Here is a 56,669-nt window from a genome sequence, read left to right as displayed (position 1 = left end):
TTGCGAGGGAGAGTGTCACCGCCTACGCGCCGGCGCTGAGCGGGCTCTCTTTTGGCGAAGACAGTGCGAGCGCGCCCGTGCCGGGGTGAAGGCCGTCCCTCACGACCTCGACCTGACGCCCTATCGAGACTTGAAGGATTTCCCACGCTGAGAGACGGGAACAGTAGATCGCAGCCGGCAGCGAAGAGCTGCGCCAGAATGAGCAGCAGGCGAATGAGAAGGGCTTCCTTACACTGTCGAAACGCGAGTCTGGCAGCGATCGCCGATCTGACCGCCAGAAGACTGAACGTTTCTCACGACGACAAAAGCGCCGGCGGCCTAACCATAGCTACCGATAGTAGTAGTGCCTGTGGTGATAGTGCCGGTGGTGATAGTGCCTGTGGTGGTAATGCCGGTGCGGGAAATAGTACCGGTGATAATAATACCTGTGGTATCGGAAGTACGGGCGATATGGCTGGTAGTACGGGTCGCCGTAATAGGGGTCGTAATACGGATGATAATAGGGCCGGTAAGGAAATGGGGGCCCTCCGAAACCACCAAAATAGCCACCGAAGGGTGAGAACAGAAATTGCGCCTTGGTCGGTGACGTCACAGCGGCTGTGGCAGCAAGCGCGAGCACAGATGCCAATATCAGCTTTCTCACGGTTACCTCCATTAGTTCGACGTTAAATAACGCGAAGGCCGGCCTAGTCGTTCCTTGAGTTCCGCAACCCATCCCGGCCGCTGCGGTGTGAAATCCAGAAGGCCGCCACTGCTGGGAGCGGGCTATTTGCGTTCGGATTGACTGAGGTGGTGCGACGAGCAAGGCGTTGAGGCGCCACGCTTCCGTTTCGCCGGCTGCTCGGGCGTCAACTCGTCGGGGTTGTTTCAGGCTAGGCGCAAACCGCTAGCAAAACTCCCGCAGCTATTCCTGATCCCGCTTCTGCGCGATCAGATCCAGCCGTTCGCGGTCGGAGCGTTCGCGCTCGTCGCGGTTGCGCACGTCCTTGTAGGCGCGCTCGACCATGTTGGTGCGCGCGCTGGCCTGGGCGATGAGGCCGGCCTCTTGCCTTGCGCTTTCCAGGCTTGTCTCCTGGCGCACCACCGCCTGGGCGATGCGGCGATGATAGAGATCGGGAAACAGCCCGGAGAGGGAATTGTCCTGGTCGAAATGGCCGATCAATTCCCGGGTCTCAGCCTCGGCGGCGTTCGCGGCGGCCAGGAAGGTGGCGTGGCGGGTCTCGTGCAGCGCCTTCAGCTGTTCCTGCACCTTGACCAGTTTCCGCAGACGCTCCTTGCGCGTGCTCATCTCACCTCGCCAGCGTCAGGTCGACGAAGCCGCCGGCGAACAGCGACAGCATGGTGCCGACGGCGAAATAGAAGATCAGCATGCCGCCGGCGATGACGAAGGGCTGGGAGATGAAATAGATCGGGATCTGCGGGGTCAGCTTGTTGACGAAGCCGATCGTCAAATTGACGAGGATGGCATAGGCGACGAACGGGCTGCCGAGGCGGATGACCAGGAAGAAGGTGTCCGACACGGTGTCGGTGACATCGACGAGGGCCGCCTGCGGGTTGAAGAAGACGTTGACCGGCGCCACCGTGTAGGACGCCACCAGGGCACGGACGATCTCGTGGTCGAAATCGAAGACGAACAGCATCAGCAGCGCCGAAAACGAGATGATGGCGGCAAGGGCCGCCTGCGGCTCTGGCTCCTCGATCGCCGGTCCGCCCGAGCCGCCATAGCCGATCAGCATGGCGATGGCCGAGCCCATGAAGCGCAGCGCTTCCATGTAGAGCCTGGTCATGGCGCCGATCAGCCCGCCGACCAGAAGTTCCGAGATGATCATCGGCACCAGGATCTGCGGGCGCGGATCGACGAAGGGAAAGATCTTGTCCCACAGGAAGGCGAGCAGGCCGCCGGTGGCGGCGACCGCCACGAACAGCCTGACCTGCACCGGCACGCGGGCGCTGGACAGGCCCGGCATCAGCATGAAGCAGGCGCCGATGCGGCAGAAGGCGAGGAAAGCCGCGATGACGACGGCTTGCGAGAGAACGCTCACGATATGGTCCCGAGCACCCTGATCTCGACGCCCTTGGCGATTTCGACATGGGAGAGCACCGGCAGCGTGGTGAACAGGCGCTCGATGATCATGCGCACATAGGGGCGGGCGTCGGGCGCGGTGACGAGGACGAAACGCTCGCCGGCTTCGAGGAATTTCTTGATCGCCTTGGTGGCGTCCTGGCCGAATTCCTCCAGCTGGCGCGGATCGATGTCGAACTCGCGCACCTCGCCCTTGGCGTCGCGCTTTAGGCTCTGGTGAAAGGCAAGGTCCCAGCGGTTGCCGAGGCGCAGCACCTTGAGCACGCCGCCTTCCGAAAGATCGCCGCAGATCTGCTGGGCCATGCGGATGCGGACATGCTCGACGATCTGCTCGGTGCGGCGCACATGCGGCGCGATTTCGGCGATCGCCTCGATGATCAGGTGCAAATTGCGGATCGAGACGCGCTCGGCGAGAAGCAGCTTCAGCACCGCCTGCAGGCCGGGATAGGAGATGTGCGTGGTGCAGATCTCGTCGGCGAGCTTGCGGTATTCCTGGTCCTGGCGTTCGAGCAGCGCCTTCATGTCCTTGTAGGACAGAAGCTGCGGCAGGTTGTTGCGGATGACTTCGGAAAGATGGGTGAGCAGCACCGACATGTTGTCGGCGAAGGTGTAGTTCTCGCGCTTCAAATCCTCGGCGAAGGTTTCCATGACGGAATAGGCGCGCATGCCGAAGGCGGGTTCGCGGATCTCTTCGCCCGGTATTTCGGGCACGTCACGGTTGCCGAGCAGCACCATGATCTCGCCGACGCGCATCTGGTATTCGGCGACCACTGTACCGTGCACCTTGATCTGGTAGCTCTTCGGCGGGATGGCGAAATCATCGGCGACGCGCACTTCCGGCACAACGAAGCCGTATTGCTGGGCGAATTTCTTGCGCATCTTGGCCATGCGGAAGACCAGCTCCTGATGCGACACCAGGAGCCGGGTCGAAAGCTGCTTGCCGATCAGCAATTCGATCTCGGCGGTGGCGAGCGAGGCCTTGACCGAGTTCTTCTCTTCCTCGGCCTTGGAGACCTTTTCCTGGTTCTTCAGCGCCTCGGCCTCGGCGACCGCCCGGTTGTGGCGCATCGGAATGACGTAGCCGAGGCCGGCCATGCCCGCGGCCAGCGCAAAGAATGGAAACAGTGGCAGGCCGGGCATGAGGCCGAGCAGCACCAGCAGCGCCGCCGCCACGTAGAGCGCGCGCGGATGAGCGCCGAGCTGGCCGAACACGGCCTGGTTGGTCGAGCCGCGGGTGCCGCCCTTGGAGACCAGCAGGCCGGCGGCGAGCGAAACGATCAGCGCCGGGATCTGGGTGACGAGACCGTCGCCGACCGACAGCTTGATGAACACGTCAGCGGCCTGGCCCATACCCATGCCGTGCCTGATGTAGCCGATGGCGATGCCGCCGACGATGTTGATGGCGGTGATGATGAGGCCGGCGATGGCGTCGCCGCGGACGAATTTCGAGGCGCCGTCCATCGAGCCGAAGAAGGAGCTCTCCTCTTCCAATTCGCGGCGGCGCAGCTGCGCGGTCTTGTCGTCGATCATGCCGGCGGAGAGGTCGGCGTCGATCGACATCTGCTTGCCGGGGATGGCGTCGAGCGTGAAGCGGGCGCCGACTTCGGCGATACGGGTGGCGCCCTTGGTGATGACGATGAAGTTGACCACGATCAGGATCATGAAGACGATCAGGCCGATGACGAAGTCGCTGGCCATCACCAGCTTGGAGAAACCGGCGATGACATAGCCGGCGGCGTGCGTGCCCTCATTGCCATGCGACAGGATCATGCGCGTGGTGGCGATGTTGAGCGATAGCCTGAGCATCGTGGCGATGAGCAGCACGGTCGGGAATGAGGAGAAATCGAGCGGCCGCTGGATCCACAGCGCCACCATCAGGATCAATACCGAAAGCGCAATCGAGAAGGCGAGGCCGATGTCGATGAGGAAGGCCGGGATCGGCAGGAACAGCACGGCCAGGATGATGACGATGCCGAGCGCGAAGAAGATATCGCGGCCGTTCTTGGCCACCGCGCCGGGCTGGATGCTTTCGCTGATCGCCATTCTCGTCCTCGAACCCTGGGCTGCCGAGCATGCGACAGCCCGGCGAGGCTAGCTGGCCAAGCTTGCGCGAGGGTGGGAGAGTGGCTAACCGAGCTCAGGTCCGCGCGTCCAAAAAAGGAAAACCCATGCTCCTGATCATCGGCACGATCCGTTTGCCGCCCAATCGGTTCGAGGAGGCAAGACCGGTGATGGAGCGCATGGTTCGCGCCAGTCGGGCCGAGGACGGCTGCCTCGAATATTCCTATGCGCGGGATGTTCTCGATGCCGGGCTGATCCGGGTCACCGAGGCCTGGCGCGACAGGGCGGCACTCGATGCGCATTTCCGCTCGCCGCACATCGCCGACTGGCGCTCGAGCTGGCCGGCGCTTGGCATCGGCGAGCGCAATCTCGTGCTCTATGAGGCCGGCGAGCCGATGCCGACCTGAGGGCTTCGCGGCCCGATGCCCGCAAGGCCAGCCGAGAATGCCAGCACCACCGAGCCCGCCGACCTGCTGGCAACCTTCATCGCCGACGACGACTGCGGGCCGCTGACCATACCGGACTGACGGCAGCAGCGGTTGCTTCCCGAATTGAGGGGAGGGAAAGATCGAAATCAGCCGTTTCGCGGCCATAATGGCGCCTTTGATATCGCCATTGTGGTTGTCATGGCGTGCAGCCCGGCGTATCAGGCGGGTCTGCCATTGCCTTTTGATATCGGCGAGCCGCCCGGTGCTTTCCAGAAACGAACCGCAAGTCTACGCCCGCCGGCTGCGCGCGGTGCTTTTGAGGTCAATCCCTCTGCTCGAGGCGCGCGGCATCGCCGTGGTCATCCTGGCGGGCGTCGTCGGGATCATGGCGGGAATACTGGTCACCGCGATGAGCCAAATCGTGCAGGACCTGCACGGGCTCTTGTTCGGCGTTCAGCCCGGCGGCCGGCTTTCCGGCATGTTCTCCCTCGCCAGTCCGGTGCAAGCGGCGATACCGGCAATCGGCGGCATTCTGCTCGGCATATCGGTGATCTGGCTGAGGATTCGAAAATTTCGCACCCCAGTCGATCCGATCGAAGCCAACGCGCTTTATGGCGGGCGCATGTCGCTGACCGACACCTTCATCATCGTCTGCCAGACGATGATCTCCAGCGGCTTCGGTGCTTCGGTCGGTCTGGAGGCGGGCTATACGCAGCTCGGCTCCGGCATGGCGTCGCGGCTGGCGCGGGCGTTCAAGCTGCGGCGCAACGATGTCCGCGTCCTGGTTGGCTGTGGTGCCGCCGGCGCCATCGCCGCCGCCTTCGACGCGCCACTGACCGGCGCCTTCTACGGTTTCGAACTGGTCATCGGCATCTACTCGGTCGCCAATGTCGCGCCTGTCATGGCGGCCGCGATCTCGGCCTCGCTGACGGCGGAAATGTTCGGCGGCGTGCCGTTCCCGCTCGAACTAGCCGGGCTGCCGACGCTGACCGCAAGCCAGTACGTGCCGTTCCTGCTGCTTGGATTGCTTGGCGGTGCGGCCTCGATCGCCATCATGCATCTGGTGACGCTGATCGAACGTGGGTTCAACAGGCTGTCGGTCGATGCCTCGCTGCGCCCCGTCATCGGCGGCGTCATCGTCGGCCTGCTGGGGCTGGCCACGCCGCAGGTCCTGTCCAGCGGCCATGGTGCGCTGCACCGCGAATTCGCGATGAATTACGGGCTGACGGTGGTGGCCAGCGTTTTCGTGCTGAAGCTGGCAGCGTCGGCCATCTCGCTGGGGTCGGGCTTTCGCGGCGGCCTGTTCTTCGCCTCGCTGTTCCTCGGCGCGCTGCTCGGCAAGGCCTTCGCCGGTGTGATGGCGATGGTTTCGCCGGCGACCGGCATCGACCCCTCGGTTGCCGCCGTCGTCGGCATGACGTCGCTTGCCGTTGGTGTCGTCGGCGGTCCGCTGACCATGACCTTCCTGGCGCTGGAATCGACCCGCGACCTGACGCTCACCGGCGTGGTTCTGGCCGCCTCGATCATGGCGGCGATCCTGGTGCGCGAAACCTTCGGCTATTCGTTCTCGACCTGGCGCTTCCATCTGCGCGGCGAGACGATCCGCAGCGCCCACGATGTCGGCTGGATGCGCAGCCTCACCGTCGGCTCGATGATGCGCAAGGACATCAAGACTATCGATGCCTCGACGACGCTGGCCGCCTTCCGCAACGAAATCCCGCTCGGCTCGGCCCAGCGCGTCATCGCCGTCGATCCGGGGGATCAGTATGTCGGCGTGCTGATCGTGGCCGAACTGCACAGCGATCCCTCCGGCGGCGAGATGCCGGTGCGCGATCTTGCGCAGTACAAGGACGCCGTCCTGGTCCCCAGCATGAACGTGCAGGCCGCCGCTGAGACGTTCCAGCGTGCCGGCGCCGAGGAGTTGGCGGTGGTCGAGGATTTCACCGACCATATCGTGCTCGGCCTGCTGACCGAGGGCCATCTGATGCGGCGCTATGCCGAAGAACTCGAAAAGGCGCGCCGGGACCTGTCGGGCGAGGGGTAGGGTTTACTCATGCGGCGACGAGAGCATCGGCAGTGCCAGAGCCGAAGTGATGCGGATCATCGCGGCCAACCTCGGCGCGCGCCGAACTCTACCGACGCTGACCTGATCTCACTCAACCCGAAAGTCATCCCATGCAAGCCAAACGCAACGGCGACATATCGTTCTGGTATGCGGATATGGGAGGGGTTCCCGCGCCCCGGTCACCCTTGCCCGGCGACATGGAAGCCGATGTCGCGATCGTCGGCGCCGGCTATACCGGGCTGTGGACCGCCTATTATCTGAAGAAGGCCAGGCCCTCGCTGCGCATCGCACTGATCGAGCGCGAGTTTGCCGGCTTCGGCGCTTCGGGCCGCAATGGCGGCTGGCTGTCGGGTGGCTTCTCCTGGTCGCGAGAGAAGTATCTCAAGACCTCGACCCGGCAAGGTGTGAGCGCCATGCAGGCGGCCATGGCGGGCTGCGTCGACGAGGTGATCCGGGTGGCAAGCGTGGAAGGGATCGATGCCGATATCCGCCGCGTCGACAATCTGACGGTGGCCACCAACCCGGCGCAGCTCGAACGCGCGCGCGAAGAGTGCGAGACGATCCGCGCCTGGGATGTCGATCCGAACCGCGTCGAGATGCTGGATGCAGCGGCGACGCGGGCGCGCATCAATGTGCGCGACGTCATGGGCGGCTTCGTCGTCCACGGCCAGGCGCGCGTGCAGCCGGCCAAGCTGGTGCGCGGGCTTGCCGCCGCGGTCGAGCGGCTGGGCGTGCCGATCTACGAACAGACGACGGTGACGGCAATCGCCAAGGGCAGCGTGACGACCGACCGCGGCACGGTGCGGGCGGAAACCATCATCCGCGCCACGGAGGGTTTTACATCAGGCATCCCCGGCGAGGAGAGGACCTGGCTGGCGCTCAACAGCGCGCAGATTGTGACCGAGCCGCTGCCGCCGGAACTGTGGCGCGACATCGGCTGGGAAGGGCATGAGCTTCTGGGCAATGCCGCCCACGCCTATTGCTATGCCCAGCGCACGCGCGAGGGGCGCATCACCATGGGTGGGCGCGGCGTGCCCTATCGCTACGGCTCGCGCACCGACGTCAACGGGCGGACGCAGCAGGCGACGATCGACCAGCTGCATCAGATCCTGACGGCGCTGCTGCCGCAGACGGCGAGCTGCCGCATCGAGCATGCCTGGTGCGGCGTGCTCGGCGTGCCGCGCGACTGGTGCACGACCGTCGGCCTCGATCCCGCGACGCGCATCGGCTGGGCCGGCGGCTATGTCGGGCTTGGCGTGTCGAGCTCCAATCTTTCGGGGCGCACGCTTGCCGACCTGATCCTCGGCCAGGACACGGAGCTCACGCGCCTGCCCTGGGTCAACCGCACCGTGCGGCGCTGGGAGCCGGAGCCGTTCCGGTGGCTCGGCGTGCATTCCATGTATCAGCTCTACCATCTCGCCGATCGCCGTGAAGCCGCCGGTCTGGCGCACACCTCCAGGCTTGCCGCCCTGGCCGACAGCATCACAGGCCACTAAAGCGATTCACCGTTTCACGGAAACGGTGAATCGCTCTAACTCTTTGTTTTGACGCAATTCGGCGCGTTCTCATCCAAGCCCACTTCCATCGAAGGAAATCAGGTCAAGGCGGTGCGCTCGCTCTTCCAATCACCGGACGGGACCATCGATGTCGGCATCTGGGAGTGCACGCCCGGCCGCTTCACCGCCGACCGGTCAGGTTCGTCGGAGATTTGCCACATCATTTGGGGGCGGCTGGAGGTGAGCCGCGCCGACGGCGAGACCTGCGAGCTGAGGCCGGTTGACCTTCTCGTGCTGCCGCAGGGATGGAAGGGCGAATGGCGGATCAGCGAGACGACGCGCAAGCTCTACATGATCCAGTCGGCCGGCTGACCGCCAGGTCAGCCACGCGTGGAATCAGTGCTCTATCGGCCCCTTGGCCATCACCAGCGCGGTGCCGGCGGTCGTCGGGCGCTCGATGACTCGGCGCACGCGCGGCGGCTCGTTGCCGCTGTGCAGCGCCCGCAGGCGTTCGCCGATCGTGGCGTCGGCATGGGTGATGCGGCTGTTGTGCCTGACATATTCGAGCCAGGTCGGCGTGTGATAGTGCTCGATCCATATTGTGGGATTTTCGAGATCGCGCGCCAGTGTCCAGTTGCGGGCGCCGTCGCGGCGGCGGATGCGGCCGCGTTCAGCCATGGTGGCGAGGAATTCCGCCTCGTCCTCGTGCCGGATCACATATTCGATCATGATGGCGATGGGACCGCTGCGCGGCTTCAGGTCGAGCGCGAGGTGCGGTTCCTTGAAGCGATTGAGCGGATCGAGGTTCAGCACCTGCTGCTGCGGCAGCGGCAGCACAAGGCCGATGGCACCGCCGGCCAGCATGGCGATGGCGGCCGCGATCAGCGTCGTCTCGGCGCCATGCGCATCGGCGACGACGCCCCAGATCCAGCTGCCGAGCGCGATGCCGCCGAAGGTCGCGGTCTGGTAGACCGACAGCACCCGACCGACCACCCAGCGCGGCGTCGCCATCTGCACCGTGACGTTGAAGTGCGAGAGCGCGATCACCCAGCAGGCACCGCCGACGAGCAGGCCTAGTGACGTCTGCCAGGCATGCTGGCTGACGGCGGCGTTGAAGGCGCAGACGGCGAAGCCGGCGAAGGCGCAGCGCACCATGGTCTCGCTGGAGAGCAATTGCCGCAGCCGCACGCTGATCAGCGCGCCGCCGACGGCGCCGATGCCGAAGGCGCCAAGCATGATGCCGTAGGTCAGCGCGTCGCCCTTGACGACGTCGCGCGCCACCAGCGGCAAGAGCGCCAGCACGGCGCCGGCGCTGAAGCCGAAGGCGGCGCCCCTGACCAGCACCTTGCCGATGTTGGGCGACATGGCGACATAGCGCAGCCCCGCGCCCATCGCGGAGCCAAGCGACTCGCGCGGCAAGGTCGATACCGGCACATCCGGCTTCCAGCGCGCCAGCACGACGATGAGACCGATATAGCTCACCGCATTCGCCGCGAAGGCCGCTGCAGCGCCGGCCGCCGCGACGATGATGCCGCCGATCGCCGGGCCGACGCTGCGTGTCAGGTTGAAGCCCATGGAGTTCAGCGCCACGGCGGCGGGCACCTTGTTGCGGGGAACGATGTCGCCGACAGAGGCCTGCCATGAGGGGCTGTTCAGCGCCGTGCCGCTGTCGATCAGGAAGGTGAAGGCAAGCAGCGTCCACGGCGTGATCAGGCCGGAATAGGTGAACAGGGTCAGAAGCACCGAAACGACCAGCATGAAGGTCTGCGCGACCAGCATCACCTTGCGCCGGTCGAAACTGTCGGCGATGGCGCCGGCGACGAGCGCGAACAGCATGATCGGCAAGGTGGTCGAGGCCTGGACCAGGGCGACCTGATAGGGCGAGGTGGCGATGGTGGTCATCATCCAGGCCGCGCCGACGCCCTGGATCAGGCCACCGAAATTGGAGACGAGACTTGCGGCCCAGACGGCGCGGAAAATGCCATGCCGGAATGGCGCCAGCGCCGAAACGCCTTCGCTTTCCGGCTTCTCGTCAATCATGGATGAATTCCTGCCACAGCGTGCTGATCCCCACGGTTTCTCCGCATCGTTTGCCGAAACTATGGCATCGCGCTGCAAAGGGCGAATGTCATGCGCGAAAGATCATGGTCCAACAAGGGGATAGCGGGGGGCCACGCATCCGCCGGCTTGCGGCAGTGCCTGTATCATCCGGCCGACGTCGGAGAGATCACCGGCGGCGATCGGGTTGCGCTTGCGCAAGCCGACCGGTGCTTTCCGGCAAATTCGGAAGGATGCCGCCGCATCCTGCGTCGCGGGTTTCAGAACCCGTTCTGGATGCGCTCGAAGATGACGTTGGTGAAGGCCGATATCTGGCCGCCGATGAAGGGGCCTGTAAGCGCCACCACCAACATGATGGCGACGATCTTCGGCACGAAGGTCAAGGTGATTTCCTGGACCTGCGTCAGCGCCTGGATGAGGGCGATGCCGATACCCACCGCCATGGCGACCAGCACAACCGGCGCGGACGCGGTCAGCACCGTCCACACCGCGTACTGGACGATGTCGAGTGCGTCGGCCTCGTTCATGGGATCGGCCTTGCCAAACCTGTCAGCTTGCCGCCTTGACAGAAACGCCCGGGCCGACCGGCACCTCGGTGCCGTTGCCCAGCACAGCGATGAGGCCGCTGCTGGCGAGGCGCACGGAAGCGACGGTGCCTGACGTCTTGCCGTCGGCCGAAGTAATGTTGCGGCCAATGAGCGCGTCGGCCTGCGACAGCGCCGAGGACTGCATGATCTGGTCGAGCTTGGTGTTGGTCTGCACCGATTGCTCGACCTGCGAGAAGGTGGCGAGCTGCGCGACATACGCCGTCGAATCCATCGGCTTGGTCGGATCCTGGTTCTTCATCTCGGCGATCAGAAGCTTCAGGAATGACTGGTAGTCGACCGCTGTCTTCGAGGTCGACGTGGTCGTCGAATTGGTGCCAACCGGTATCGTCGTCGTCATGTCCACGGTCATCAGTAGCGTGCTCCCACGGCCAGCGGGCGCGGGGCGCCCGGAACATCGTCATTGCCGCCAAGCGCGCGGCGTTCGAGAGGGTAAAGCGAACGGATCGCCTTCAAGGCCTCATAGATACGATCCTCGCCGACCATGCGGTCGATCTGCTTCAGCGCGGAGCAGATCTCGGCGTCTTCGAAACTTGCAATGAGCAGCGGCAGAGAGCGGCGGAACATCTCGCGCGCCTCGCCGGCGCCAGCGGGGTTGATCAGCATGATCTGCACGATGAAATACAGCTGCCTGAGCGGCGTCGAAGCATCGTCGGCCTGGATGACGTGGCTTTCGAGCAGGAATTGCACGTCGTTCATCAGTTCTACGGTGACCTTGCGGTCGACGCGGATGACGGCGCCGTTGATGTAGATCTTCTCGTTGGGCTTCAGCGATATCTTCAGCGTGTTGGTCATTGAATGCCGTCGCGGATGATCTGGGACACTTCGATCAGCCCTTCGAAATTGTTGGTGCGGCCCTGGCGGATGTCTTCCGCCTCGCGCAGCAGCCACAGGCCGATGGAGATCAGGTTGGCGCGCAATTCCTTGGGAAGCGCATTGTCGCTGGAGCCAAGATCCTCGACGAAGGTGGTCCAGACGCGGTTGGTGAAATGCAGCGCCTCCACTGCCTCTCTCGAATCCTGGCCGGCCACTGCCGCCGCCGACAGCATGTCGATCGAGCGGGTCAGGAGCTGGCGCTCACGGTCCTTGGCGTCCGCGACAGAGGTGCTCTGGATGTCGGCGTAGGAGAATTGGTACATCGTCGGCTCTACCGTTCCGCTAGGAGTTGTCAGGTCAGGTAATTCAACAGGCTGAGCTGCTGCAGGCGCGCTGTCAGAGCGAAGGACGTCTCGATATGCTGCGTCAGGTCCGCGACCCTGGTGGCGGCGGTGGCCGGATCGACGGCTTCGAGATCGAGGATATGGCGTTCGAACAGGTCGATCTGCGTCTTCATGCGGTCGCTGGCGTCGGAGACGCGCTTCTGGACGATGCCGGTCTGCGACTGGACCTGGGCGATGCCGCTCAGCGCCTCGCCGACCAGTATCTGCGAGTGGCTGACGATGCTGTCCTTCGCCGCCTGGCTGATGTTGGTGGACATCAGGCTGGTGACCATTGCGGCGGCCATTGCGAGTTTCTTGATGCCGTCGCTGTTGGCGCTGGTCGACGTCTCGGTGGTTTCGTTGAGCGCGATGCGGCTGACGATCTGCTGGTCGGTGGCGTTCGACATGTTGGTCTGCCAGCCCGAGCCGAGGAACTGCGGCGTGACATCGTTGGTGATGAAGTCGTCCATCTGGGCGGCGGTAATGTCGGCCGCGAGCGGGTCATTGGGTGTGAAACCGAACTTGGCGACGAAGGAGGCGTCGAAGGCGGCCTTGGCCGGTGAGCCGGCGGCCGTGAAATCGTTGATCGGCTTGACGTCGGTGTTGGTACCGGCAAACAGATATTCGCCGTTGACGCTGGTGTTGAGGATCGAGGCAAGCTGCTGGATCGTCGTCTGGCCGGTTGATTGGGTCAGCGAGTCGGAGTTGTCGCCCGACGATGCCGTGGTCAGGCTGGACAGGAAGGTCTGCGCCACGCTGGAGAGCTGGCCGAGCGAGGTCTGCGTCGACGCAAGCCGGGCGGCGACCAGCCCGTTGGAATCGACGATCACGTTCAGCCGGTCGAGGTCGCGCGAAAAGGTGACGGACTGGGCGGTTCGCCCGCCCAGTGCCAGACCGACATCGGCGACCACGCCGGTCGAGGATTCCTTCGTGGCTTTGACGAGTTCGGCCTGCATGCGCATCTGTTGGTAGCGCATGGCGTTGGAGAGAGCGGCCGAGGAGACTGAGGTCATGGATTATCCCACCGCGTTCAACAGGGCCGTCATCATATCGTCGACGGTCTTCATCATCCGGGCCGATGCCTGATAGGTATGCTCGAGATCGAGCATCAGCGACATTTCCTGGTCGACATTGACGCCGGTCGCATTGGACAGGGCCTCTGCGCTGCGCTGTGCCAGCGCTTGCTTGGCATCGGCGGCGGTGGAGGCCTGCTGGCGCATGCCCTGGAGCCAGCCGATCGAATTGGCGGCGTAGTCGGAGACGCTTGATGTGGCCGAAATCCCGGCGGCGGGATCGAACGTCATCGGCTGGTCGAGCCGGTCGCCATAGGCGATCAGAAGACTGGAATAGGAAGCCCCGCCACTGGTGTTGGCGATGTAGGCAGCGCCGTTGGTGCCGCCGTCGCGCAGCAATGTCGGATTGCCGCCAGCACTCGGATCCATCGCCGCATTGATGCTGATCGTGCCGGCTAGGCCATTGACCAGCGTGCCCGCGGCTGGCACAGCCGGCGCGCCGGACCAGGTGAACAGTCCGGCGGCGTTGGGCATCGACGGCGCGGTCTCGGCAAAGGCCGTGATCAGGCCGCGCGCGGTCTCGTCGAGCTGGCTCTGCATGGTCGAGGCGACGCCGTCGCGCAGCTGCAGCAGGCCGGCAAGCTTGCCGCTGGCGCTGGTGTTGCCGCCGGCTCCCGCCGAAACCGGCACGTTGTCGATATAGACGGTGTTGCCGGCGGCTCCGGCGGCATAGCCGGCCGACGGCGTGAAGCTCACCGTGCGCGGTATCGTCTCGAACAGCGTGGTGCCGTCACCCGTGGTGATGACCATGTCATTGTCGCCGCGCGTGAAGGTCGATACCGGAACATAGTCCGCGATCTTCTTCAGCAGCGCGTCGCGCTGGTCGAGCGCATCGGAAACATCGGTGCCGGAACGGGTTCCGGAAATGACCGCCTGGTTGGCGTCCTGGAACTGGCTGAGCAGCGAGTTGAGATCCTTGACCGCCGTGTCGATCTGGCCATCGGTCTGGGTGCGGAAATCCTGAATGGCCTGGGAGCCTTCATTCAGGGAGCGCACGACCTGCTTGGCCGCGTCGATGACGCTGGAGCCGAGATTCTGGTTGGAGGGCGAAGTGGCGTAGAGCTGCAGCGCCTGCTGCAGATTGCCGATCGCGGTCGAGGGCGAGGACGCATTGTCGACGCCATTGACCGAAACGTCCAGCTGATCCATGCCGCTGTAAAGCGCGTTCTGGCCGCTATACGCCGAGAGGGCGCCGAGGTTCTGCCGGAAGAGCAGGTCGTTGGTGATGCGCTGGATGTCAACCGAACGCGCGCCGGGCGCCGTGCTGGTGACGAGGGCGATGCGGCGCGCATAGTCCGGATTGGAGGCGTCGGAGATATTGCGCGTGACAACGCTGGTCTGCCGTGCGGTGTTCAGAAGCGCCGATTGGGCGATGCTCAATGCGGAAGATAGCGACATGCTGGTCTTTCACGGGCAATGCCCGGTTTATCTCTTCAGGTTGACAAGGACGTCCATCAGGTCGGAACCGGTCTGGAAGACTTTCGAATTGGCCGTGTAGCTGCGCTGCGCCGCGATCATGTTGGTCAGTTCCTCGGCGATATCGACGTTGGAATTCTCGAGCGCGCCGGAGATGATGGAGCCGAGCTTGCCTTCATTGGCAAAGCCGACGCGGACCGCGCCGGATTCGGTGCCTTGCGCGTAGACGTTGCCGGGCAGGGCCTTGAGCTGGTCCGGACTCTGCACGTCGGCCAGCGGGATCTTGTAGAGCGGCTTGGTGGAGCCGTCCTTGTATTGCGCGTAGATGGTGCCGTCCTTGCTGATCTGGACCTTGTCGATGGTGCTCGGCGCATTGCCGTTGACCTGGGCATCGGAAACCGTGAAGCCGGTGCCGAGCTGGGTCAGCTTCGACAGATCGAGATTGAGGCTGGCGCCGTTCGGCACGGTAAACGTAACGCCAGTGGTGGCGCCGGTCAGCTTGCCGGTGGTGGTGTCGAAGGTCAGGTTGGCCGAGCCCAGAGCGCCGCCGGCGGCGTAGGGGAACGAGGTCCCAGGTGTAGCCTTTGACTGGTCGAAAACCGACACCTCCCACGTGCCAGGGCCAGTGTTGGTGAAATAGACATCGCACAGCACCTTGTTGCCGAGATTGTCGTAGGCGACCATCGAGGATTTCGAGGTGTATTGCGCGCCTGCCGAGTTGGTGGAGGGCAGGCTGCCAGCCGCGACCGGCGTGGCACCGGCGGGCAAATTGCCGGTGTAGGTGCCCTGGGTGCTTGGCGTCGCGGTCATTCCCTGGTCGGAGATGACGACCGGAACCAGTCCGTCGAAGCCGTTCACCGTGGCCGCCGGCACGCCGTTGGCGTAGCTGTAGGCCATGAGCTGGAAGCCGGCCGCGTTGACCAGCCTGCCCTGTGCATCAGGAACGAAGGCGCCGGCGCGGGTCAGGAAGGGCGTGCCGCTGGGGTCCTGGACGACGAAGAAGCCATCGCCGCTGACGGCGAGGTCGGAGACCGAGGTCGTGTATTGAAGCACGCCCGGATCGCTGACCGCCTGCCGGATCGTCGTGGTGACGCCGCCGGAATTATAGGCGCCGCCCGTCGAGGGCATGACCAACGTCGAAAATTCGGCGGAGGACCGCTTGTAGCCGGTGGTGTCGGAGTTGGCGATGTTGTCGGCGGTTGTCGACAGGCGGTTTGCCTGAGCGTTCATGCCGGAAACGCCGGTCCGCATCATTCCGTAGAGGCTCATCGAGATGTCTCCGCAATATCCATGCCACTGGCAGCGAGGCTACGCGTCCTGTCTTGCGCGAGGCTGGCGCGGCGCGGCATCAGAACACGAGCCGGTAGCCGAGGAATCGCTTGGAATCGATCGGGTCGGTGCCCAGCTTCTCGCGCAGTTTCTTGCGCAATTTGCTGATGTGGCTTTCCACCACGTTCTCCTCGACCTCTTCGTCGAAGATGCCGTAGATGGCGTTGAAGACTTGGGTCTTGGTGACGCGGCGGCCGCGGTTGCTCGCCAGATATTCGAGGATGCGGCGTTCGCGGCGCGGCAAGGGCAGCGGCTGGCCGTCGATCTCGGGGTCGCGGCCGTCCATGAAGATGCGCATGGCGCCGATCTCGGTGTAGGCCACATCCTCATGGGCGCGACGGCGGATGGCGGTGATGCGGGCCAGGATCTCTCTGATATGGACGGGCTTGCGGATGACGTCGTCGACGCCGCTCTCGAACAACCGGAGCGTGTTTTCCAGCGAATGCTGCTCGCTGAGTGCAATGACCGGAGCGCCGGTGCGGTCGCGGATCTGGCGCGGAGAGATGGCGCCGTCACGGCAGTCGCCGATCAGGAAGGCCCGCACCGAGCGCAGGTCGGTGTCTGCGGCCGAGTTGACCCACTCGCCGAATTCGCCTGGCGCGAAGCCCGCGCAGGCGACGCCCTCGCGATCAAAAAGTGAATTGTATCCCTCAGTTACGAGCTCTCGCTCGTCAACGATCACGATCATCGGCCCCGCCTCCGAATCAGCTCATTTGCCCCGTGGGGAAAGGCGTAGCCGCTGGCGGGAATCCTGAACAACCATCATTTCTTGTAACTAGTTTCTTGGGAGTCTGGAATCGGAACGGTTGCATTAGCGTGCGACCAGATGTGCTTGCGGGGCAAGTCTTGACGAAGTCGAAACCGAAACCCGGGAGCCGCGCGATTGGTTTATTAGAAGTGGAAAATACGCTTATGGGTTGCAGAAGGCGCGGGCGTTGGTGGTCCATTTGCCGAAGCCGGTGGCGACCATGTTGGCGATCACCCTGCAGACATAGACCTTCTGCGCCGGGTCGTTGTCGGGACCGGCATTATAGCGGGCGACCGCCATCGACCAGGTTTCGTGGCGGGCATGGAGACTAGCCAGGAAACGCGCCGCGTAGTCGACGTTCTGGCGCGGGTCGAGCATGTCCTCGACGCTGCGAAAATGCGAGGAATGATAGTGATGGTTGATCTGCATGCAGCCGAGATCGATCAGCGTCTTGCCCTCGCGCTGCGCATTGGCGAATGTGGCAAGCGCCTCGGTCCGGCTCCTCGGAAAGACCGCTTTTCCTTCTATATTCAAGGCGTTGGGCTGAAGGCTGCCTTTCTTCCCGGTTTCCGTCAGGCCGACGGCATAGAGGATGCCGGCGGGCACGCCATAGCGGTCGGCGGCACGCAGGATCTCGGGCTCGCAGGGATTGGTCGCGGCGGAGGCACCACTCGCGAGGCTAGATAAACATATCGCCGCCAGCGCGCTCGCGAGAAGGCGAAGTGGCGCGGCCGTAGTCCTGCACGTCATCATGGTTACCTCTTGCGGACTGCTGGCCCGGTTGCTGGCCGCCGGCTCCGCTGTTTCCGCCGCCGGAATTTCCGGGCTGAAAGGACGGCTGGTCGCGGCCAGGCGCGGCGGCGAGAGAGGCGGTTGCATCGGCCCTGGTTGTAGCCGGTACTGCAACTGATGGTTGCATGATGGTGACCTTATCAACCTCGAAACCGAGCCCGCGCAACGACTTGACGATCGCCTCGCTGTCACCGGAAAGCCGGCGGTAGGCGTCGTGCGTTTCGGGCTTCAGTTCAATCGAAAGTTGTTCTCCGGAGAGGCGAAGATGGGCCGTGACCATGCCCAGTTCGGCCGGGTGAAGTTCGATCTTCAGCACATGTGTCGGAACGGCAACAGGGCCGGCGAGTTGGGCGGTCGACGAGGCCGTTGAAAGCGCCTGGTGGGGGCCTCCATCGGCCGCCACGGCATTGATCACGTTGAGCGCTGCCTGGCTCATCGGAGCCTGCGGCGGAGCAGGGAAGCTGCGCTCCGAAACCACGTCGATGCGCGCCGACGCAGGGAGCTGTTTTCCTGACTCGGACCGCAACGAAGACTGAACGTCGGCGATCGACTTCAATTGCGGCGCCGCATGCTTCGGCTTCACGCCCGGCACCTCGGCGGTCGCCGTCTCCGGCAACGGGCCGGCAGCGATCGCATTGTCACGCCGCGACGCGCCAGCGCCGGCATCGCGGACGGACTGGACATCGAGCTTGGTCAGCGGTCCGTCGACGAGCGACGCCCGCTCAGGCTTCGACATGGGTTCGGGGTCATCATGCCCGGCGGCGGATGTCGCACGATAGGCCTTCGGCAGGAGCCGCCCGTCGAGTGCAGGTTGCTGTCCGGTTTCGCTTGCGTCGGCTGAATTGGCCGATGTCGAGAAATGGCGCAGGTCATGAAACGCGATCAGTAGCGGCAGATGGTCGTCGAGCGGCGTTGCTCCGGCATCGGTCGCCGGCATTTCGGTGTCGGCGTCCTTGTCCGCCCCAAAGTCCGTGCCGTCTTTCGTGGATTTCGCGGATCCGGTCGGTGCGGTCCTTACCTTGCCGGCCGGCATCGGTTCGTCCTCGCCTGCCTGTGCCGCAAGGCCAGCGGCAAGCTTGCTCCAGCGCGGATCGCGGGGCCCGGCCTCGGTCGCCGATTGCTTTTCCGGGTGGGCCTTGCTTGCGCCGCCATGCACCATCTCGCCGAAACCGGAATCATCGTTCTTTCCGGGCGCGGCCGGCAGCTCCGCCGTACGCGCGGCGGTAAATCCTGGCAGGGCCGGGCCGAGGCTGGGGGTCATTTCGGGGCGGCTCCAAGCATCTGGTCGATCAGGTCGAGCTGTCGACGGGTTTTCATCATGGCGGCGTCGGTCGGGTCGTTCATGTCGGGACCGGCAGGGGTGGCCGTCGCCGATGCCGGCAGGACCGTTGCTGAATCGGTGGCAGATACCGGGGCCGGCGAAGCCGGCGCGGCTACCGCCGTTCCGCCGGCTGACGCGACTGCGGGCTGTTCGGAGACAGCACCCTCTACGGGCGGCAATCCAGCAGCATCAGCAGCCTGCGCGGTGGCGACCTCGGATTCGGGCTGGGGTGCCACGGCCGAAGGCGTCGGACTTGCGGCTGGAAGGGAAGCGGGCGGCGCCACCACTTCGCCGGCGATGGCCTGGGCGGCGTCGAGCAGGGCACGGTCACCGTCCGACAGCCTGCTGCGGTCGATCCTGCCGAGCTTGCTGCGCACGTCCTCGATCGTGTCCGAGGTCACGGTGGACAGACTGGAATAGAGCAGCGCGCGCGGATCGCCCTGAATGGTGTTGCCGTCGCGGTCATGCTCGGCCCGTGCCGATGCGAAGGCCGACAATTCGCTGAGGCCGTCGATCGCGGCACGGCGGGCGATGCGCAGATAAATCACCGTCTCGCGCTCAGGATCCATCATCGAGGTGATGTCGGCCAGCTTGTCCTGGCTGATCGACATGTGCAGCGCGATGACTCCGGAGACGAAGGAATCGGCGAACTGGCTGGCATAGGGCGAATAGAGATAGCGCTCGACATATTGGGTGGAGGCAAGCGCGAACCGTGCCGCGTCGCCTTGCGCCACGGCGATGCCGACCGAGCGCCGCAGGGCCGCTTCCTCGACCAGTGTGCCGGGGCTGAGCAGCTTGGCTTCGTCGAGCAGCGTGAGTGCCGTCGCCGGTTGATCCCCGGCAAGCAGCGACCCTTTGACCAGGGCAAGGAATGCGCCGACATCGCCAGGCAGCGCCATCGGATCGATCGGCCTCAGGGCTTCGATCGCGTCGCCGGGCCGGCCGTTCAGATAGTCGATCACACCCTTGGCGATGGCCAGGTTCCCAGGATCGGTGGCGGCGCGCGACACGGCCGCCTCGACGGTCACCGGATTGCCGCCGCTCATGCCGTAGACCAGCAGTGCCCGAAAATTCCGGGGGTCCTTGAAATCCTGCGCGTCCGCTTCGCGCAGGCGCGCATCGGTCATCTCAAGCAGCTTGGCCTGCATCGGCAGTGCCGCGTGATCGCCGGTGGCAATGCGGTCCTGGACGAGTTGCAGCGAGCGAACCAGCTGGTAAGGCTGCAGCGTGTCCTGGGCAAAGCCGGCCGACGGATACCCGGCTGCCAGCAGCAACAGGCCCATCAGCCGGCTGGTGACGGCCGCCCGGTTCATCCGCCGGTCGCCACAAGGATCTCGATGCGGCGGTTGACCGCCGACATCGGATCGGCCGGATCCTTCGGCTGACGGTCGGCGAAGCCGGCGACCTCGGTGATGCGGCGCTCGTCGACGCCGCCGCGCACGAGCATGTAGTAGGCGGAATGCGCACGCGCCGTCGACAGCCGCCAATTGTCGTAGCCGGCGCTGCGGAAGGGCCGTGCATCGGTGTGGCCGTTGATGCTGATGGTGCCCTTCTGGCCGTTGACGATGCGGCCGATCTTTTCCATCGCCAGCACCAGTTCGCGGCTCGGCACCGCCGATCCGACTTCGAACATGCCGAAGTCGAGCTGATCGGTAATCGAGATGACGACGCCCTTGTCGGTGGCTTCGACCGAGACGCCGTCATGCAGCTTGTCGCCGGGTTTGAAGGCATCGGCCAGCTGCCGCTTGACGTCGGCCGCCGCCTTCAGCGCAACGGCGGTCGGCGGCTTTTCCGCGGCTTCAGGCTTTGCAGCCTCCTGTGCCGCGGAGGCTTCCGCCTTGGCTGCGGCCTTGCTGTCTTCGGGTTTGGCCTCGCTGGGCTTGGCGTCACCGGCCTTGGCTGCGGCCGTGGCGATCTTGCCATCCTTTGCCAGGGGTTCGAGCGGTGCGTCCTTGACGGGCGGCGCCGGTGGCACGGCCTTGATCTTGGCGACCTGCGTCTCGGCGGCCTTGTCGCCGGGCTTGACCGGGTCGCCCTCGATCCTGGGGCGCTGGGCACTTGCCTCGGCACCGGGCGCTGCCACCTGCTGCGACCAGAAATCCGGCTCGAACGGATCGCGGTAGGAGGCGCCACCCGAGGCGCCGGTCGCCGGGCCGGCAGCCTGCGCGCCGCCGTCGCCCTTCTGGCTGACATTCTGCATGACGCCGGTGTCGGTGGCGATTTCCGAGAGCACGGCGTAGGGATCGGCGAAGAGATGCTCGTCGGACTGCTCAGCCTGCTTCGGCTCCTGCTTGTCCTGCTTGCGGTTGGATGAGCCTGCGGCGCCGATGCCATTCTGTCCGGATTTTGTCGTCGCCTCCTGCGGGTCGTCGGCCGTCAGCCCGACCGCGCGCGGCCCGTCGCCGATATCCTCCAGGCCCTTGCGGCTCGACGTGCGGTCGACCAGTTTGACCGGGTTGAAGTAGCTCGCGACGGCCGCCTTGGTCTGTTCATTGGCGGCGTTGATCAGCCACATGACCAGGAAGAAGCACATCATCGCGGTCATGAAGTCGGCGAAGGCGATCTTCCAGACGCCGCCATGATGGGCTTCGTCGTGGTCGTCATGACCCCGCCGCACGATGATGATCTCGTGCCTGCCATGATCGGCGTCGGCGACGCTCATGACAGGACCTCGGAAAGCGTTGCCGACCATTCGGCCATGCGCGTCTCGAACACGGCCTCGTCGATGGTCACCGTCAGGTCGAAGCCGGGCGCCTCGATGAAGTCGAGATTTGCGGCGCGTGGCCCGAGCGATGCCTTCAGCGTTTCGAACAGCGACAGCGGCCCGCGCACGGCGATGCGCACCGCTTCGCCATCGCCGACAGCTTCGCGAACCGCGCCGGCAAGCGCTTCAAGCGAGTGCTTCTGCAGATCGTCGCTGACAACGCCGCCGATGATGCGGGCGACCGTGGCGGCGACAAGGTCCGTCACGCGCGTCTCCATGGCATCGATGTGCTGCGACACCGCCTTGCCGATGTCGCCGCCGAAGCTCTCGAGAAAAGCCTTTGCTTCCTCGGCATGGGCCTGGCGCTCTGCTTCCAGCGCCGCGTCATGGGCTGCCGAAAGCCGTTCCGCGAGCGTTGCCTCCGCCTGGGCAACGGCCTCGGCGATCAGCGTGCCGATGTCGGCCTGCGGTGCGGATGTTTCCGGCCTGCGCTCGGACGCGGCCTGAGGCTGGCTGACGCGCGGGGTGCGCGTGCCGAAATCGGGGAGAAGATCGAAAAGAGCTGCGGAGGCCATGGTTTATGCCGCGACTTCCTGGGCCGCCCATTTGCGCAGGATCTGCGCTGTGCGCTCCTCATTGAGGTCGACCATGCGGGCAAGCCGCTCCTGCGGTGCCGGCCTGATCTTCTGGCGAAGGTCATCGAGCGGAGTGGCACCTGGCCGCGCGCCGGGCAAGGCGCCGATGGCGGCACCCGCATCTGCGTTCGCGGCTGCCTCCGGTGTCGGCAACGACCGCTGGACCTCATCGAAATTGGGGCCCGATAGGGCGGGCGCCGACTTTGCCGTCAGCGCCGCCGCCATCGGCCGCAAGCCGAAGAAGGCGACCAGGAACACCACGACGACGAAAGCGCCGGCGTTGATCAGCGTGCCGGCATGCTGGCCGATGGAATCCAGCATTCCAGCCTGCGGGATCGCCTCGCCATCCAGCCCGTCGATGAACTCGACCGCCGAGACGTCGATGACGTCGCCGCGCTTGTCGTCGAGGCCGGTGGCGGAACTTACCATCTTCTGGATCTCGGCGACGCGCTTGGCGATCTGTTCGGGCGTCGCATCCTTGCCCAGGATCGTCTTCAGCCGGTCCTGGTTGACGACGACGGCTATCGACATCTTGGTTACGGTGTAGCCATTGGAGACGGTGGCGATCTTCTTGGAGTTGATCTCGTAATTGGTGATCTCCTCCTTGCGGTCGTTCGCCGAAGAGGTCTGCGGACCCTCGGTGCTGGTCGCCTGGGTCTCCGGCAGGTTCTGCTCGACGCTGGCCGGGGTCGAAGCCTGCTTCTGGTTGCTGTTTTCGTTGGCGCGCACCGACTGCACGGAGCGTTCGACGCGGGAATTCGGATCGAAAATGGTTTCTTCGGTCTGGCGAGTGTCGGTGTTGACCTCGGCCTTGACGCTGGCACGGAAATTGTCGGGGCCGAGATAGGGTGTGAGCGCGCGGCGGATGTTGTCGCCGATCTGCGCCTCCACGGTCTGCTCGACGCCGAGCGTGCGGGCCGCACTGGTGTTGGAGGGATCATCGCCGGCGGCCAGCAGGTTGCCGTTGGAATCGAGCACCGTCACCTTGTCGGCCGAAAGGCCGGGGACCGCGGCGGCGACGAGATGGCGGATCGACTGGGCGCTTTTCTCGGCGTCGATGCCGGCATAGCGGATGACGACCGATGCCGAGGGCTGCTGCTCGTCGCGGCGGAAATTGGCGCGCTCGGACATGACGATGTGGACGCGCGCCGCCTTGATGCCCGATATGGACTGGATGGTGCGGGCGATCTCGCCCTCGAGCGCACGCACGCGAGTGATCTGCTGCATGAACGAGGTGAGGCCCATGGCGCCGACATTGTCGAACAGTTCGTAACCGGCATTGGCGCTGGTCGGCAGACCCTTTTCGGCAAGCAGCATGCGCGCCTGCGCCGTAGTGCCGGCCGGCACCAGCACGGAAGTTCCGTCGGCGCCGACGTCGAAGCCGATGCCGGCCTCGCCCAGAACCAGGCCGATCTGGTTCACGTCGGAGCGGTCGAGCCCGACGTAGAGCGTGTCGTAGGCCGGGCGGTTGAGATAGACCGAGGCGATGCCGATGACGCCCATCACCAGGACGGCGATGCCCGCCAGCATGGCCAGGCGCCTGACGCCAAAGCCGCGGAGATTCGAGATGATGCTCTGGATCTGTTCCGGCACGATTGAGCGACTCCCAGCATGACTGTCCGCCGGAACACTAGCCCCCGAAGCTTGTGCGAAAATGAAATCGGGCCGCGCTTGCGGCGCGGCCCGTGAATGGGAAGTACGGATATCTGTCAGCTACGGCTGAACTAGCCGTTCTTGAACAGCGACAGGATCGACTGGGAGGAGCTGTTGGCGATCGACAGCGACTGGATGCCGAGCTGCTGCTGCACCTGCAGCGCCTGGAGGCGGGTCGATTCCTTGTTCATATCGGCGTCGACGAGCTGGCCGACGCCGCGGTCGATGGAGTCCATCAGGCTCTGCGTGAAGGTCTTCTGCAGGTCGATGCTGCTCTTGGCCGAACCGAGGATGGTGGCGGAGTCGGTCAACTGGCTCATCACCTTGTCGATCTTGCCGACCATCTGGGTGATGATATCGTCGGTTACGCCCGCCGCCGTGATGTCGAGGTTGTAGGCGGAAACGTTGTCGATCCTGGCAACCGCCGCTCCGGCCGCGGTCTGGCCCGCGTTGTTGGCGGCGATGTCCGTGCCGCCGCCCGCGAGCGCGGTCGCATAGGCGGTGTCGTACAGGCTCTGGGCGGCCGCCGTGGCGTAGACGGAGGTCTGGCGGTCGAGCGTGCCGTAGTTCTTGACGCCGGTGGCGAGGCCGGAATCGAACAGCTTGGTGCTTTCGACATTGATGTCGATCGTACCAAGCGAGATGGCGCCCGACGAGGAGCGGTTGAACGAGGATACGATCTGGGCGTCAGCCTGGACGCCGTCATTGGCGGCCGAGACCTGCTTGGACGTCACCGAAAGGTAGTTCGAACCCGAAAAAGTGGCGGCATCGGCAAAGGACTTCATTTGCGCCTGGAGCGCCGTGATTTCGGTCTGCGTCTTTGCCTTGGCGGCAGCCGTCTGGCCAATGGTGGAAAGCAGCTTGGTCTTGATCTTGCCGATCGTGTCCAGCGCATTGTTCATGCCGGTGTAGGCCGTGTCGACCTTCGAGGCGCCGAGACCGAGGGCATCCTGCACGGTCGACAGCGCCTGGTTGTCGGAGCGCATCGTCGTGGCGATCGACCAGTAGGCGGCGTTGTCGGAGGCCTCTGAGACCCTGTAGCCGGTCGAGATCCGGGCCTGTGTCTGCTCGAGCGATTTGTTGGTGGCGTTGAGGCTTTGAAGTGCTGTCAACGCCGCAGCGTTTGTCATGATGCTCGCCAAGAAACTCGCTCCTTTTTCCAGGCCGGTTTCTCAAAACCGGCGTTGCCCTCGCGAGCCGCCTGGCCCGCCCATGGATTGCCGTCGCGCCGACCGGGCCGATTCGCCAATCCGTTGTAAGCTATTGGTTAACCATGACTAGCGCGTTATGGTTAACGGCCTGTTAAAGGCTCGCTTTCGAGGGTTAAGGAACGAGGATTGCGCGGGGCTGGAGCAAACGCAAAACGGGCCGCGCTTTTGGCGCGGCCCGTTTGCTTGATGTAATCGGTTGAGCGCGATCAGCCGCGGAAGAGCGACAGGATCGACTGCGACGATCCGTTGGCGATCGACAGCGCCTGGACGCCGAGCTGCTGCTGGACCTGCAAGGCCTGCAGACGGGTCGATTCCTTGTTCATGTCGGCATCGACGAGCTGGCCGACACCGCGATCGATGGAGTCCATCAGGTTCTGCGTGAAGGTCTTCTGCAGGTCGATGGAGCTCTTGGCGGCGCCGAGCTTGGTGGCGGCGGTCGTCATATCCTTGAGCGCGGCGTCGACGACGGTCATCATCTGCTGGATCTGGGTATCGCTGGCGGCCGTGGTGCCCGAGAAGATTTTCAACGAGGCGACCGAATAGGTGTCGGTAGCAGCCGCGGCAGCGCCGAGGGTCGGGGCCGAGGCCGCTGCAGCAACGCCGGAGATGCCGAGGCGGTCGGTGTCGAGGATGCCTTTGGCAGTCGCTGAAGCACCGGCTTCATATAGCTTGATGCTTTCCACGTTGACGTCGATCGTGGAGATTGAAACCGCGCCGGTGGCGCTGCGGTTGAAGGCCGAAACGATCTTGACGTCGGCAGCCGTCGTGGCCGTGCCACTGTTTACGGACAGCATGTTGGTGCCGGAGAAGGTGGCGCCGTCGGCATAGGACTTCAGCTGCTTCTGAAGAGCGGCGATTTCGACCTGGGTCTTTTCCTTCGACGCATCCGTCTGGCCGTAAGATGCGGTCAGTTTCTGCTGGATCTGGTTGATCGTGGTAATCGCGCTGTTCATGCCGGTGTAAGCGGTGTCGACTTTCGAAGCGCCGAGACCGAGCGCGTCCGAAACGGTGGACATAGCCTGGTTGTCGGAGCGCATCGTGGTGGCGATCGACCAGTAGGCGGCGTTGTCGGAAGCCTGGGAGACGCGGTAACCCGTCGAGATGCGGGCCTGGGTGTCCTGGAGGGATTTGCTGGTGGCGTTGAGGCTCTGCAGCGCGGTCAACGCGGCGGTGTTCGTCATGATGCTGGACATGATACTCGTACCTTGATTTTACGGGTGTTTTTTTGACATACCGGCTTGTCCGGTATGACGGAGCGGCATCATGCCCATGACCGTTGAAACAGGTCACCCGCCATCTGCGAGCGACTATGGCGGCTAGTCCCTACCAAAGGACTAAACCGGACGGTTAATCGAAAATAATTGGAGAAAAATTCGATGGCGTCTCCCGACTGCCCGGTTCTTCCGGACAGTCGAGGCTCTGCGAGACGGCGAGGTCAGGTGAAGGAGCGCACCAGGCTGCCGACAAGCAGGTTCCAGCCGTCGATCAGGACGAAGAACAGGATCTTGAACGGCAGCGACACCACGGTGGGCGGCAGCATCATCATGCCCATCGCCATGGTTATGGTGGCCACGATCAAATCGATGACCAGGAACGGCAATACGATCAGGAAGCCGATCTCGAAACCACGGCGGATCTCGGAGATCATGAAGGCTGGCACCAGGATGCGCAGGTCGACCGTCTCTTTGGCAACCACCTGGCCGCGCTCGCGGGCGAGGTCGGCGAAGAGGTCGAAATCCTTGTCGCGCACATTGTGCAGCATGAAGGTGCGGAACGGATCCGAAATCTTCTCGAACGCCTCGGTCTGGCTGATCTGGTTGTCCATCAGCGGCTTGACGCCGGTGTTCCAGGCCTGATCGAAGGTCGGCGCCATGACATAGAAGGTCATGAACAGCGACAGCGAAATCAGGATGAGGTTTGCCGGCGTCGATTGCAGGCCGATGCCGGCGCGCAGGATCGAGAAGGCGATGACGAAACGGGTGAAGCTGGTGACCATGATCAGCAGACCCGGCGCCACCGACAATACGGTCAGCAGGCCGAACATCTGGATGATGTAGCCGACGGTGGTGCCGTCGGCCTTGCCGATGCCGCCGAGGTCCAGCTGCTGGGCTGTCGCGATCGACGTGGCGGCACCGATCAGCGCCACGGCAAGAAGGAATTTTCTCATTCGAGCAGCAATGTCCTGATGAGTACTTGTTTGGCGTGGCCCTGGCTGCGGATCGAGGCGCGTTCCTCGAGATCGGCTTTCAGGTGCTGGTAGCCGCTCGCGCCCTCGATCTGGTGCATCTTCAACGTGCGCACGAAGGCCAGAAGATCCTGTTGGATGTCCTCCGCCATCGCCGGCAGCTGCGGCGCGTCATAGACCACGGATGCTTCCACCCTGATCCAGGTGTCGGCAGGCGAGGCGATGTTGGTGGTGATCGGTGCCAGCGCGACAAGCGTCGGCCCGGTGCCCGGCTGTTGCGCGGCGGCGGGCTGGTCGACCTTGCCCTCATTCTCCGGCGCGACCGGCACCGATGATGGTGCTCCGACGCCCTTGAGATAGCCGCCGGACAGCCAGCCCATACCGATGGCGGCGGCCGTCACCACCAGCAGCATGGCGCCCTGGACGGCAAGGGAAGGACCCTTGCGGGGCTGAAGCTGTTCGACATTGGCCACGGTGCTTTGTTCCCCAATCCCTAGAACGGAAGAACCTGGTCGAGAACCTGCTGGCCGTAGGCCGGCTGCTGGATCTCGGTGATGCGGCCGCGCCCGCCGTAGGAGATGCGCGCCTCGGCGATGCGTTCGTAGGGAATCGTGTTCTCGGCGCCGATATCGGCCGGCCGCACGATGCCGGCAATGGTCAGCACCCTGAGTTCGGCGTTGACGCGCACCTCCTGCGAACCCGTGATCATCAGATTGCCGTTTGGCAGCACGTCGGTAACGATGGCGGCGACATTGAGCTCCAGCGTTTCCGAGCGCTTGATCTCACCGTCGGCGGTTGTGTCGGTGGCGGAGTTGATCGTGCCGGAGCCCTTGCCGGCGGTGCTCCATTTGTCCCACTGCGCGCTGAGGTCGAGGCCGAGCGTGCGGTTGGCGGTGCGGCTCCTGTCGTTCTGGTTCTTGAAGTTGGCGCGGTCGTTGATCTTGATCCTGACGGTCAGGATGTCGCCCTGGGACAGCGCGCGGGGATCGGTGAACAGCCGGCTCTGGCGATCGTCCCACAGCGAGAACTTCTTGACCGGTGCGCGCGGCGTCTCGGGGTATTTGTAGAGAGAGCCGGCGTCGCCGCCGTCGATGCCGGAGCCCACCGGGGACAGCGCTGGTTCCTTGCCGACCTCCCTGAGGTTGGTGCCGCAGCCGGACAGCGCCGCGACCGCGCACAGGACAAGCATTCTGCGGATCATGACGGATCTACCCTTCGGGCCGCGCTGGCCATGATGCCGGTGAGCGTCGCCGCCGCCTTCTGGTCCATTTCGTTGAGAATGACGCCGGCCTTGCGCGCATCGAGCTTCATCAGGATGGCCGCGGCGAGGTCGGCGTTGACGATTGCCAGGCGTTCGGCCGCCGCATCGGGCTTCATGCCGGCGTAGATCTTGACGACGCCGTCCTCGGCCCGGGCCAGGAACACTTCGCGCCGCTTCAGCCAAGTCTCGTATTCGGCCTTTTTCGCGTCCAGCGCCTTCATGCGCTCGTCGATGCCGGCCTGGAGCTGCTTCAATTCCTCGGCTTGCAAGGCATAGCGGCGGTCGCGGGCGGCGTCGGCGATGTTGGAGCAGAAGCGCTCGATCTCGCTCTGGTCCGGCGCCTTCTCCCGCGTCAATTGCTGAGGCGCCACCGCGGGCTGCGCTCCGGACAGAACCTGCCGAACGGCATCCTCGCCATGGGCGCCGCCGCCGGAAGCGGACATGGCCGCGAGAGCCGCGGCCGCGAACAGGATGGCGCGGGGGCGGGGTCTTTCATGGGATAAAAGGAAGGGGATCATCGGCATCGCCTATTGGAGAACCAGATCGGCTTGCAGGGCGCCGGCCGACTTGATGCCTTGCAGGATGGCAATGATGCCGTCCGGCTTGACGCCGAGGCGGTTGAGGCCGGAAACGAGGGTTTGCAGGTCGGGCCCGTCGAGCACTGCGACGCGGGCGTCGGGCCGGCTGGCGTCGATGGCGGTGAAAGGTTCGACGGCGGTTACACCCTTGGAGAAGGGTTCGGGCTGCACGATGCGCGGCGCTTCCGTGATGCGCACGGTCAGCGTGCCGTGGCTGATGGCGACGCGCGAGATCTTGACGTCGTTGCCGATGACGATGGTGCCGGTGCGTTCGTCGATGACGACACGGGCCGGCGTGTCGGATTCGACCACCAGATTTTCGATCTCGGCATAGAAGCGAGCCGCCGAAACGTTCTTCGGCCGCCCGATCTGCACGGTGCGGGAATCGCGCTCGCCCGCCACGCGCATGCCGAAGCGCTGGCTGGTGTAGTCGTTGATCGCGTCGGCGATGCGGATGGCGGTCGAAAAATCGGGATTGCGCAATTGCAACGTCAAGATCGCCTGGTCGTCGAACTCGGCCTTCACCGTACGCTCGACGATGGCGCCATTCGGCACCCGGCCGGCGGTCGGCACGCCTTGCGTCAATTGCTGGGCCTGGCCTTGGGCGGTGAAGCCGGAAACGATGACGGCGCCCTGGCCGACGGCGTAGATCTCGCCGTCCGCCGCCTTCAGCGGCGTCATGATCAGCGTGCCGCCGGCGAGCGAGGTGGCGTCGCCCATGGAGGAAACGTCGATGTCGATGCGGGCGCCCGACTGCACGTAGGGCGGCATATTAGCTGTGACGATGACGGCGGCGACGTTCTTGGCGCGTGCGCTGCCGCCCTCTGTGGCGATGCCGAGATTTTCCAGCATGGCGCGGATCGACTGTTCGGTGAACGGCGAATTGCGCAGGCTGTCGCCCGATCCTGCGAGCCCGATGACAAGGCCGTAGCCGACGAGCTGGTTGTCGCGCGAACTCTGCAGCTGGGCGATGTCCTTGATGCGCGAGGCGACCTGGCCAGGCGGCAGCGAGCTTGGCCCGGGCGAAACGCGGAACATGCGGGCGGTGGTGGCCGGATCATATTCCGGATCGTCGTAGACACCGCCATTCTTGGCCGCGAGCTCACGCTTGGCCTTGGGGGTCAGGCCGTCGGCGAAGGCCGGCTGCAGGCCGAGCGCGGCCGCGAGCAGAAGGGCAAGCGGGCGCATCATGAAGCGCTGACCTGGATGGTTCCATCGGCCATCACCGTGCCGGAGAGAATCTTGCCGCTGTCGCTGTTGCGGACCTTGATGAGATCGCCGGCAGATCCTGGCTGCAAGGTCACGGCGGTGGCGGTGATCGTTAGCCCGCCGGCGATGAAGAAGACCTGCACTGCAGCACCCTGTTCGACCAGCCAGGCTTCGCGGATGGCGGTGGAGGGAATGTAGCGGCCGGGCAGCAGCGTGCGCTTGGCGATCTTGCCCTGAAGTTCTTCGGCACGGGTCGCCACCGCATCGGGCTTGTGCTTGCCTGGGACGAGGGTCACCTGCTTCAGCGCGGTGAGCTCGATGGTCTCGCCGGGATAGATGACCCGGTTGGGGATCAGCACGACCTCGCCGGCAGGCTGATTGCTGGCGGTCCGCGTCGTCGATTGGCCGGACGACTGGCTGGTCGATTGACTTGCCGATTGGTCTGTCGATTCCTGGGCGAAGGCCGGCATGCCGCCGGCCACCAGCGCAAGGATGAGCGCGGCGCGGCGGAATGCGGAGCAGGAGATCGGCATGACCATCATCCGTTACCTGATGTTCTTGGAAACGACCGAGGCCATGTCGTCGGCGGCCTGGATGACCTTTGAATTCATCTCATAAGCGCGCTGCGCCGAGATCAGCTCGGTGATTTCCTTGACCGGGTCGACGTTGGAAGCCTCGAGATAGCCTTGCTGGATGGTGGCGAAGCCGGGATCGCCGGGCACGCCGACATTGGCCGGGCCGGAGGCCGTCGTTTCCTGGAACAGATTGTCGCCGAGCGGTGCGAGGCCCGCCTCGTTGGCGAAGTTGACGATCTGAAGCTGGCCGAGGCTCTGGAGCGCGGTCTGGCCGTCGATGCGGGCGAAGACCTGGCCGGTCTTGTTGACGATGACTTCGACCGCATCCGTCGGCACCGTGATGGCCGGAATGACGCTGGCGCCGTCCACGGTCACCAGCTGGCCGGTGGCGTTGGTGTTGAACGCGCCGGCGCGGGAATAGAGCGTGCCGCCATCGGCGCCTTCGATCTGGAACCAGCCCCTGCCGGTCAGTGCCATGTCGAAACTGTTGCCGGTGCTGGTCAGTTCGCCCTGTGTGTGCACGTTGCGCACGGCCGTCGTCTTGACGCCGAGGCCGATTGAAACACCCTCCGGCACCAGCGAGGCGTTGGAGCGGTTGGGCACCCCTTGCGTGCGGTCGACCTGGTAGAGCAGGTCGGAGAATTCGGCGCGCGCCCGCTTATAGCCGGTGGTGTTGATGTTGGCGATATTGTTGGCGATGACTTCCAGGTTTGTCTGCTGGGCATTCATGCCGGTGGCGGCGATCGAGAGTGCTTTCATGGCCTGCTCCTCAGATACCCATGCGACTGACTTCGAGATAGGCCGAGACAACCTTGTCGCGGATGGCGACGGCGGTCTGGAGCGCCTGCTGAGCACTCATCACGGCATCGACGACCTGGCGGGTGTCGGCATCGCCCTTGAGTGCCTGGAGCGACACCTGCTCGGCATTCTGCAACGTGTTGACGGTCTTGGAGGCCGCCTGGCTCACAGCTTCGGCAAATGAAGTGCCAATGTTGCCTGATGTCGCGGGCGCGACGCCGCCTTGAAGCAGGTCGGTCGCCGTATCGCCCAGCCCGGGCTTCAGGTTAAGCGCGCCGATGCCGTTCACGATCATTGGTTCCTCATCAGGTCGATGGTCATTGAAATGAGGTCGCGCGCCTGCTTCACGACTTGCAGGTTGGCCTCGTAAGAGCGGTTGGCCTCGGTCATGTCGGCCATTTCGACCAGCGTGTTGACGTTGGGCATCTTGACGTAGCCCTTCTCGTCGGCGGCTTCGTTGCCGGGCTGGAACTCCACGGGAAAGGCACTCGGATCGCGGTCGATCGAGTTCACTTCAACCGTCGAGCTGCCCGAGGTCCGGTCGAGTTCGGAGACGAAGCTGATGGTCTTGCGGCGATACGGGTCGGCGCCGGGCGTGGTGCCGGTCGACTGGGCATTGGCGAGGTTTTCGGAAACCACACGCAAGCGCTCGGACTGGGCGCCGAGGCCGGATGCTGCGACTTTCAGGGCTGCGGTCAGCGCGTCCATGGTCAGCTCTTCACCGCCATCATCATCATCGAGTGGAACGCCTTGACGATGGCCGTGTTGAGCTCGAAGGAGCGGCGCACCTCACCGGCTTTCAACAACTGATCTTCCAGCACGACCGAGTTCTTGGACGGCAGGACCACGCCATCGTCTACCTGCGGCTTGATCGTGAAGCCGGCATTGGTCGCCGCGCTGCCGAGATGGCCGGCCTCGGTGGTCTGCAGCGACACCGCGGTACGGTCGAGCACCTTTTCGAAGGGCTCGACATCGTTTGCCGTGTAGCCCGGCGTGTTGGCGTTGGCGATGTTGCCGGCGATCGCCGACTGGCGCACGGAAAGCCACTGCGCTTGCTTGGCGGCGAGATCGAAAAGGGAAACGGGCTCCATGGGAATCTCCGGGGATGTGCCCAAAGACTAGGCCGCCAGTCTTGCGCGGACCTTGCGGACGGCCGCTAGAGGGTTTCACCGTTTCACCGAAACGGAGAACCCCTCCATCTCTTTGTTTTGACGCAATTCCGGACGGAAAACCGTTTCACACTTTTCCTGGAATTGCTCTAAAGCATGGCGCCGAAAAGTGTGAGGCGGTTTTCGGGCGACATCGCTCTATCTCTCTAGATTTAGAGGGCAGAACCGCGACGGCCTTACCTGGAAAGCGGGATCAACTGGTTGCTGCTGGTCAGCATGACCCATTTGCCGTTGCGCTGCTCGATCGACGACACCGTGCTTGAGTCAGGCAGCGTCGAGCCGCGCTGGACGATCCACAGGCCGGCGTCGTCCTCGATCATGGCGCGGCCGTTGGCGACATGGACCATGCGGAATTTCGCCACATCGGCTGGAAAGGGCTGGTCGCCGGGCGCCTGTGCCGGGGCTGCATCATCCTGCACGGTCCCGGTGGCTAGCAAATCGATATTGGCGTTGGGAACATCCTTGGCCGTCAGCGGCGCGCTGCGCTCGGCGACCACGCCACCGCCCTCGCGCCCCGAATTGGTGCCGGTGCCGCCAAACTTGATCGCCTGCACGCCGAACTGTTCCTGGTTGAAGAAGATATACCAGGGGAACAGGGCACAGATCAGGCCGAGCGTGATGCCGAGCGCGGCGATAACGAAGTCGCTGCGCCGGTCCGCCTTCTTGCCCAGCCTGGGAAACGCGGCCTTCGGGGGTTGCGGCCATTGCGAAGCCGAAAAGAGGCCGTCGATGACCGAGTTGCGGCTGGCCTCGATCTGTTCATTGGCCTTCGCCTCGGCGATCATCTCGCGCAGGAGGCGCTCGGTGTGCTGAAGCTCAGTCTCCTGGTTCGGCATTTTGCTTTCCCTTGAGATGGCGGGCGAGATCGGAGAACGGATCGGCTGACGGGCGGTCCCTGGGCGACTGCGTCAATGCCTCGTAGATCAGCGGCACCTGGCGCACGGCGATGTCGAGCTCGGCGTCGGCGCCGCCCTGATAGGCGCCGAGCAGGCGAATGTCGCGCGTGTCCTCGAAGCGGGAGATCATCGACTTCAGCCGCGTCACCAAAGCGCGCTGTTCGATGCTCCAGGCCTTGCCGGCGAGGCGCGATATGGATGACAGCGGATTGACCGGCGGATAGCGGCCCTGTTCGGCGATCGCCCGGTCGAGCACGACGTGGCCGTCGAGGATGCCGCGCACGGAATCGGCGACCGGATCGTTGTGGTCGTCGCCGTCGACCAGCACCGAAATGATGGCGGTGATCGATCCTTTCCCCTCGGCTCCCGGTCCGGCGCGTTCCAACAGCTTCGGCAGTTCGGTGAAAACCGAGGCGGGATAGCCGCGGGCGACCGGCGACTCGCCGGTTCCCGTCGCCACTTCGCGCAGCGCATGGGCGAAGCGGGTGATCGAATCCAGCACCAGAAGCACACGGTGGCCCTGGTCGCGGAAGTGCTCGGCGACACGCATGGCGGTGTCGGGCGCACGCCGCCGCATCATGGCGCTCTCGTCGCTGGTGGCGACGACGGCCACGGTCTTGGCCATGCTGTCGCCGATCGTGTCCTCGAGGAATTCGCGGACTTCGCGGCCGCGTTCGCCGATCAGCGCCACGACCACGGTATCGAACGCGTCGGCGCCGGCGAGCATGGCGAGCAGCGTCGACTTGCCGACGCCGGAACCGGCAAAGACGCCCATGCGCTGGCCAAAGCACAGCGGTGTGAAGATGTCGATGACCTTGACGCCGGTCATGAAAGCCGTGCCGACGCGCTGCCGCGCCATGGCGCCGGGCGTGGTGGCGCCGCCCGTCATGTCGTCGCCCCTGATCAGCGGCGGACCGCCATCGATCGCGCGGGTGAGCGCGTCGATCGTGCGGCCGCGCCATGAGCCGTGCGGAGCCACCGCGAGCGGACCCCTGCGGAAGACGGCATCGCCGATACCGGCATCGGCGCTGCGTTCAAATGGAGCAATGACGATCTCGTCGCGGCTGATCTTGACGATCTCGCCGCGGCGCGCACCGGCCTGGCCGCGCTGCTCGACGATGTCGCCCAGCCTGGCGAAATCGGAAAGGCCGCGCACCTTGTAATGCGTGGGCGTGACTTCGGTGACGAGACCGCCACGCTTGACCAGCCCATCGGCGTTGCTGAAGCGCCGCCATATCCGTTCCAACGCGGCGAGCCGATCCTCCGGCGCCGGCTGGACCTGTCTTTCAGGTGCACGGATGGATGGCTGGCCTGATGACATGCTACGACTTCGAGCCGAGCGTCTTGATCGCCTCGTCGGTGGAGGAATCCGTCTGCCGCATCAGGGCCGCGGTGTTTTCGAAGGCGCGCTGGACCATGATCAGCCGGGTCATCTCCAGCACCGGATTGACGTTAGATTCCTCGACGAAGCCCTGCGCTATGCCAACGTCGGAGCGATCGGTGACCGGGTCGGGGGTGCGCGGAGGCACGATGCCGGAATTACCGTAGCGGACGAAATTCTGGCCCGGGTCGAAATTGTAGAGGCCGATCGAGCCGACAAGCTGGTCGTTCTGGCGCAGCGAGCCGTCGGCGCCGGCCTTGGGCGGACCGTTGCGGGGATCGAGCTGGATCGGCGCGCCGCCGGCATCGAGCACCGGATGGCCTTCGATCGACATCAGCTCGCCGTTCTCGTTCATTGAAAAGCGGCCGTCGCGGGTCATGACGGTGCCGGCCGGCGTGTCGATGGCGAACCAGGCGTCGCCCTGGATGGCGAAATCGAACGGATTGCCGGTCTCACTCAGGGACCCGTGGGCGCCTGAAAGATAGGTCTTGCCCGACGATGCGAAGGACACCGATTTCTGCCCGGTGCCTGACACCACATCCTCGAATTTCACGCCGGTGGCGCGAAAGCCGACGGTGTTGGCGTTGGCGACATTGTCGGCGATCGTGTCGAGCCGGCGCTCGAGCGCCATCTGCGCGGAAAGGGCAACGTAGAGACTGTCCCGCATGATCAGAACTTCAACTTCTGCATGGCCATCATCAGATCGGTGGAGATGCCGACCGTGACTGGCTGCGCAAACAGCACGCTGACCGATGTCACGGCCGTCGAGGTCGGGTTGTTGATCTCGTACATGCTGGTGAAGCGGGTCAGGAACTTGCCGAGTTTCTCGGGGTCGGAGAAATCCGAGATGTTGAGCTTCTGTCCGAAGAGCTGCGCCTGCTTGTCGATGTCGGCGGTGGCAAAGGAATCGGGCAGGCCAAGGGCAGTGCGCACGACGCTGGCAAGCGCCGTGTCGGCCAGCACGTCGTACCAACTGGTGATGTCGGGCGCCTTGCGCTGGAAATAAAGCGCCAGCCGCACACCTTGATTGGTGTTGCCGGCGTCCTCCTCCAGGGTCTGGCGCATATATTTGTCGACGGTCGGCTGCTGTGCCGGATTGATCGTGGTGGCGTTCTCGCCGTACTGCTCGAAGTTGAACGCCGAGGCCAGCGCGGCATAGGCCGGATCCGTCTGCTTGTTGGCGACACTGTTGGGGTCGCGCACGCCGCCCTGCAGGACCTGTTTGATGAGGTCCTTGTCCTCGGTCGCCGAATCGAGACCGAACGCTGCCAGCGCGTAGGTATAGAGCCGACTGTTCGACATCAGGTCGTCGACGGACTTCACCTTGGTGATGTTGGCGAGGTAGTAAGTCGTCTCGCCCTTCACATAATCCGAATTCGGATCGAGGCCGGCGATTTGCGCCTGCGTGGCATAGTTCTTCGTCACCAGCTGCTGCGCCTTGTTGTAGATCGTCGCATCGGCGCCGTTGGCGGCGAAGTTGAAGGCGCTGACGAATTGGGCGTAGCGCTTGTCGGTCAGCTTGTTGGCGAAGCTGTTGGAATCGGACACACCTTCCTTGAGCGCCTTGACCATGAAGGCCTTGGCGTAGTCCATGTCCTCCAGCCCGTAGGCCTTCATGGCATATTTGAACAGCCGGTCATTGTTGACGAAATCGTCGATCGATTTCACCTTGGTGATGTTGGCGAGATAATATTTGGTATCGCGATCGACCGTCGGCTGTTGCTCGATGCGGTCGATCGACTTCGAGATGTCTTTGGTGATCAACTGGTAGCTGGTAAAGGTATTGAGCAAGGACGTGCCTCCGGCCGAAGCTATGCCGGCACAATAGCCTCACTTCCTTGCGCGAAACTGAATCAGTCCGGCGGTTCAGATTCAAGCCTCACACAAGGCACGGGGACTATCCCTTGCAACCGACGTGAAATGCGGAAGGACCTGTCGTGGGCATTCTCATTGGACTTGTGGTGACGCTCGGCTGCGTCCTTGGCGGCTTCATGGCCATGGGCGGGCACCTGCACGTGCTGGTCCAGCCGTGGGAAGCCGTGGTCATCTGCGGCGCTGCGTTGGGCACCTTCCTGGTCGCCAACCCGATGAAGACGGTCAAGGATACCGGCAGGGGCATTCTGGAAGCCTTCAAACAGGCGGTGCCGAAGGAACAGGACTATCTGGAAACGCTCGGTGTGCTGCACAGCCTTATGCGCGAACTGCGCTCGAAGTCGCGCAGCGAGGTCGAGGCGCATATCGACAACCCGGAAGAATCAGCCATCTTCCAGGCGTTTCCGACCGTACTCAAGAATCACGACTTGATGAATTTCATCTGCGACTACTGCCGCATCATCATCATCGGCAATGCCCGCTCGCACGAGATCGAGGCGCTGATGGATGAGGAGATCCAGACCATCAAGTCCGACAAGATGAAGGCCTATCACGCGCTGGTCGCGGTCGGCGACGGCCTGCCGGCGCTGGGCATCGTCGCCGCCGTGCTCGGCGTGGTCAAGGCGATGGGTGCACTCGACCAGTCGCCGGAAATCCTCGGCGGCCTGATCGGCGCGGCGCTGGTCGGCACCTTTCTCGGCATCTTCCTGTCCTACGCCGTGGTCGGGCCCGTCGCCACCAAGATCAAGACGGTGCGCGAGAAGAAGAACCGCCTCTACATCATCGTCAAGCAGACGCTGCTCGCCTATATGAACGGCGCGCTGCCGCAGGTGGCCATCGAGTTCGGCCGCAAGACCATCTCATCCTATGAACGGCCGACCATCGACGCCGTCGAGCAGAGCACGATGAACACCGGCAGCGCCGAGAAGAAGGCCGCTTGAGCGATGCACGACAGATCGGTGCCGACACGCTCATGACCAGCCCAGGCAGCCCCGCGCAAGCGCGCTCGCTGATCATCGAGCGTCTGGTCGGCGACAGCGGCGAGGCCGATCAGGTCAACGACGCCGGCCGCGCCATGGCCGAACGCGCCGTGCCGCTGCTGCAGAAGGGGCTCGCGAGCGAGCTTGGCGTTCCCGTGATCGTCGACCTCAAGGCGGTCGAGATCAGCCGCGTCCCCGAGGCGCGCTCGCGCGCCGGCGATAATTTCGCCATGACCGTGGTCGGCTCGCCGGCGTCCTCGGACGCGATGACGCTCGTCATCGATGCTCCCGCGATCGCGATCATGGTCTCGACGCTGTTCGGCGGTGATCCGGACATGCCCGCATCGCCGATCGAGCGCGACCTGTCGTCGATCGAGACCGATGTCTCGACCATGGTGTTCCAGGAGGTGGCGCAGGCGCTGAATGGATCGGGGCGGCGCTCGCTCGACTTGCGGCTGCCCGTGCCGCGGGCCATGTCCGGCATCGAGGCCAGGCGGCATGTGCTGCGCGACGGTGCCGCGATCCGCATCGTCCTTGGCATCTCGACGCCGGTCGACAGTGGCTCCATCACGGTGATGATGCCGCAGCGTGTCGTCCTGGCCAGCCGCGACGGCACCGTTGGCATCAGCGAGGACGATCACGGCACCGATTGGCGCGCACGCTTTTCGGAAGAGGTGATGCGCTCGACGGTGGCGCTCGAAGCCACCATGCCGCTGGCGCGGCTGACGCTTGGCGACCTCGCCAATCTCGACGTCGGCCAGGTCATCGACTTCGACGAAACGGCGCAGTCGCGGGCTCGCCTCAGCGCGCGCGGCCAGCCGCTGTTCGTATGCGAGTTTGGCAAACTGGGGCAGAATTACACCGTCCGAATCAAGCATCCCTTCGATGCCGGACAGGATTTCATCGATGGGCTCATGCCGGCCGGTGCCGGGCGCGCCTGAGCTTTTGGAGACGACGCATGGCCAAGACCAAAGTGGAAGCAGAACTCGACCAGCCGGACGAGCAGCTCGACCGCGCCATCGAGGAATTGCGCGGGGTCCTGCATGAGGAGGAGCAGCGCCCCGATGCGGCCTTCAGGGCGGCCGCAGGGACCAATTCGAACGTCATCATGAACATCCCCGTCGATGTCCAGATCATCCTCGGCAGCACCGAGATGGCGGTTGCCGACCTGATGGCGCTGCAGAAGGGGTCGACGGTGGCGCTCAACCGCCGTATCGGCGAACCGGTCGACGTCGTGGTCAACGGCCGCAAGATCGCGCGCGGCGAGATCACGGTGCTCGAAAGCGACCCCTCGCGCTTCGGTATCAGACTAACCGAAATCATCGCCGGCACGAAGGGCGCCTAGACATGGATTGCGGGGCTTGCCGTTGGCAGCGGAAGCGAGAGGCAGCATGACGACGCTGACTACCCTGACGCGCGCACAGAAGGCCGCCGCCATTTTGGTGGCGATGGGCAAGCCGTCGGCCAGCCGTCTCTTGAAATTTTTCAAGCAGGAAGAGCTGAAGGCGCTGATCGAGGGCGCGCGGCTGCTCAGGACCATTCCGCAGAGCGATCTCGAGCGCATCGTCGCCGAATTCGAGGCCGAGTTCACCGAGGGTGCCGGCCTGCTCGATTCCGCCGACAGGATGGACACGATCCTCAACGAGTCGCTGTCGCCCGAAGAGATGAGCGCCATCATGGGCAACAAGAAGCCGGAGGCGGCGCCTGAAGGGCCGCCACCGATCTGGCCCGATCTCGAAAAGCTCGAACCCTCGCGGCTGGGCGCCTTCCTGGCCGGCGAACATCCGCAGACGGCTGCCATGGTGCTGTCGAAGCTGGCGCCGCAGGCGGCGGCGAGCGTGCTTTTGACGCTGACGAAGCCGATGCGCGGCGAAATCATCAAGCGCATGGTGACGATGGCCAATGTTCCGCCCGCCGCCACCAGGATCGTCGAGAACCGGCTGCGCGCCAGCGTGCTGTCGGAAACCTCGACCAAGGACACGTCGGCTGGGCAGGCACGCGTCGCCAGTGTGCTCAACGAGCTGGAGAAGTCACAGCTCGACGAGGTCATGCAAGATCTGGAAGCCGCCGGCACGCCCGACCTCGACGGTGTGCGGGCAAGGCTTTTCGCTTTCGACGACCTGCCGTTGCTCACTCAGAAGGCGCGCGTGCTGCTGTTCGATGGACTGTCGACCGAGCTGGTCACGCTGGCGCTGCGCGGCACATCGGCGGCACTCGCCGAAGCGGTGTTGTCGGCGATCGGCGCGCGCTCGCGGCGCATGATCGAAGCCGAACTCGGGCAGGGGTCGGATGGCATTCCGGCAGCCGACATCCTGGCGGCGCGCAAGACCATCGTTTCGACCACCATCCGGCTGTCGCGCGAAGGCGCATTCGAACTTCCCTCGACGCAGAACGCCGCCTAAGGCATGGCCGACGCCGTCGACAAGGACTCCAAAACCGAAGAGGCGACGGAAAAGAAGATCCGCGACACCATCGAACAGGGCAAGCTGCCCCATTCGAAGGAAACCGCGATCCTCGCCTCCTTCGTCGCCATACTAGTGTTCACCGTCTTCTATGCCAGGGACGCCATCGTCGATCTCGGTATGTTCCTGTCGATGTTCCTGGAGAAGCCGGAAGCCTGGCCGATGGACACGGAGACCGATGTCATCGCGCTCTACAAGCTCGTCATGCTGGAAGTGGGCCGCGCCCTCGTCAGCCTGCTGGTGCTGCTGACTGTCGCCGGCATTGGCGCTTCGGTGCTGCAGAACATGCCGCAATTCGTCGGCGAGCGGATCAGGCCGCAGCTTTCGCGCATCTCGATCGTCAAGGGCTGGAACCGGATGTTCGGTGCCCAGGGCTGGGTCGAATTCCTGAAGTCCCTGGCAAAGGTGGGCTTCGCCATCGCCGTGCTCGTCTTCACGCTGTCGGAGGATCACCGCAAGCTGCTCGCCGGGATGATCACCAATCCGGTCGCTTTCGGGCTCGTCATTCGCGGCATCGCGGTCGACATACTGGTGGCGATCGTCTTCGTCATGGGACTGATCGCGGCGATCGACATCGTCTGGTCGCGCTTCCACTGGAAGCAGGACCTGCGCATGAGCAAACAGGAGGTCAAGGACGAGTTCAAGCAGTCCGAGGGCGACCCGATCGTCAAGTCGCGGCTGCGCTCGCTGGCGCGCGACCGCGCGCGCAAGCGGATGATGACGGCGGTGCCGCGCGCGACGCTGATCATCGCCAATCCGACCCACTTCTCGATCGCGCTGAAATATGTGCGCGACGAGGATTCGGCACCGCTCGTGGTGGCCAAGGGACAGGATCTGGTGGCGCTGAAGATCCGCGAGATCGCCCGGGAACACAACATTCCGATCTTCGAGGACGTTGCGCTCGCCCGCTCCATGTACAAGCAAGTTTCGGTCGATAATGTGATCCCGTCGCAATTCTACCAGGCCGTCGCCGAACTGGTGCGGATCGTCTACTCGAAAAAGGCTGAGCGCAGACAGATTTCATGAACCGCCAACCGCACGCAAAATCCCGTGAGATCATCGTCGCCAGCGCCATCGAGCAGGTGGTTGGCGAACTGAGGCTGATCGATGTCGCCGACTACATCGCCTTCATCCGGCTGGAGCATTTCGCCTGCCTGTCGGACCTGGTCGATTCAGCGGTGGAGCTGTTCTTCAAGCCGGGCACGCTCAGGCTCGGCCATGGCGGCGAGGCGCATGTCGACTGGAGCGGCAGCCCGCGCATCGTGCTCGACCTGGAACTCAGGCCGCCCGGGGTGACCGTCTATTTCCAGCTGACGCTCGGCGAGACCGGCAACTCGGTCGCGGTCAATTACGTTTCGTTCGAAAAGCCTGGCGAAGACCCCGAGCACAATACGACACTTCTGGAGGCGGTGATCGAACAGGCGCGTATCCGCAAAGTCGAGCCGCTGGCCTTTTGAAGCACCTTATCCGGCTGCAAGCACTATTCGATCAGACCGAGCCGCAGCGCCTTGGCGACCGCCTGGTTGCGGTTGACGGCGTTGAGCTTCTGGGTCGACTGCGTCAGATACTGGTTGGCCGTGTGCACCGACAGCTTCAGAAGCCGCGCGATTTCTTCGCTGGTGTTGCCGTTGGCGGTCAGCTTCAGGCATTCGAGTTCGCGCTTGGAGATCGAGCGTGCCCTGCCGGTGTCGCCGGGACGAATACGGGCGACAGCGGCGAATAGGGAGAAGCAGCGGGCGTGGATTTCGTAGAGTGCATCCTGCGACAGCACCATCTCCGACCCCAGGAAAACGACCAGGCCGCATTGGCCGCGATCCGCATGGACGGGAAAGGCTATGCCGCTGGAGCCAGGCGTCAGTGGCGCCATCTGTGCGGTCCAGGCGAGATTGCCGAACATTTCGGCCATGGCCGCCACGCCGTCATCGGTCCACCAGCGCGGTTCGGTCGACAGGCGGTTGTGGCGCACGATCTCCTCGCCATTGGCGCCTGAAATGAATTTCGTCGCCACCGCAACGCCGGGATAATCGGAATCAAAGCATGGCACGAGCCGCGCCCGTTCCGGCGACGGACTGACGAAGAACAGGCCGAAGGCCGAGGCGTTGATGTCGACTGATATCCAGCGGCAGCGGCGCACGGCGTCAGGAATGCTGACGGCGTGATGCGTTTCGGAGCCGAGCGAGAAGGCGCCGAAGGGGCTGCGCTGCTCGTTGAAAAGGGCCTCCGCGGCGTCCTTGATGTCGGCCTGTTTCAAATGATGCCACTCCTGATCGCCGTGGCGATGGCCATCGCACGGTTGCTGGCCGCGAATTTCTGGATGGCGTGGGTGATGTAGCTGTTTACGGTGTTGGAGGAGACGCCAAGGATGACGGCCACCTCATCGGTGGTCTTGCCTTCCGAGACCCAGAACAGGCATTCGCGCTCGCGATCCGACAACGGATCCTGCATCGCCGCGGCGGCGATCAGCTGCGGGATATGCGAAAGCGCGTAGCAGCATTTCAGCTGCGCCTTCATCAGCGCCGGCTGGTCGATCTGGCCGGCTGTCGCCGCCGAGAACAGCGCGAACAGGCGCTGGCGGCCGACATTCAGTCTGAGCGAATAGATTTCGGCATGGCCAAGCACGTCGAGGAGGCGGGCCTCTTCGCCTGAGACCAGCCCGTTGGCATCGGGCGCCTCGGCCGCCACCAGCGGCCTCGGACGGATGCCGGGCGCGACGGTGAGCGTGCCCTGGGCAAGGCTGGCGATCAGCCGCTTGCCGATCAGTTCGATGGCGTCGAAGATCCAGTTCGAGGAGACGATGCGCGCGTCGTTGCGATCCTGGTCGTGGACGATGGCGACCAGCATGTAGCTGTCGGCGCCGATCTCGGCGGTCAGTTCCATGAAGAAGCTGGTGAGATCGCCGCGCGACGTCAGGCGCGAGCCCAGTGTATCGGATCGAAGAGGCGCGGCGGGACTGCTCATCTGCTGCTTTTGGCCGGAATCGATTCTGATGTCCGGATGCTGGAGAGCCAGCCGCCGAACCCGAAAACGCGTTACTTTTACGAGACACACACGAGGCGCGGGGCCGCGCCCAACCAGACGGAATCCATTCAGGGAACGCGAAGCCGTCCGCGTCTGGCGCCGGAAAAATTCCGGAACGTGAGACTTTGGGTGGTCGCCGCGCCCCCCGAGGACCGGCTGATTCGGGTCTAATCTACCTGCAGATGAATCTGACATCAAACGCGATTTGACAAAATCGAATCTGGTGGACTCAGGAGCGACTCAGGAGGCGATTTTCGTGATCGTTGAGATGCGAAAATGCGGGGACTGTGCAAGCTGGCCATATCGGCCAGCGGCTGTTTCCGGTGGGCTAATAGGGGCCTGAGCGTATAAAGGGCGGCTGATGCCGCCCTTTTCCTTGTCTGTTTTCTTCGAGAGCGGCTGCCGCTTTTGGGCGCAGGCTTAGCGGTCCTCGAAACCGGTCAGCACACCGACAGCGTTGACGCCGATCTCCTCGACGGCATAGCCGCCTTCCATGACGAACAGCGTCGGCAGGCCGAGCTTGGCGATGCGGCGGCCGATCTTGGGATAGTCGGGGCTTTTCAGCTTGAACTGGCTGATCGGGTCCTTCTCGAAAGTGTCGACGCCGAGCGAGACGATGACGATCTCGGGCGCGTAGGCGGCGAGCTTGGCGCAGGCATCTTCGAGCGAGGCGTTCCAGGCGTCCCAGCCGGTGCCGAAGGGCATGGGATAGTTGATGTTGAAACCTTCGCCCGCGCCGGCCCCACGTTCATCGGCATGGCCGAGGAAGAACGGATATTCGACCATCGGGTCGCCATGCAGGTTGAGAACCTGCACGTCGGCGCGGTCATAGAAGATTTCCTGCGTGCCGTTGCCATGATGGTAGTCGACGTCGAGGATGGAGACGCGCTTGGCGCCCTGGTCGCGGAACCACTGCGCGGCGACGGCGGCGTTGTTGATGTAGCAATAGCCGCCCATGAAGCCGGCCCCGGCATGGTGGCCGGGCGGACGGCAAAGCGCGAAGGCCGACCTCTCGCCGCCCTTGACCAGGCCGGCTGCTGTCAACGCCACGTCATACGACGATTTGATCGCGGCCCATGTGCCTTCGACGAAGGTGGCGCCGGCATCGAAGGAATAGTAGCCGAGCAGCGCATCGACACGCTTTGGCGGCACATCGCCGCGCAGGCCACGTGTCGGCCAGGTGAAGGGCATGGCCGTGCCCTCGTGGCCGGAGGCCACCCATTGCGGCCAGACCGTCGGCAGGAAGTCGATGTAGTCTGATTTGTGGATGCGCTTGGCGGCGGTGAGATCGTGCTCGAGCGGCAGGACGATCGGGCCCAGCTTCTCGCTTTCGACCCGCGCCTTGATGAACTCGGCCCGCGAGGGCTTCTCGAAGCCCGGCACGATGGCTGATGTGACCAGTTCCATCTGGCCGGCATGACCGACGTGAAGCGGCGAATAGACAGTCTTCATAAAATTCCTCTCGAAATGCGGAATCAGTCAAGGTTGAGATAAGGGTTCACCAGAGCGAGCCACATGGTTTCCACATCGTCCTCGATGAGGTCGTATGTCCTGCGATCTTTTTTCAGCCCTATAAGCCGGCAGGCGTGCCCGACCTCCATCATCACCACGCCGAGCCGGCTGGCGACTTTGTCTTCAAGAGCCGGGTTCACATGCCGCAGCCATGCCGCGTAGAGGGCGATGATCTGGTCGTCATATTCGTTCTGGATCGGCCGGAGGTCGGCGTTGCCTGAAATGGCCTCGATCACCGGCATCAGGGTGGCGTTGTCGAGATAGAGCCTGGACGTATCGGTGAAGAGCTTGCGCACTTCCCGCCGAAACTCTTCGCGGTTTGTGGGCGGGGCGACCTTGATGCGCCTTTCGATCACCTTCGGGAAGGAGGATAGCCAGCGCCGGGCAAGGTCCAGAAGAATGGCTTCCTTGTTGGGAAAGTACTGGTAGACCGAACCGACCGACAGGCCCGCGCGCTGCGCAATGGCGAGCGTCGTCGGCGTCTTGGTTCCTTGCTCCCGCGTCAAGATCAGCGCCGCGTCGAGTATCCTGTCGACCACCTTGCTCGACCGTTGTTGCCGCGGCTGCTTGCGTGGTTCGAGCGCTATCCTGGTTTTGCGGTCGAGACTGCGCTTCACTGCTTGATGTCCTCGTTCCCCGCCCGGCCCCAACACAGGCGCGGGGTGCTGTCCACAATACATTCTAAATTCCGCATGTTGACAAACGCGAATAATCAGTCGCATTCTTTATCCACGCTGTCCCAGGGATAACAAGGGGAATTTCGAAGACAGCGCACTGGCATCGATTTTTGTTCCATGGCGCCGCTCCGGTGGAGCGGCAGGTCGTTGGGCAGGGTTGTCGGTCACGGTCGGTCATCAAAAGCGCGGAGTTGCGATGTCAGTCACGGGTGCGGGTCACAATGCGGATCTGATCGTCATCAACGGTCTTGTGCTGACCATGGACGATGACAATCCCGCCGCCGAGGCCGTTGCCGTCAAGGACGGCGCCATCATCGCCATCGGCAGCCGCGCCTCCATCGAAGAGCTCAAGGGACCGGCCACCAAGGTCGTCGACGCCAAGGGCGGTTCGGTGATCCCGGGTTTCATCGAAGCCCATATGCATCTGTTTTCAGGCGCGGCCGAGCTCGACCATCTGCAGCTGTCGGGTGTCCACGGGTTCGAGGCGCTGCAAAAGGCGATCCGCGACTATGCATCGACACGGCCCAATGTCACGATGCTGGTCGGGCAGGGCGTCGACTACACAGTACTTGGCGACGAGCGGGTGACTCGCCACCATCTCGACGCGATCCTGCCGGATCGGCCTTTCGTCATGGCCGCTCCCGATCACCACACGATGTGGGCCAACACCAAGGCGCTGGACATGGCCGGCATCCTGCAAGGCCAGACGCTCGGTCCGGGCAATGAGATCGTCATGGGTGACGATGGCTTGGCCAATGGCGAATTGCGCGAGGGCGAAGCCTTTGGTCCGGTGCTCGATCTCGCCGGCGAGGGCCGGGTGCGGCTGGGGCTGGCGACCGGCGGCGAGCCCGACCCGATGCCGTCCGCGGCCGAACGGGCCGCCGACCGCGACATCATGCGGCGCGGGCTCGCCTGGTGCGCGCGCCACGGCATCACCTCGATCCAGAACATGGACGGCAATCTCTACCAGCTGGAACTGCTGGCCGAGATCGAGGCCGAGGAAGGCTTGCCCTGCCGCGTGCAGATACCCTTCCACTACAAGAACTTCATGACGCTCGACATGCTCGACAAGGCATCCGTGATGGCCGAACGCTACGACAGCGAGTGGCTGTCGTCGGGCATGGTCAAGGTGTTCTATGACGGCGTGCTCGATTCCTGGACGGCGGTGATGGTCGAGCCCTATGCCGATCGTCCGGACTGGGTCGGCGAGCCGCTGTTCACGCCGCAGCAGTTCATCGATCTGGCGGTTGCCGTCGACAGGCGCGGGCTGCAGATCGCGGTCCACTCGATCGGTGACGGCGCGGTGCGTGCCGTGCTCGACGGCTACGAAGCGGCGCAAAAGGCCAATGGCAAGCGCGACAGCCGCCATCGCGTCGAACATATCGAGGTCATCACCCCGTCAGACGTGCCGCGTTTCGCCGAGCTCAATGTGATTGCCTCGATGCAGCCGCCACATCCACCCGGCGCCATGGATTTCCCGCTGGAGCCGACGGTGTCGCGCATAGGGCAGGCCCGCTGGCCGCTGAGCTATGCCTGGCGCACCCTGAAGAACGCCGGCGCCCATGTCGTCTTCGCCTCGGATTGGCCGGTGTCGCCCATCGATCCGATCCTGGGCATTCAGGCGGCAGTGATGCGCAAACCATGGGCAGAAAGCGACCCGGACCAGAGCTTCTCGCTGCATGAATCGATTGCCGGATACACGGTCGAGGGCGCCTATGCCGAATTCGCCGAGTATCGCAAAGGCACGCTGAAACCGGGCTATATGGCGGATCTGGTCGTCTTGTCGGCCGATATCGAGAAAACGGCCCCGGCCGATCTGCACAAGCTGCGCCCGGTGACGACGATCTGCGGAGGCAAGATCACCTACCAAGCCTGACAATGGCATGCCGCTTGCTAGAGCAATTCCAGGAAAGTGTGAAACGGTTTTCCCACAGGAATTGCGTGAAAACAAAGAGATGGAGCGGTTCGGCGTTTCCGTGAAACGATGAACCGCTCCAGCCAAATGACTGACTGAACTGTGATTCAATGCCGGGCTTGCCAACCCACCGGGCGTGTGGTCACATCCAACAGGGGAACAGCTCCGCCAGCAAGAGCGGGGTCAACAGTGAGGCGTAATCGTGCCGGACAAACCGGATCGGAATGCGATTGAAGTAGTAAACGTCAGCAAAATTTTCGGATCGGGTGAGGGGCAGGTCGCTGCCCTCGACAACGTCTCGGTATCGATCCGTGAGAACGAGTTCTTCACGCTGTTGGGACCATCCGGCTGCGGCAAGACCACCCTGCTGCGGCTGATCGCCGGCTTCGACTTTCCCACCGCCGGCGAAATCCTGCTCTACGGCCAGGACATCGCGCCGTTGCCGCCCTTCAAGCGGCCGGTCAACACCGTCTTCCAATCCTATGCGCTGTTCCCGCACATGACGGTGGCCGACAATATCGGCTTCGGCCTGGAGATGCTGGGCAAGCCCAAGGCCGAGATCAAGGCGCGCGTCGCCGAGATGCTGAAGCTGGTCAAGATGGAGGCCCTGGCTGGCCGCCGCACCGGCCAGATTTCCGGCGGCCAGCAGCAGCGTGTGGCGCTCGCCCGGGCGCTCGCGCCGCAGCCGAAAGTGCTGTTGCTCGACGAGCCGCTCTCGGCACTCGACTACAAGCTGCGCAAGGAGATGCAGATCGAGTTGAAGCGGCTGCAGCATGAGACCGGCATCACCTTCATCTTCGTTACCCATGACCAGGAAGAAGCGCTGACCATGTCGGACCGCATCGCGGTGATGTCGTCGGGCAAGATCCTGCAGGTCGGGTCGCCCTGGGACATTTACGACAAGCCGGCGGAACGCTTCGTCGCCGACTTCATCGGCGAAACCAACTTCCTCATCGCCGCCATATCGGGCTCCGGCAACGGCAAGGCGCGCGCGACGCTCAAATCCGGCACGACCATCGAGGCGACGGTTGCCGAAGGCTTCCAGCCGAAGGACAACGCCACCGTGGTGGTGAGGCCCGAGCATGCCAAGCTGACAAAGGACAAGGGCGACCTGTCGGGCAAGGTCGAAAACATCGTCTATTTCGGCACCGACACCCACATCCATGTCCAGCTTGATAGCGGCGAGGCCTTCACCGTGCGCCAGCAGAACACGCGCAGCGCAGGCTGCGGTTTCGAGCGCGGCGACAAGGTCGGCATCCTGATCGGCAACGACGCCGCGCAAGTGCTGAGGGACTGATGGCGACCGCGGAGGAAGTCGCCAAGGCAGCGGAGCGGCGTGATGTCCGTGACCGCTGGCTTTTGTCAGCGCCGGCGCTGCTGGTCATTCTGTTCGCCGCGACCGGCCCGTTGCTGATCGTGCTCGTCTATTCGTTCCTGACGCCCGGCGCTTACGGCGATGTGAAATGGCTATTCTCGCCCGACGCCTGGACGTCGGTGTTCCTGGAACGCGACATTTTCGACGACACGCTTTCGCTCGCGGCCGCGCATGTCACCATCTTCTGGCGCTCGATCAAGCTTGCGGTGGTGACGACGCTGGCGACCTTGGCGCTCGGTTTCCCGACCGCCTATTTCATGGCGACGCGCAGCGAAAAGACCAGGGATCTCTGGCTGTTCCTGATCACCATTCCGTTCTGGACCAACCTCCTGATCCGCACTTTCGCCGTGCTGCAGATCATCCGCAACGAAGGCATCATCAACACCATCCTGCTCAAGCTCGGCATCATCTCGGCGCCGATCCAGATCCTCTACACCGACACGGCGATCCTGATCGGCATGGCCTATGTCTATCTGCCGCTGATGGTGCTGCCGATCTACGCCAGCATGGAGAAGCTCGATTTCCGCCTCGTCGAGGCGGGCTATGATCTCTACGCGACACGCTTCAAGGTGCTGCGGAAGATCATTTTCCCGCTGGTCAAACCGGGCGTCATCGCCGGTTCCATCCTGGTCTTCATTCCCGCCCTCGGCGCCTATGTGACGCCGAGCGTGCTTGGCGGTGGCAAGAACATGATGCTGTCCAACCTGATCGAATTGCAGTTCGGGCAGGGCCGCAATTGGCCGCTTGGCTCGGCGCTGTCGATCACGGTGATGATCATCGTCATGGTGGCGCTGCTTGCCTATGTGCGCAATGCCGGCAAGTCGGGGGTGCGTCATGGCTAGCAACTTTTCCATCAAGCACCAGCCGGGCTTCACGGCGATCGCGGCGACCTGTTTCGTCGTGCTTTACCTGCCGATCGTGGTGCTGGTGCTCTATGCCTTCAACGCGGCAACCTCGACCTCCGAATGGGGCGGCTTTTCGCTGAAGTGGTTCCAGTCGGCATACCAGAACACGCAGGTCATCGACGCAACACTGCGCTCGTTCCAGATCGGCTCCATCGCGGCGATCCTGTCGACCACCTTTGCCACCATGGCGGCACTCGCCACGACGCGCACCGCCTCCTATCCCGGCCTTACCTTCAAATACGCGGCGATCAACCAGCCGCTGATGGTGCCCGAGATCGTCACCGGCGTGGCACTGCTGATCTTCTTCTCGCGCATCAAGATCTTCACCGGCTATTCCGGCATCGGCTATCTGGTCGCCGCGCATACGGCGTTCTGCATTCCTTTTGCCTACCTGCCGATCCGGGCGCGGCTGGAGAATATGGATTTGACGCTGGAGCGCGCCGCGGCCGATCTCTACGCGACGCCGTGGAAGACCTTCCGCCGCATCACGCTGCCGCTTTTGTGGCCCGGCATTCTGGCAGGACTGATGCTGGCCTTCGTCATCTCGCTCGATGACGTCGTCATCACCGAGTTCGTCAAGTCGGGCGGCCAGGACACGCTGCCCACCTACATGCTCGGCCAGATCCGCCGCGGCATCACCCCCGAGATCAACGCGATATCGACCGCTTTCCTGCTGCTTTCGGTCGCGATCGTCACGTTGTTTTTCTTCGTCAGCAGGAAACGAGACTGAACCTGAAAATGGGAGCTAGAACGATGAACTGGAAGACAACCGCGACCGCCATGGGGTTGGCGCTGCTCGCTTCGACGGGCCTTGCCCGCGCCGATGGCGTGCTCAACATCTACAATTGGGGCAATTACACCAGCCCCGATGTGATCAAGAAGTTCGAGGCGAAGTACAACGTCAAGGTGACCATCACCGACTACGATTCCAACGACACCGCGCTTGCCAAGATTCGCCAGGGCGGCACCGGTTTCGACATCGCCGTGCCCTCGCAGACCTACGTGCCGATCTGGATCAAGGAAGGTCTCGTCCAGGAGACCGATCCGGGCAAGATGGAAAACTTCAAGAACGTTGCGCCGGAATGGGCCAATCCTGAATTCGACCCGGGCCGCAAATATTCGGTGCCGTGGGCGTGGGGCACGATCGGCGTCGTCGTCAACACCAACGCCTATAAGGGCCCGGCAGATACGTGGGGTATCGTCTTCAACACGCCCGACGAGTTGAAGGGCAAGGTCAACGTCGTTCCGGAAATGAACGACGTGATCTTTGCGGCCATCAAATATGCCGGCGGCCAGCAGTGCACCGACGACAAGGCGGTGCTGAAGAAGGTGCGCGACCTGCTGGTGGCGGCCAAGCCGAACTGGATCGCCATGGAATACGACACCATCGAGAAGATGGACGCCGGCGACTTCAAGGCCACCAGCGACTGGAACGGCTCGGCGCTGCGGCAGCGGCTAGCCAACCCGGCCATCCACTACAATTACCCGAAAGAAGGCTTCGGCCTGTGGAGCGACAATGTCGTCGTTCTCAAGGAAGCCAAGAACGTCGAGAATGCCAAGTTGTTCCAGAACTTCATCATGGATCCGGAAAACGCGGCCGGCCTCTCGGCCTTCCACCGCTATGCCAACGCCATCACCGGGTCGGACAAATACATGCCTGCCGACATGAAAGACGCACCAGAAGTCGTCATTCCGGCCGACGCGAAGCCGAGAGGCGAGTTCCAGAAGATGTGCCCGCCGGAAACGCAGGAACTCTACACCAAGATCTGGACCGAACTGCAGAAGTAATCGCTGCATAACGGACCCGGCGGCTAGAGCATGATGCCGAAAAGTGTGAAGCGGTTTTCACGGACAAACGGGCACCGTTTGTCCAGACATCATGCCCTATCTCTCTGACTTAGAGACGGATTCAGATTTCAGGTCGAACGGACCTGAAATCACCCGTCTCTAGGCCGCCGGGTCTTTTCCGTTTCCCGGGAATGGCCTTTCATGGACTCCTATCGCAACAGCGATCCGCGGCCGCTGATCATGCAGGGCTCGCCGCCCGCCATGGTGCCGCCGAGGCTCGACTGGGACCGGCCGCCCTGGAACCGCTGGGCGTTCCAGCACATCAGGGAAATTCTGCCGACCGCCGAAGTCTGGCGCGGCAATGGCCACCGTCACCGTCTCGAACGCGCCGAGGCCGATCTCGACGGGTTGGCGGTCGAGGATAGCGAAGCTAGGCCGACAACGCTCGCAGGGTTGCTCGACGAGACCTATACGGACGGCTTCCTGGTGCTCAAGGACGGCAGGATCGCCTATGAGCGCTATTTCAACGGCATGGATGAGCGCACGCTGCATCTGTCGCAGTCGATGGCCAAGTCCGTCACCGGATCGGTGTTCGGTATATTGGCCGGACGCGGCCTGATCGACCCGGTCAGGCCGGTGACCGACTATTTGCCGGAACTCGGCGCCACCGGCTGGGTCGGCGCCAGCGTCCAGCACGTGCTCGACATGACGACGGGCGTGCGTTTCTCCGAGGAGTATACTGACCGATATTCCGACATCGGCCAGGTCGATGTCGCCACCGGCTGGAAGCCGGTGCCGCCGGGCAGCGATCCGGATTTTCGCTGGCCCTCGCACATGTTCGAGCTGATCCTCGGCCTCAAGGATACGGTCCGCCCGCACGGGGCGAAATTCGAATACCGCTCGATCGAGACGGATGTGCTTGCCTTCATCATGGAGCGGGTGACCGGCAAGCGGCTGGCGCAACTGGTTTCCGAGGAACTCTGGCAAAAGCTCGGCGCCGACGAGAGCGCCTGCTTCACCGTCGACAGCGCCGGCTATGCGCTCGCCGATGGCGGCTTCAACGCGACGCTGCGCGACTACGGCCGCTTCGGCCAAATGATCCTCGACAATGGCGGCGGCATCGTGCCGGCCGACTGGATCGAGGCGACACGCAACGGCAGGCATGGGCCTGACTTCAACCCCAGCCTGCCCGAGGGCAGCTACCGCAACCAGTTCTGGATCGAGGATCCGCGTTCGCGCGCGCTGATGTGCCGGGGCGTGTTCGGGCAGATGATCCACATCGACTGGAACACGGGAATGGTCGTGGTGAAGCTGTCGACCTATCCGGATTTCAGCAATGTCGCCTATTCCACGGCGACGCTGAAGGCCGTGCATGCCATCGCCGCCGCGCTGGCCTGAATCTCAACCTGAATCTCAAGAAGAAAAGACCGGAAGGAAACGCCATGACCGGCAAGACCGCGTTCGAGACCCGCTACGGCTTCCGCCGCAACGAGGTGTTGCTCGCCAACTGGCGCGAAAATCCGTTCAATCGCTGGTCGTTCCAGAATCTCGGCGAATTGGTGCCGACGGCGCGTGTTGCGGCGGCGCCGGGCGGCAGCGAAGCGGCGGTGCAAGACATGGGCAGTTTGCTCGGCGAAAAGGTTTCGGTCGCCGGCGCACCGGAGACGGCAGCCGAATTCCTCGTACGCTCCAGCACCGACGCGCTGGCCGTCATGAAAGGCGGCAAGATCATTGGCGACTGGTTCGCGCCGCATATGGATTTCGGCGCCCGCCACATCATCTTCTCGATCAGCAAGTCGTTGACCGCAGTCGTTGCCGGCATACTGGAAGGCGAGGGCGTGTTCGATCCGGAAGCGCCGGTGACGGCCTACATTCCGGAAGCCGCCGGCTCGGCCTATGGCGATGCCAGTGCGCGGCATGTGCTCGACATGAGCGTCAGCCTCGATTTCGAGGAGGCCTATCTCGATCCGGAAAGCGCCTTCGCCCGCTATCGCCGCGCCACGCTGTGGAATCCGGGCGGGGGCACGGAAAGCCTGCGCGAATTCATCCTGACCCTGCAGCGGCTTGCCGAACCGCACGGCCAGACCTTTCGCTACCGTTCGCCCAATTCCGACCTGCTCGGCCTGCTGCTGGAGCGGGCGTCGGGCCAGCGCTTCAACGAGCTGATGCGCGAGAAGCTCTGGCTGCCGCTCGGTGCCGTCAGCGAGGCCTCGATCGGTGTCGACATGGAAGGCACGGCACGCACGGCCGGCGGCATTTCGGTGACGCCGCGCGACCTGGCGCGCGTCGGCGAAATGATGCGGCAAGGCGGCACCGCCAATGGCCGGCGCATCGTGCCCGAGGCCTGGGTGCGCGACACGACCAGCACCGGCGGCAATGCGGACGCCTGGCAGCGCGGCACGATGCTGCCGCTGTTTCCCAAGGGCCGTTACCGCAACAAATGGTACCAGACAGGACATGAGAACGGCGCCTATTGCGGCATCGGCATCCATGGCCAGTGGCTTTACGTCGATCCCAGGACCGAAGTGGTGATCGCCAAGATGTCGTCGCAACCGGAGCCGGTGGATGATCCGCTCGATGTCGAGATCGTCGCGTTCTTCGAGGCGCTGAGCCGACTGGTCTGAATCGTCCGGCGCGGTTCCGTTGCCGCATGGTTTCCTGTGGACCGCCTGCGACGGTTGAAAACGTCGCGGTTGGCGGGGCAGGCATCTACGCCTATGGTCGCCGCTCTTTCGATGAGAGCAGGAACGACATGGCATCCGACATCAAGCGCATTGCAGCCATCATCGCGGCCGAGATCAGCGCGCGTCCGGAACAGGCGGCCGCGGCGATCGCACTTCTCGATGAAGGCGCGACGGTGCCGTTCGTGGCGCGCTATCGAAAGGAAGTGACCGGCGGGCTCGACGACACGCAGCTGCGTGACCTCGCGGAGCGCCTCGGCTATCTGCGCGAGCTCGACGCGCGACGCGACACCATCCTGGGTTCGATCCGGGAACAGGGCAAGCTGACGCAGGAGCTCGAGGGCAAGATCATCGCCGCCACCACCAAGGCGGAGCTGGAAGACATCTATCTGCCCTACAAGCCCAAGCGCCGCACCAAGGCCGAGATCGCCCGCGAGCGCGGGCTGGGGCCGCTGGCGGAGGCCATTCTCGGCGATCGCTCGCTCGTGCCTGCGGAACTGGCGCTTGCCTATGTCACCGAAGAGGTGGCCGACGCCAAGGCGGCTCTGGAAGGGGCACGCGACATCCTGTCGGAACAGTTCGCCGAAAATGCCGATCTGGTCGGCAAGCTGCGAACCTACATGAAAGACCGCGCCTTCATGCGCGCCAGGGTGGTCGACGGCAAGCAGGAGGCCGGCGCGAAATTCTCCGACTATTTCGACCATGTCGAGCGCTGGGCGACGGTGCCGAGCCACCGCGCGCTCGCCATGCTGCGCGGCCGCAACGAGGAGGTGCTGTCGCTCGATATCGAGGTCGATGCGGATGACACCTCGCCGGTGAAACCGGTCGAGCGGATGATCGCCAACGCCTATGCCATCGGCGCCAGCTTGCCGGGTGACCGCTGGCTGATGGAGGTGGCCGGCTGGACTTGGCGCATCAAGTTGTCGCTGCACCTGACGCTCGATCTGATGCGCGACCTGCGTGAGCGGGCCGAGGAAGAGGCGATCCACGTCTTTGCCCGCAATTTGAAGGATTTGCTGCTCGCAGCCCCGGCTGGCTCACGCTCGACGATGGGGCTCGACCCCGGCATCCGCACCGGCGTCAAGGTGGCCGTGGTCGACGGCACCGGCAAGGTGCTGACAACGACGACGGTCTATCCTTTCCCGCCGAGGAACGATGTTCGCGGCACGCAAGCGGAGCTTGCCAGGCTCATCCGCCTGCACAAGGTCGAACTGATCTCGATCGGCAACGGCACAGGCAGCCGCGAGACGGAGAAGCTGGTCGCGGACATGCTGTCCGACATGCCTTCCGATGGCGGCCCAAAGCCGCTCAAGGTGATCGTCAGCGAGGCCGGCGCCTCGGTCTATTCGGCATCGGCGACGGCGGCGGCGGAATTCCCTGGCCTCGATGTGTCGTTGCGCGGTGCGGTGTCGATCGCGCGGCGGCTGCAGGATCCGCTGGCCGAACTGGTCAAGATCGAGCCCAAGTCGATCGGCGTCGGCCAATACCAGCATGATGTCGACCAGTACCGGCTCGGCCGCTCGCTGGAAGCGGTGGTCGAGGACGCGGTCAATGCGGTCGGCGTCGATCTCAACACTGCCTCGGCGCCGCTGCTGGCCCGCGTTTCGGGCCTCGGTGCGTCGCTCGCCGACGCCATCGTCGCGCATCGCGATGCGGCCGGGCCGTTCGCCAGCCGCAAGGACCTGCTCAAAGTGCCACGGCTGGGGCCTCGCGCCTTCGAGCAATCCGCCGGGTTCCTGCGCATTGCCAATGGCAGCGAACCGCTCGATGCCTCGTCAGTGCATCCCGAAGCCTATGGCGTGGCGAAAAAAATCGTCGCTGCCTGCGGCCGTGATGTGCGCTCGCTGATGGGCGACAGTGCGGCGCTCAAGGCGCTCGACCCGCGCGTCTTCGTCGACGAGCGCTTCGGCCTGCCGACTGTGCGTGACATCCTGGCCGAGCTGGAAAAGCCCGGCCGCGATCCGCGCCCCGGTTTCAAGACCGCGACCTTCGCCGACGGCGTCGACGACATCAAGGATCTGAACCCCGGAATGCTGCTGGAAGGCACCGTCACCAATGTCGCGGCCTTCGGCGCTTTCGTCGACATCGGCGTCCACCAGGACGGGCTGGTGCATGTCTCGCAGCTGGCCGACCGTTTCATCAAGGACGCGCATGAGGTGGTCAAGGCCGGCGATGTGGTGAAGGTGCGCGTCGTCGACGTCGACATCAAACGCAAGCGCATCGCGCTCTCCATGCGCAGGGATGGCGGCGAGGGCGGTGCACCGAAAGGCGGGCCGCGCGACAATGGCGGCGGCAGGCCGGTGCCGCGTTCGCCGGCGCCGCAGCGCCAGCCGGAGCGGCCGGCGCAGCAAGGCGCGTTCGCGCCGGCGCTGGCCGATGCGCTGAAGCGGAAGTGGCTCTTTCTAGTCTAAAATACCGGACCTCCCTCCAATGCCCTGGGACCAGATGTTGCCATTTGCCCCCAACGCGCTTGCCTCCCCGGACACCCTGCATTTTACGTCCGGTTTTGCTATAACTTTTTACCCCCCCCCTCTTTTGTGGTGTTCACTTGGTGG

At 64.0% G+C, this 56,669-nt stretch carries 56 protein-coding genes; 18 read left to right on the top strand and 38 right to left on the bottom strand.

Annotation, left to right across the window (positions count from 1 at the left end; translation table 11 throughout):
- Positions 1-904: 904 nt before the first annotated feature.
- From JT360_RS12735 to flhA, 3 genes are read right to left on the bottom strand one after another with little or no spacing between them, the layout of a single operon-like run.
- Positions 905-1,288: a hypothetical protein gene (locus tag JT360_RS12735; protein ID WP_214471967.1), complete on the bottom strand. Its 384-nt coding sequence runs from the start codon at positions 1,286-1,288 to the stop codon at positions 905-907.
- Position 1,289: 1 nt separating this feature from the next.
- Positions 1,290-2,042 (bottom strand): flagellar biosynthetic protein FliR, encoded by a 753-nt coding sequence (fliR, locus tag JT360_RS12730; protein ID WP_214471966.1) that lies wholly within the window; start codon positions 2,040-2,042, stop codon positions 1,290-1,292.
- Entirely contained in the window at positions 2,039-4,126 is a 2,088-nt protein-coding gene (gene flhA, locus JT360_RS12725) for a flagellar biosynthesis protein FlhA (protein ID WP_214471965.1), read from the bottom strand. The genes fliR and flhA overlap by 4 nt, the downstream gene beginning before the upstream one ends.
- Before the next feature lie 125 nt (positions 4,127-4,251).
- Here flhA and JT360_RS12720 point away from each other — a divergent pair, with 125 nt between their 5' ends.
- From JT360_RS12720 to JT360_RS12705, 4 genes are all read left to right on the top strand, one after another.
- Positions 4,252-4,551 (top strand): putative quinol monooxygenase, encoded by a 300-nt coding sequence (locus JT360_RS12720; protein WP_214471964.1) that lies wholly within the window; start codon positions 4,252-4,254, stop codon positions 4,549-4,551.
- Between the two features lie 283 nt (positions 4,552-4,834).
- Positions 4,835-6,616: a chloride channel protein gene (locus JT360_RS12715; RefSeq protein WP_214471963.1), complete on the top strand. Its 1,782-nt coding sequence runs from the start codon at positions 4,835-4,837 to the stop codon at positions 6,614-6,616.
- Positions 6,617-6,747: 131 nt separating this feature from the next.
- Complete coding sequence (locus JT360_RS12710; RefSeq protein ID WP_214471962.1) at positions 6,748-8,133, top strand: NAD(P)/FAD-dependent oxidoreductase; 1,386 nt, start codon at positions 6,748-6,750, stop codon at positions 8,131-8,133.
- A 111-nt stretch (positions 8,134-8,244) separates the two neighbouring features.
- Positions 8,245-8,505, top strand: coding sequence for a cupin domain-containing protein (locus JT360_RS12705; RefSeq protein ID WP_352127261.1), 261 nt, complete (start codon positions 8,245-8,247; stop codon positions 8,503-8,505).
- Positions 8,506-8,529: 24 nt separating this feature from the next.
- Here JT360_RS12705 and JT360_RS12700 read toward each other — a convergent pair whose 3' ends face one another.
- The 31 genes from JT360_RS12700 to JT360_RS12550 form a co-directional block, all read right to left on the bottom strand.
- The gene (locus JT360_RS12700; RefSeq protein ID WP_214471960.1) at positions 8,530-10,173 is read right to left on the bottom strand and encodes an MFS transporter; all 1,644 of its coding nucleotides are present in this window, start codon (positions 10,171-10,173) and stop codon (positions 8,530-8,532) included.
- Between the two features lie 278 nt (positions 10,174-10,451).
- Positions 10,452-10,718 carry a flagellar biosynthesis protein FliQ gene (fliQ, locus tag JT360_RS12695; RefSeq protein WP_013893193.1) on the bottom strand — a complete coding sequence of 89 codons (267 nt, stop codon included), beginning with the start codon at positions 10,716-10,718 and terminating at the stop codon, positions 10,452-10,454.
- 22 nt (positions 10,719-10,740) lie between these two features.
- Entirely contained in the window at positions 10,741-11,148 is a 408-nt protein-coding gene (flgD, locus tag JT360_RS12690; RefSeq protein WP_214471959.1) for a flagellar hook assembly protein FlgD, read from the bottom strand.
- Complete coding sequence (flbT, locus tag JT360_RS12685) at positions 11,148-11,591, bottom strand: flagellar biosynthesis repressor FlbT (RefSeq protein ID WP_214471958.1); 444 nt, start codon at positions 11,589-11,591, stop codon at positions 11,148-11,150. Before flbT ends, flgD begins: the two co-directional genes overlap by 1 nt.
- Positions 11,588-11,935 (bottom strand): flagellar biosynthesis regulator FlaF, encoded by a 348-nt coding sequence (gene flaF, locus JT360_RS12680; protein WP_214471957.1) that lies wholly within the window; start codon positions 11,933-11,935, stop codon positions 11,588-11,590. Before flaF ends, flbT begins: the two co-directional genes overlap by 4 nt.
- 29 nt (positions 11,936-11,964) lie before the next feature.
- Positions 11,965-13,008 (bottom strand): flagellar hook-associated family protein, encoded by a 1,044-nt coding sequence (locus JT360_RS12675; RefSeq protein WP_214471956.1) that lies wholly within the window; start codon positions 13,006-13,008, stop codon positions 11,965-11,967.
- A 3-nt stretch (positions 13,009-13,011) separates the two neighbouring features.
- Positions 13,012-14,466, bottom strand: a complete 1,455-nt coding sequence (flgK, locus tag JT360_RS12670) for a flagellar hook-associated protein FlgK (protein ID WP_214471955.1) — start codon at positions 14,464-14,466, stop codon at positions 13,012-13,014.
- Positions 14,467-14,493: 27 nt separating this feature from the next.
- Complete coding sequence (locus tag JT360_RS12665) at positions 14,494-15,753, bottom strand: flagellar hook protein FlgE (RefSeq protein WP_214471954.1); 1,260 nt, start codon at positions 15,751-15,753, stop codon at positions 14,494-14,496.
- A gap of 79 nt (positions 15,754-15,832) precedes the next feature.
- A complete protein-coding gene (locus tag JT360_RS12660) occupies positions 15,833-16,501 on the bottom strand; it encodes a response regulator transcription factor (protein WP_010911291.1) in 669 nt (222 codons plus the stop codon).
- Positions 16,502-16,723: 222 nt separating this feature from the next.
- Positions 16,724-17,311, bottom strand: coding sequence for a transglycosylase SLT domain-containing protein (locus JT360_RS12655; protein WP_214471953.1), 588 nt, complete (start codon positions 17,309-17,311; stop codon positions 16,724-16,726).
- Positions 17,241-18,614 (bottom strand): flagellar hook-length control protein FliK, encoded by a 1,374-nt coding sequence (fliK, locus tag JT360_RS12650; protein ID WP_214471952.1) that lies wholly within the window; start codon positions 18,612-18,614, stop codon positions 17,241-17,243. Before fliK ends, JT360_RS12655 begins: the two co-directional genes overlap by 71 nt.
- Entirely contained in the window at positions 18,611-19,987 is a 1,377-nt protein-coding gene (locus JT360_RS12645; protein ID WP_214471951.1) for a MotC family chemotaxis protein, read from the bottom strand. The genes fliK and JT360_RS12645 overlap by 4 nt, the downstream gene beginning before the upstream one ends.
- On the bottom strand, positions 19,984-21,336 hold the full coding sequence (locus JT360_RS12640) for a MotB family protein (protein WP_214471950.1): 1,353 nt from the start codon (positions 21,334-21,336) through the stop codon (positions 19,984-19,986). Before JT360_RS12640 ends, JT360_RS12645 begins: the two co-directional genes overlap by 4 nt.
- A complete protein-coding gene (locus JT360_RS12635) occupies positions 21,333-21,953 on the bottom strand; it encodes a hypothetical protein (protein ID WP_214471949.1) in 621 nt (206 codons plus the stop codon). Before JT360_RS12635 ends, JT360_RS12640 begins: the two co-directional genes overlap by 4 nt.
- 3 nt (positions 21,954-21,956) lie before the next feature.
- Complete coding sequence (fliF, locus tag JT360_RS12630) at positions 21,957-23,606, bottom strand: flagellar basal-body MS-ring/collar protein FliF (RefSeq protein ID WP_214471948.1); 1,650 nt, start codon at positions 23,604-23,606, stop codon at positions 21,957-21,959.
- A gap of 131 nt (positions 23,607-23,737) precedes the next feature.
- Complete coding sequence (locus JT360_RS12625) at positions 23,738-24,808, bottom strand: flagellin N-terminal helical domain-containing protein (RefSeq protein WP_214471947.1); 1,071 nt, start codon at positions 24,806-24,808, stop codon at positions 23,738-23,740.
- A 275-nt stretch (positions 24,809-25,083) separates the two neighbouring features.
- The gene (locus JT360_RS12620; RefSeq protein WP_214471946.1) at positions 25,084-26,070 is read right to left on the bottom strand and encodes a flagellin N-terminal helical domain-containing protein; all 987 of its coding nucleotides are present in this window, start codon (positions 26,068-26,070) and stop codon (positions 25,084-25,086) included.
- 242 nt (positions 26,071-26,312) lie between these two features.
- The gene (gene fliP, locus JT360_RS12615) at positions 26,313-27,044 is read right to left on the bottom strand and encodes a flagellar type III secretion system pore protein FliP (RefSeq protein ID WP_214471945.1); all 732 of its coding nucleotides are present in this window, start codon (positions 27,042-27,044) and stop codon (positions 26,313-26,315) included.
- Positions 27,041-27,535 carry a flagellar basal body-associated FliL family protein gene (locus JT360_RS12610; RefSeq protein ID WP_214471944.1) on the bottom strand — a complete coding sequence of 165 codons (495 nt, stop codon included), beginning with the start codon at positions 27,533-27,535 and terminating at the stop codon, positions 27,041-27,043. The genes fliP and JT360_RS12610 overlap by 4 nt, the downstream gene beginning before the upstream one ends.
- Positions 27,536-27,555: 20 nt before the next feature.
- Positions 27,556-28,263: a flagellar basal body L-ring protein FlgH gene (flgH, locus tag JT360_RS12605; RefSeq protein WP_214471943.1), complete on the bottom strand. Its 708-nt coding sequence runs from the start codon at positions 28,261-28,263 to the stop codon at positions 27,556-27,558.
- Positions 28,260-28,847 carry a MotE family protein gene (locus tag JT360_RS12600; protein ID WP_214471942.1) on the bottom strand — a complete coding sequence of 196 codons (588 nt, stop codon included), beginning with the start codon at positions 28,845-28,847 and terminating at the stop codon, positions 28,260-28,262. The genes flgH and JT360_RS12600 overlap by 4 nt, the downstream gene beginning before the upstream one ends.
- A 3-nt stretch (positions 28,848-28,850) precedes the next feature.
- Positions 28,851-30,092 carry a flagellar basal body P-ring protein FlgI gene (locus tag JT360_RS12595; protein WP_214471941.1) on the bottom strand — a complete coding sequence of 414 codons (1,242 nt, stop codon included), beginning with the start codon at positions 30,090-30,092 and terminating at the stop codon, positions 28,851-28,853.
- Positions 30,089-30,649 (bottom strand): flagellar basal body P-ring formation chaperone FlgA, encoded by a 561-nt coding sequence (flgA, locus tag JT360_RS12590; protein ID WP_214471940.1) that lies wholly within the window; start codon positions 30,647-30,649, stop codon positions 30,089-30,091. The genes JT360_RS12595 and flgA overlap by 4 nt, the downstream gene beginning before the upstream one ends.
- A gap of 6 nt (positions 30,650-30,655) precedes the next feature.
- Complete coding sequence (gene flgG, locus JT360_RS12585) at positions 30,656-31,444, bottom strand: flagellar basal-body rod protein FlgG (RefSeq protein WP_214471939.1); 789 nt, start codon at positions 31,442-31,444, stop codon at positions 30,656-30,658.
- A gap of 10 nt (positions 31,445-31,454) precedes the next feature.
- On the bottom strand, positions 31,455-31,778 hold the full coding sequence (fliE, locus tag JT360_RS12580; protein ID WP_214471938.1) for a flagellar hook-basal body complex protein FliE: 324 nt from the start codon (positions 31,776-31,778) through the stop codon (positions 31,455-31,457).
- Complete coding sequence (gene flgC / locus JT360_RS12575; protein WP_214471937.1) at positions 31,775-32,191, bottom strand: flagellar basal body rod protein FlgC; 417 nt, start codon at positions 32,189-32,191, stop codon at positions 31,775-31,777. Before flgC ends, fliE begins: the two co-directional genes overlap by 4 nt.
- A 2-nt stretch (positions 32,192-32,193) precedes the next feature.
- A complete protein-coding gene (flgB, locus tag JT360_RS12570; RefSeq protein WP_214471936.1) occupies positions 32,194-32,574 on the bottom strand; it encodes a flagellar basal body rod protein FlgB in 381 nt (126 codons plus the stop codon).
- A 254-nt stretch (positions 32,575-32,828) separates the two neighbouring features.
- On the bottom strand, positions 32,829-33,488 hold the full coding sequence (locus JT360_RS12565) for a hypothetical protein (protein ID WP_214471935.1): 660 nt from the start codon (positions 33,486-33,488) through the stop codon (positions 32,829-32,831).
- A complete protein-coding gene (gene fliI / locus JT360_RS12560) occupies positions 33,469-34,869 on the bottom strand; it encodes a flagellar protein export ATPase FliI (protein WP_214471934.1) in 1,401 nt (466 codons plus the stop codon). Before fliI ends, JT360_RS12565 begins: the two co-directional genes overlap by 20 nt.
- Position 34,870: 1 nt before the next feature.
- Positions 34,871-35,596 carry a flagellar basal-body rod protein FlgF gene (gene flgF / locus JT360_RS12555; RefSeq protein ID WP_214471933.1) on the bottom strand — a complete coding sequence of 242 codons (726 nt, stop codon included), beginning with the start codon at positions 35,594-35,596 and terminating at the stop codon, positions 34,871-34,873.
- A 2-nt stretch (positions 35,597-35,598) separates the two neighbouring features.
- Positions 35,599-36,720 carry a DUF1217 domain-containing protein gene (locus JT360_RS12550; protein ID WP_214471932.1) on the bottom strand — a complete coding sequence of 374 codons (1,122 nt, stop codon included), beginning with the start codon at positions 36,718-36,720 and terminating at the stop codon, positions 35,599-35,601.
- Positions 36,721-36,866: 146 nt separating this feature from the next.
- Between JT360_RS12550 and motA the strand changes: the two genes are divergently transcribed.
- Genes motA through JT360_RS12520 form a run of 6 tightly spaced genes read left to right on the top strand, consistent with a single transcriptional unit; the run spans position 36,867 to position 41,700 of the window.
- On the top strand, positions 36,867-37,742 hold the full coding sequence (motA, locus tag JT360_RS12545) for a flagellar motor stator protein MotA (RefSeq protein ID WP_202358086.1): 876 nt from the start codon (positions 36,867-36,869) through the stop codon (positions 37,740-37,742).
- A 32-nt stretch (positions 37,743-37,774) separates the two neighbouring features.
- Positions 37,775-38,722, top strand: coding sequence for a FliM/FliN family flagellar motor switch protein (locus JT360_RS12540; protein ID WP_214472086.1), 948 nt, complete (start codon positions 37,775-37,777; stop codon positions 38,720-38,722).
- Positions 38,723-38,739: 17 nt separating this feature from the next.
- Positions 38,740-39,126, top strand: coding sequence for a flagellar motor switch protein FliN (gene fliN / locus JT360_RS12535; RefSeq protein ID WP_214471931.1), 387 nt, complete (start codon positions 38,740-38,742; stop codon positions 39,124-39,126).
- Positions 39,127-39,172: 46 nt separating this feature from the next.
- Positions 39,173-40,183: a flagellar motor switch protein FliG gene (locus tag JT360_RS12530; protein ID WP_214471930.1), complete on the top strand. Its 1,011-nt coding sequence runs from the start codon at positions 39,173-39,175 to the stop codon at positions 40,181-40,183.
- A 3-nt stretch (positions 40,184-40,186) separates the two neighbouring features.
- Positions 40,187-41,269 carry a flagellar biosynthesis protein FlhB gene (flhB, locus tag JT360_RS12525; RefSeq protein ID WP_214471929.1) on the top strand — a complete coding sequence of 361 codons (1,083 nt, stop codon included), beginning with the start codon at positions 40,187-40,189 and terminating at the stop codon, positions 41,267-41,269.
- Entirely contained in the window at positions 41,266-41,700 is a 435-nt protein-coding gene (locus tag JT360_RS12520; RefSeq protein WP_214471928.1) for a BspJ family T4SS effector nucleomodulin, read from the top strand. The genes flhB and JT360_RS12520 overlap by 4 nt, the downstream gene beginning before the upstream one ends.
- Positions 41,701-41,723: 23 nt before the next feature.
- Here JT360_RS12520 and JT360_RS12515 read toward each other — a convergent pair whose 3' ends face one another.
- From JT360_RS12515 to JT360_RS12500, 4 genes are all read right to left on the bottom strand, one after another.
- Positions 41,724-42,494, bottom strand: a complete 771-nt coding sequence (locus tag JT360_RS12515) for a response regulator transcription factor (protein WP_214471927.1) — start codon at positions 42,492-42,494, stop codon at positions 41,724-41,726.
- Complete coding sequence (locus JT360_RS12510) at positions 42,491-43,201, bottom strand: helix-turn-helix transcriptional regulator (RefSeq protein WP_214471926.1); 711 nt, start codon at positions 43,199-43,201, stop codon at positions 42,491-42,493. Before JT360_RS12510 ends, JT360_RS12515 begins: the two co-directional genes overlap by 4 nt.
- Positions 43,202-43,681: 480 nt before the next feature.
- Entirely contained in the window at positions 43,682-44,713 is a 1,032-nt protein-coding gene (locus JT360_RS12505) for a histone deacetylase family protein (protein WP_214471925.1), read from the bottom strand.
- Between the two features lie 23 nt (positions 44,714-44,736).
- Positions 44,737-45,495: a TetR/AcrR family transcriptional regulator gene (locus JT360_RS12500; protein WP_250888770.1), complete on the bottom strand. Its 759-nt coding sequence runs from the start codon at positions 45,493-45,495 to the stop codon at positions 44,737-44,739.
- A 151-nt stretch (positions 45,496-45,646) separates the two neighbouring features.
- Here JT360_RS12500 and JT360_RS12495 point away from each other — a divergent pair, with 151 nt between their 5' ends.
- From JT360_RS12495 to JT360_RS12460, 8 genes are all read left to right on the top strand, one after another.
- Positions 45,647-47,326 (top strand): amidohydrolase, encoded by a 1,680-nt coding sequence (locus tag JT360_RS12495; RefSeq protein ID WP_214471924.1) that lies wholly within the window; start codon positions 45,647-45,649, stop codon positions 47,324-47,326.
- A 241-nt stretch (positions 47,327-47,567) separates the two neighbouring features.
- Positions 47,568-48,662 (top strand): ABC transporter ATP-binding protein, encoded by a 1,095-nt coding sequence (locus tag JT360_RS12490; protein WP_214471923.1) that lies wholly within the window; start codon positions 47,568-47,570, stop codon positions 48,660-48,662.
- Positions 48,662-49,582, top strand: a complete 921-nt coding sequence (locus JT360_RS12485) for an ABC transporter permease (protein WP_214471922.1) — start codon at positions 48,662-48,664, stop codon at positions 49,580-49,582. Before JT360_RS12490 ends, JT360_RS12485 begins: the two co-directional genes overlap by 1 nt.
- Positions 49,575-50,375, top strand: coding sequence for an ABC transporter permease (locus JT360_RS12480; protein WP_214471921.1), 801 nt, complete (start codon positions 49,575-49,577; stop codon positions 50,373-50,375). The genes JT360_RS12485 and JT360_RS12480 overlap by 8 nt, the downstream gene beginning before the upstream one ends.
- Before the next feature lie 23 nt (positions 50,376-50,398).
- Entirely contained in the window at positions 50,399-51,433 is a 1,035-nt protein-coding gene (locus JT360_RS12475) for an ABC transporter substrate-binding protein (RefSeq protein WP_214471920.1), read from the top strand.
- A 201-nt stretch (positions 51,434-51,634) separates the two neighbouring features.
- Entirely contained in the window at positions 51,635-52,831 is a 1,197-nt protein-coding gene (locus JT360_RS12470) for a serine hydrolase domain-containing protein (RefSeq protein ID WP_214471919.1), read from the top strand.
- A 44-nt stretch (positions 52,832-52,875) separates the two neighbouring features.
- Complete coding sequence (locus JT360_RS12465) at positions 52,876-54,057, top strand: serine hydrolase domain-containing protein (RefSeq protein WP_214471918.1); 1,182 nt, start codon at positions 52,876-52,878, stop codon at positions 54,055-54,057.
- 128 nt (positions 54,058-54,185) lie between these two features.
- Positions 54,186-56,525, top strand: a complete 2,340-nt coding sequence (locus JT360_RS12460; RefSeq protein ID WP_214471917.1) for a Tex family protein — start codon at positions 54,186-54,188, stop codon at positions 56,523-56,525.
- Positions 56,526-56,669 lie beyond the last annotated feature (144 nt).

It is taken from the genome of Mesorhizobium sp. dw_380 (assembly GCF_018588885.1).
Taxonomy (GTDB): domain Bacteria; phylum Pseudomonadota; class Alphaproteobacteria; order Rhizobiales; family Rhizobiaceae; genus Mesorhizobium.
Note: the sequence above shows the minus strand (reverse complement) of the source record. Positions and strands in the feature narration are given on the sequence as shown.

Bases quoted from the DNA above. Each gene is read 5' to 3' on its own strand.
- JT360_RS12735 (WP_214471967.1), bottom strand. From the start codon at position 1,288: ATGAGCACGCGCAAGGAGCGTCTGCGGAAACTGGTCAAGGTGCAGGAA.
- flhA (WP_214471965.1), bottom strand. From the start codon at position 4,126: ATGGCGATCAGCGAAAGCATCCAGCCCGGCGCGGTGGCCAAGAACGGC.
- JT360_RS12720 (WP_214471964.1), top strand. From the start codon at position 4,252: ATGCTCCTGATCATCGGCACGATCCGTTTGCCGCCCAATCGGTTCGAG.
- JT360_RS12710 (WP_214471962.1), top strand. From the start codon at position 6,748: ATGCAAGCCAAACGCAACGGCGACATATCGTTCTGGTATGCGGATATG.
- JT360_RS12700 (WP_214471960.1), bottom strand. From the start codon at position 10,173: ATGATTGACGAGAAGCCGGAAAGCGAAGGCGTTTCGGCGCTGGCGCCA.
- fliQ (WP_013893193.1), bottom strand. From the start codon at position 10,718: ATGAACGAGGCCGACGCACTCGACATCGTCCAGTACGCGGTGTGGACG.
- flgD (WP_214471959.1), bottom strand. From the start codon at position 11,148: ATGACCGTGGACATGACGACGACGATACCGGTTGGCACCAATTCGACG.
- flbT (WP_214471958.1), bottom strand. From the start codon at position 11,591: ATGACCAACACGCTGAAGATATCGCTGAAGCCCAACGAGAAGATCTAC.
- flaF (WP_214471957.1), bottom strand. From the start codon at position 11,935: ATGTACCAATTCTCCTACGCCGACATCCAGAGCACCTCTGTCGCGGAC.
- JT360_RS12675 (WP_214471956.1), bottom strand. From the start codon at position 13,008: ATGACCTCAGTCTCCTCGGCCGCTCTCTCCAACGCCATGCGCTACCAA.
- flgK (WP_214471955.1), bottom strand. From the start codon at position 14,466: ATGTCGCTATCTTCCGCATTGAGCATCGCCCAATCGGCGCTTCTGAAC.
- JT360_RS12665 (WP_214471954.1), bottom strand. From the start codon at position 15,753: ATGAGCCTCTACGGAATGATGCGGACCGGCGTTTCCGGCATGAACGCT.
- JT360_RS12660 (WP_010911291.1), bottom strand. From the start codon at position 16,501: ATGATCGTGATCGTTGACGAGCGAGAGCTCGTAACTGAGGGATACAAT.
- JT360_RS12655 (WP_214471953.1), bottom strand. From the start codon at position 17,311: ATGACGTGCAGGACTACGGCCGCGCCACTTCGCCTTCTCGCGAGCGCG.
- fliK (WP_214471952.1), bottom strand. From the start codon at position 18,614: ATGACCCCCAGCCTCGGCCCGGCCCTGCCAGGATTTACCGCCGCGCGT.
- JT360_RS12645 (WP_214471951.1), bottom strand. From the start codon at position 19,987: ATGAACCGGGCGGCCGTCACCAGCCGGCTGATGGGCCTGTTGCTGCTG.
- JT360_RS12640 (WP_214471950.1), bottom strand. From the start codon at position 21,336: ATGAGCGTCGCCGACGCCGATCATGGCAGGCACGAGATCATCATCGTG.
- JT360_RS12635 (WP_214471949.1), bottom strand. From the start codon at position 21,953: ATGGCCTCCGCAGCTCTTTTCGATCTTCTCCCCGATTTCGGCACGCGC.
- JT360_RS12620 (WP_214471946.1), bottom strand. From the start codon at position 26,070: ATGTCCAGCATCATGACGAACACCGCCGCGTTGACCGCGCTGCAGAGC.
- fliP (WP_214471945.1), bottom strand. From the start codon at position 27,044: ATGAGAAAATTCCTTCTTGCCGTGGCGCTGATCGGTGCCGCCACGTCG.
- flgH (WP_214471943.1), bottom strand. From the start codon at position 28,263: ATGATCCGCAGAATGCTTGTCCTGTGCGCGGTCGCGGCGCTGTCCGGC.
- JT360_RS12600 (WP_214471942.1), bottom strand. From the start codon at position 28,847: ATGCCGATGATCCCCTTCCTTTTATCCCATGAAAGACCCCGCCCCCGC.
- JT360_RS12595 (WP_214471941.1), bottom strand. From the start codon at position 30,092: ATGATGCGCCCGCTTGCCCTTCTGCTCGCGGCCGCGCTCGGCCTGCAG.
- flgA (WP_214471940.1), bottom strand. From the start codon at position 30,649: ATGGTCATGCCGATCTCCTGCTCCGCATTCCGCCGCGCCGCGCTCATC.
- flgG (WP_214471939.1), bottom strand. From the start codon at position 31,444: ATGAAAGCACTCTCGATCGCCGCCACCGGCATGAATGCCCAGCAGACA.
- fliE (WP_214471938.1), bottom strand. From the start codon at position 31,778: ATGATCGTGAACGGCATCGGCGCGCTTAACCTGAAGCCCGGGCTGGGC.
- flgC (WP_214471937.1), bottom strand. From the start codon at position 32,191: ATGGACGCGCTGACCGCAGCCCTGAAAGTCGCAGCATCCGGCCTCGGC.
- flgB (WP_214471936.1), bottom strand. From the start codon at position 32,574: ATGGAGCCCGTTTCCCTTTTCGATCTCGCCGCCAAGCAAGCGCAGTGG.
- JT360_RS12565 (WP_214471935.1), bottom strand. From the start codon at position 33,488: ATGCCGAACCAGGAGACTGAGCTTCAGCACACCGAGCGCCTCCTGCGC.
- fliI (WP_214471934.1), bottom strand. From the start codon at position 34,869: ATGTCATCAGGCCAGCCATCCATCCGTGCACCTGAAAGACAGGTCCAG.
- flgF (WP_214471933.1), bottom strand. From the start codon at position 35,596: ATGCGGGACAGTCTCTACGTTGCCCTTTCCGCGCAGATGGCGCTCGAG.
- JT360_RS12540 (WP_214472086.1), top strand. From the start codon at position 37,775: ATGACCAGCCCAGGCAGCCCCGCGCAAGCGCGCTCGCTGATCATCGAG.
- fliN (WP_214471931.1), top strand. From the start codon at position 38,740: ATGGCCAAGACCAAAGTGGAAGCAGAACTCGACCAGCCGGACGAGCAG.
- JT360_RS12530 (WP_214471930.1), top strand. From the start codon at position 39,173: ATGACGACGCTGACTACCCTGACGCGCGCACAGAAGGCCGCCGCCATT.
- flhB (WP_214471929.1), top strand. From the start codon at position 40,187: ATGGCCGACGCCGTCGACAAGGACTCCAAAACCGAAGAGGCGACGGAA.
- JT360_RS12520 (WP_214471928.1), top strand. From the start codon at position 41,266: ATGAACCGCCAACCGCACGCAAAATCCCGTGAGATCATCGTCGCCAGC.
- JT360_RS12510 (WP_214471926.1), bottom strand. From the start codon at position 43,201: ATGAGCAGTCCCGCCGCGCCTCTTCGATCCGATACACTGGGCTCGCGC.
- JT360_RS12505 (WP_214471925.1), bottom strand. From the start codon at position 44,713: ATGAAGACTGTCTATTCGCCGCTTCACGTCGGTCATGCCGGCCAGATG.
- JT360_RS12500 (WP_250888770.1), bottom strand. From the start codon at position 45,495: ATGCGACTGATTATTCGCGTTTGTCAACATGCGGAATTTAGAATGTAT.
- JT360_RS12495 (WP_214471924.1), top strand. From the start codon at position 45,647: ATGTCAGTCACGGGTGCGGGTCACAATGCGGATCTGATCGTCATCAAC.
- JT360_RS12485 (WP_214471922.1), top strand. From the start codon at position 48,662: ATGGCGACCGCGGAGGAAGTCGCCAAGGCAGCGGAGCGGCGTGATGTC.
- JT360_RS12480 (WP_214471921.1), top strand. From the start codon at position 49,575: ATGGCTAGCAACTTTTCCATCAAGCACCAGCCGGGCTTCACGGCGATC.
- JT360_RS12475 (WP_214471920.1), top strand. From the start codon at position 50,399: ATGAACTGGAAGACAACCGCGACCGCCATGGGGTTGGCGCTGCTCGCT.
- JT360_RS12470 (WP_214471919.1), top strand. From the start codon at position 51,635: ATGGACTCCTATCGCAACAGCGATCCGCGGCCGCTGATCATGCAGGGC.
- JT360_RS12465 (WP_214471918.1), top strand. From the start codon at position 52,876: ATGACCGGCAAGACCGCGTTCGAGACCCGCTACGGCTTCCGCCGCAAC.
- JT360_RS12460 (WP_214471917.1), top strand. From the start codon at position 54,186: ATGGCATCCGACATCAAGCGCATTGCAGCCATCATCGCGGCCGAGATC.